The organism is Sphingobium sp. HDIP04, assembly GCF_000445085.1.
In the GTDB taxonomy this organism is placed as follows: domain Bacteria; phylum Pseudomonadota; class Alphaproteobacteria; order Sphingomonadales; family Sphingomonadaceae; genus Sphingobium; species Sphingobium indicum.
The window spans coordinates 1-56,057 of the sequence record NZ_ATDO01000100.1; the positions used below are offsets into that span (position 1 = coordinate 1).

The 56,057-nt window shown below is 65.1% G+C and carries 42 protein-coding genes and 2 rRNA genes; 23 read left to right on the plus strand and 21 right to left on the minus strand.

Translation table 11 applies throughout. From position 1 onward, the window contains the following. The first annotated feature begins 47 nt into the window (after positions 1-47). Positions 48-2,843, plus strand: a 23S ribosomal RNA gene (locus L286_RS38135). Between the two features lie 143 nt (positions 2,844-2,986). Continuing rightward, positions 2,987-3,101: ribosomal RNA gene (gene rrf / locus L286_RS38140) — 5S ribosomal RNA — on the plus strand. Positions 3,102-3,239: 138 nt separating this feature from the next. On the opposite strand, the gene L286_RS38145 is transcribed toward rrf, so the two are convergent. The 3 genes from L286_RS38145 to L286_RS38155 form a co-directional block, all read right to left on the minus strand. Next, positions 3,240-3,950, minus strand: a complete 711-nt coding sequence (locus L286_RS38145) for a DUF3142 domain-containing protein (RefSeq protein ID WP_020819650.1) — start codon at positions 3,948-3,950, stop codon at positions 3,240-3,242. A gap of 29 nt (positions 3,951-3,979) precedes the next feature. Then, entirely contained in the window at positions 3,980-6,118 is a 2,139-nt protein-coding gene (locus tag L286_RS38150; RefSeq protein ID WP_020819651.1) for a hypothetical protein, read from the minus strand. A 185-nt stretch (positions 6,119-6,303) separates the two neighbouring features. After that, on the minus strand, positions 6,304-7,521 hold the full coding sequence (locus L286_RS38155) for an FAD-dependent oxidoreductase (RefSeq protein ID WP_013053698.1): 1,218 nt from the start codon (positions 7,519-7,521) through the stop codon (positions 6,304-6,306). A 234-nt stretch (positions 7,522-7,755) separates the two neighbouring features. Between L286_RS38155 and L286_RS38160 the strand changes: the two genes are divergently transcribed. Further along, positions 7,756-8,679, plus strand: coding sequence for a LysR family transcriptional regulator (locus L286_RS38160; RefSeq protein WP_233448249.1), 924 nt, complete (start codon positions 7,756-7,758; stop codon positions 8,677-8,679). Positions 8,680-8,691: 12 nt separating this feature from the next. Here L286_RS38160 and L286_RS38165 read toward each other — a convergent pair whose 3' ends face one another. Next, on the minus strand, positions 8,692-10,029 hold the full coding sequence (locus tag L286_RS38165; protein WP_020819653.1) for an MFS transporter: 1,338 nt from the start codon (positions 10,027-10,029) through the stop codon (positions 8,692-8,694). A gap of 457 nt (positions 10,030-10,486) precedes the next feature. Between L286_RS38165 and L286_RS38170 the strand changes: the two genes are divergently transcribed. Then, positions 10,487-12,760, plus strand: a complete 2,274-nt coding sequence (locus tag L286_RS38170) for a TonB-dependent receptor (RefSeq protein WP_020819654.1) — start codon at positions 10,487-10,489, stop codon at positions 12,758-12,760. An 81-nt stretch (positions 12,761-12,841) separates the two neighbouring features. Next, positions 12,842-13,690 (plus strand): alpha/beta fold hydrolase, encoded by an 849-nt coding sequence (locus L286_RS38175; protein ID WP_020819655.1) that lies wholly within the window; start codon positions 12,842-12,844, stop codon positions 13,688-13,690. A gap of 76 nt (positions 13,691-13,766) precedes the next feature. Here L286_RS38175 and purU read toward each other — a convergent pair whose 3' ends face one another. Then, a complete protein-coding gene (purU, locus tag L286_RS38180; RefSeq protein WP_051146807.1) occupies positions 13,767-14,651 on the minus strand; it encodes a formyltetrahydrofolate deformylase in 885 nt (294 codons plus the stop codon). 296 nt (positions 14,652-14,947) lie between these two features. On the opposite strand from purU, the gene L286_RS38185 reads away from it, so the two are divergent. Further along, positions 14,948-17,377, plus strand: coding sequence for a TonB-dependent receptor (locus L286_RS38185; RefSeq protein WP_020819657.1), 2,430 nt, complete (start codon positions 14,948-14,950; stop codon positions 17,375-17,377). A 97-nt stretch (positions 17,378-17,474) separates the two neighbouring features. Here L286_RS38185 and L286_RS38190 read toward each other — a convergent pair whose 3' ends face one another. The 5 genes from L286_RS38190 to L286_RS38210 form a co-directional block, all read right to left on the minus strand. Further along, positions 17,475-17,924: a dihydroneopterin aldolase gene (locus tag L286_RS38190; RefSeq protein WP_020819658.1), complete on the minus strand. Its 450-nt coding sequence runs from the start codon at positions 17,922-17,924 to the stop codon at positions 17,475-17,477. A 457-nt stretch (positions 17,925-18,381) separates the two neighbouring features. Beyond that, positions 18,382-19,410, minus strand: a complete 1,029-nt coding sequence (locus L286_RS38195) for a LysR family transcriptional regulator (RefSeq protein WP_021223613.1) — start codon at positions 19,408-19,410, stop codon at positions 18,382-18,384. Between the two features lie 274 nt (positions 19,411-19,684). Next, entirely contained in the window at positions 19,685-20,659 is a 975-nt protein-coding gene (locus tag L286_RS38200; protein WP_020819660.1) for a methylenetetrahydrofolate reductase, read from the minus strand. Positions 20,660-20,724: 65 nt separating this feature from the next. Continuing rightward, positions 20,725-22,104, minus strand: coding sequence for an aminomethyltransferase family protein (locus L286_RS38205; protein WP_013053708.1), 1,380 nt, complete (start codon positions 22,102-22,104; stop codon positions 20,725-20,727). 309 nt (positions 22,105-22,413) lie between these two features. Beyond that, on the minus strand, positions 22,414-23,451 hold the full coding sequence (locus L286_RS38210) for a hypothetical protein (RefSeq protein WP_235181761.1): 1,038 nt from the start codon (positions 23,449-23,451) through the stop codon (positions 22,414-22,416). A gap of 426 nt (positions 23,452-23,877) precedes the next feature. Between L286_RS38210 and L286_RS38215 the strand changes: the two genes are divergently transcribed. The 3 genes from L286_RS38215 to L286_RS38225 are packed head-to-tail and all read left to right on the plus strand — an operon-like array spanning position 23,878 to position 27,742. Then, on the plus strand, positions 23,878-25,449 hold the full coding sequence (locus L286_RS38215) for a DUF4153 domain-containing protein (protein WP_020819662.1): 1,572 nt from the start codon (positions 23,878-23,880) through the stop codon (positions 25,447-25,449). 11 nt (positions 25,450-25,460) lie between these two features. Beyond that, the gene (locus tag L286_RS38220; RefSeq protein WP_013053711.1) at positions 25,461-26,171 is read left to right on the plus strand and encodes a response regulator transcription factor; all 711 of its coding nucleotides are present in this window, start codon (positions 25,461-25,463) and stop codon (positions 26,169-26,171) included. Next, positions 26,144-27,742, plus strand: a complete 1,599-nt coding sequence (locus tag L286_RS38225) for a sensor histidine kinase (protein ID WP_020819663.1) — start codon at positions 26,144-26,146, stop codon at positions 27,740-27,742. Before L286_RS38220 ends, L286_RS38225 begins: the two co-directional genes overlap by 28 nt. Positions 27,743-27,744: 2 nt before the next feature. On the opposite strand, the gene L286_RS38230 is transcribed toward L286_RS38225, so the two are convergent. After that, complete coding sequence (locus L286_RS38230) at positions 27,745-28,590, minus strand: DUF2306 domain-containing protein (RefSeq protein ID WP_020819664.1); 846 nt, start codon at positions 28,588-28,590, stop codon at positions 27,745-27,747. Between the two features lie 124 nt (positions 28,591-28,714). Here L286_RS38230 and L286_RS38235 point away from each other — a divergent pair, with 124 nt between their 5' ends. The 3 genes from L286_RS38235 (at position 28,715) to L286_RS38245 (ending at position 31,304) form a co-directional block, all read left to right on the plus strand. Then, positions 28,715-29,416 (plus strand): TetR family transcriptional regulator, encoded by a 702-nt coding sequence (locus L286_RS38235; RefSeq protein WP_020819665.1) that lies wholly within the window; start codon positions 28,715-28,717, stop codon positions 29,414-29,416. Between the two features lie 252 nt (positions 29,417-29,668). Next, complete coding sequence (locus L286_RS38240; protein ID WP_020819667.1) at positions 29,669-30,664, plus strand: sterol desaturase family protein; 996 nt, start codon at positions 29,669-29,671, stop codon at positions 30,662-30,664. Between the two features lie 31 nt (positions 30,665-30,695). Then, on the plus strand, positions 30,696-31,304 hold the full coding sequence (locus L286_RS38245; RefSeq protein ID WP_013053716.1) for a hypothetical protein: 609 nt from the start codon (positions 30,696-30,698) through the stop codon (positions 31,302-31,304). A 43-nt stretch (positions 31,305-31,347) separates the two neighbouring features. Here the strand turns inward: L286_RS38245 and L286_RS38250 are convergent, their stop codons facing one another. Together L286_RS38250 and L286_RS38255 are read right to left on the minus strand one after the other, a co-directional pair. After that, the gene (locus L286_RS38250) at positions 31,348-32,286 is read right to left on the minus strand and encodes an MBL fold metallo-hydrolase (RefSeq protein WP_020819669.1); all 939 of its coding nucleotides are present in this window, start codon (positions 32,284-32,286) and stop codon (positions 31,348-31,350) included. A 154-nt stretch (positions 32,287-32,440) separates the two neighbouring features. Continuing rightward, positions 32,441-34,864, minus strand: a complete 2,424-nt coding sequence (locus L286_RS38255) for a TonB-dependent receptor (protein WP_020819670.1) — start codon at positions 34,862-34,864, stop codon at positions 32,441-32,443. 797 nt (positions 34,865-35,661) lie between these two features. Between L286_RS38255 and L286_RS38260 the strand changes: the two genes are divergently transcribed. The 9 genes from L286_RS38260 to L286_RS38300 all read left to right on the plus strand — a co-directional run bounded on the left by L286_RS38260 (position 35,662) and on the right by L286_RS38300 (position 46,715). Further along, positions 35,662-36,744: a putative urea ABC transporter substrate-binding protein gene (locus L286_RS38260; protein ID WP_020819671.1), complete on the plus strand. Its 1,083-nt coding sequence runs from the start codon at positions 35,662-35,664 to the stop codon at positions 36,742-36,744. A gap of 36 nt (positions 36,745-36,780) precedes the next feature. After that, positions 36,781-37,596, plus strand: a complete 816-nt coding sequence (locus L286_RS38265) for an ABC transporter permease (RefSeq protein ID WP_013053721.1) — start codon at positions 36,781-36,783, stop codon at positions 37,594-37,596. Further along, positions 37,593-38,396, plus strand: coding sequence for an ABC transporter ATP-binding protein (locus L286_RS38270; RefSeq protein WP_013053722.1), 804 nt, complete (start codon positions 37,593-37,595; stop codon positions 38,394-38,396). Before L286_RS38265 ends, L286_RS38270 begins: the two co-directional genes overlap by 4 nt. Continuing rightward, positions 38,389-38,862 carry a CopG family ribbon-helix-helix protein gene (locus tag L286_RS38275; protein WP_013053723.1) on the plus strand — a complete coding sequence of 158 codons (474 nt, stop codon included), beginning with the start codon at positions 38,389-38,391 and terminating at the stop codon, positions 38,860-38,862. Before L286_RS38270 ends, L286_RS38275 begins: the two co-directional genes overlap by 8 nt. Continuing rightward, positions 38,859-39,683, plus strand: coding sequence for an urea amidolyase associated protein UAAP1 (locus L286_RS38280; protein WP_020819674.1), 825 nt, complete (start codon positions 38,859-38,861; stop codon positions 39,681-39,683). The genes L286_RS38275 and L286_RS38280 overlap by 4 nt, the downstream gene beginning before the upstream one ends. Positions 39,684-39,791: 108 nt before the next feature. After that, positions 39,792-40,427 (plus strand): urea amidolyase associated protein UAAP2, encoded by a 636-nt coding sequence (locus tag L286_RS38285; RefSeq protein WP_013053725.1) that lies wholly within the window; start codon positions 39,792-39,794, stop codon positions 40,425-40,427. Next, complete coding sequence (gene uca, locus L286_RS38290; RefSeq protein ID WP_020819675.1) at positions 40,424-44,020, plus strand: urea carboxylase; 3,597 nt, start codon at positions 40,424-40,426, stop codon at positions 44,018-44,020. Before L286_RS38285 ends, uca begins: the two co-directional genes overlap by 4 nt. Then, positions 44,017-45,786: an allophanate hydrolase gene (gene atzF, locus L286_RS38295; protein ID WP_020819676.1), complete on the plus strand. Its 1,770-nt coding sequence runs from the start codon at positions 44,017-44,019 to the stop codon at positions 45,784-45,786. The genes uca and atzF overlap by 4 nt, the downstream gene beginning before the upstream one ends. Positions 45,787-45,788: 2 nt before the next feature. Beyond that, positions 45,789-46,715 carry a Vgb family protein gene (locus tag L286_RS38300; RefSeq protein ID WP_013053728.1) on the plus strand — a complete coding sequence of 309 codons (927 nt, stop codon included), beginning with the start codon at positions 45,789-45,791 and terminating at the stop codon, positions 46,713-46,715. 61 nt (positions 46,716-46,776) lie between these two features. Here L286_RS38300 and L286_RS38305 read toward each other — a convergent pair whose 3' ends face one another. From L286_RS38305 to L286_RS38325, 5 genes are all read right to left on the minus strand, one after another. Further along, complete coding sequence (locus tag L286_RS38305; protein WP_013053729.1) at positions 46,777-47,109, minus strand: UrcA family protein; 333 nt, start codon at positions 47,107-47,109, stop codon at positions 46,777-46,779. Between the two features lie 119 nt (positions 47,110-47,228). Further along, on the minus strand, positions 47,229-47,603 hold the full coding sequence (locus tag L286_RS38310; RefSeq protein WP_020819677.1) for a hypothetical protein: 375 nt from the start codon (positions 47,601-47,603) through the stop codon (positions 47,229-47,231). 20 nt (positions 47,604-47,623) lie between these two features. After that, positions 47,624-49,192, minus strand: a complete 1,569-nt coding sequence (locus L286_RS38315) for a tetratricopeptide repeat-containing sulfotransferase family protein (protein ID WP_020819678.1) — start codon at positions 49,190-49,192, stop codon at positions 47,624-47,626. After that, positions 49,189-50,202, minus strand: coding sequence for a sterol desaturase family protein (locus L286_RS38320; protein WP_020819679.1), 1,014 nt, complete (start codon positions 50,200-50,202; stop codon positions 49,189-49,191). Before L286_RS38320 ends, L286_RS38315 begins: the two co-directional genes overlap by 4 nt. A 90-nt stretch (positions 50,203-50,292) precedes the next feature. Then, a complete protein-coding gene (locus L286_RS38325) occupies positions 50,293-51,231 on the minus strand; it encodes a LysR family transcriptional regulator (protein ID WP_013053733.1) in 939 nt (312 codons plus the stop codon). Positions 51,232-51,356: 125 nt separating this feature from the next. Between L286_RS38325 and L286_RS38330 the strand changes: the two genes are divergently transcribed. Both L286_RS38330 and L286_RS38335 read left to right on the plus strand, forming a co-directional pair. Continuing rightward, positions 51,357-52,352, plus strand: a complete 996-nt coding sequence (locus L286_RS38330; RefSeq protein WP_013053734.1) for an isopenicillin N synthase family dioxygenase — start codon at positions 51,357-51,359, stop codon at positions 52,350-52,352. Further along, on the plus strand, positions 52,349-53,236 hold the full coding sequence (locus L286_RS38335; RefSeq protein ID WP_013053735.1) for a hypothetical protein: 888 nt from the start codon (positions 52,349-52,351) through the stop codon (positions 53,234-53,236). Before L286_RS38330 ends, L286_RS38335 begins: the two co-directional genes overlap by 4 nt. 21 nt (positions 53,237-53,257) lie before the next feature. Here L286_RS38335 and L286_RS38340 read toward each other — a convergent pair whose 3' ends face one another. From L286_RS38340 to L286_RS38350, 3 genes are all read right to left on the minus strand, one after another. Further along, positions 53,258-53,932, minus strand: coding sequence for a peroxiredoxin-like family protein (locus L286_RS38340; RefSeq protein ID WP_020819680.1), 675 nt, complete (start codon positions 53,930-53,932; stop codon positions 53,258-53,260). Between the two features lie 19 nt (positions 53,933-53,951). Next, positions 53,952-55,289, minus strand: a complete 1,338-nt coding sequence (locus L286_RS38345; RefSeq protein ID WP_013053737.1) for an LLM class flavin-dependent oxidoreductase — start codon at positions 55,287-55,289, stop codon at positions 53,952-53,954. A 165-nt stretch (positions 55,290-55,454) separates the two neighbouring features. Then, positions 55,455-56,057, minus strand: a 603-nt coding sequence (locus tag L286_RS38350) for a TolC family protein (RefSeq protein ID WP_021223619.1), incomplete at its 5' end; no start/stop codon positions are given.

Below are 56,057 nucleotides of genomic sequence, written 5' to 3' on the forward strand. Positions count from 1 at the left end.
CTGATGCAGGGCTGTTTTCCAGTGCTGTCATTGGTGGTGTGGACTCTCAAGCGTGAGGTAAGGGCATCTGGTGAATGCCTTGGCATGTACAGGCGATGAAGGACGTGGCACGCTGCGATAAGCGTGGGGGAGCTGTGAGCAAGCTTTGATCCCGCGATTTCCGAATGGGACAACCCACCTTCACCATTTAAGACTGGTCCAGCTTCTGGCTGGCCCCGTGTTAAATGGGAGAGGTATCACTAAGCTGAATAAAATAGGCTTTGGTGAAGCGAACCCGGAGAACTGAAACATCTCAGTACCCGGAGGAAAAGACATCAACCGAGATTCCGTTAGTAGTGGCGAGCGAACGCGGACCAGGCCAGCGCCTGATATTTAGTTAGCAGAACACTCTGGAAAGTGTGGCCATAGCGGGTGACAGCCCCGTATGCGAAAGCGCAATATCAGGACTTGAGTAGGGCGGAGCACGTGAAACTCTGTCTGAACATGGGGGGACCACCCTCCAAGCCTAAATACTCGTACATGACCGATAGCGAACCAGTACCGTGAGGGAAAGGTGAAAAGCACCCCGATGAGGGGAGTGAAACAGTACCTGAAACCGGATGCCTACAAGCAGTTGGAGGGCTCTTGAAGCCTGACAGCGTACCTCTTGCATAATGGGTCTGTGACTTAGTGTATCATGCAAGCTTAAGCCGTTAGGTGTAGGCGCAGCGAAAGCGAGTCTGAATAGGGCGACTGAGTATGATGCATTAGACCCGAAACCCGGCGATCTAGGCATGACCAGGCTGAAGGTGCGGTAACACGCACTGGAGGGCCGAACCGTTTAATGTTGAAAAATTATCGGATGAGTTGTGTTTAGGGGTGAAAGGCCAATCAAGCCGGGAAATAGCTGGTTCTCCGCGAAATCTATTGAGGTAGAGCGTCGGATGATTGCCGTTGGGGGTAGAGCACTGGATGGTTGCGGGGGTCGCGAGATCTACCAATACTAACCAAACTCCGAATACCAACGAGTCTAGTCCGGCAGACAGACGGCGGGTGCTAAGGTCCGTCGTCAAAAGGGAAACAGCCCTAACCTACAGCTAAGGTCCCCAAGTCACGTCTAAGTGGGAAAGCATGTGGGATTTCCAAAACAACCAGGAGGTTGGCTTAGAAGCAGCCATCCTTTAAAGAAAGCGTAACAGCTCACTGGTCTAAACAAGAGATCCTGCGGCGAAGATGTAACGGGGCTCAAGACGTGCACCGAAGCTTAGGGTTCAGTCTTTTGACTGAGCGGTAGCGGAGCGTTCCGTAGGCCGTTGAAGCGGGAGGGTAACCGACCGTGGAGGTATCGGAAGTGCGAATGCAGACATGAGTAGCGATTAAGAGGGTGAGATGCCCTCTCGCCGAAATTCCAAGGGTTCCTGCTTAAAGCTAATCTGAGCAGGGTAAGCCGGCCCCTAAGACGAGCCCGAAGGGGGTAGTCGATGGGAACCACGTTAATATTCGTGGGCCTGGAGGTGTGTGACGGATGGTGCAACTTGTCTGGCCTTATTGGATTGGTCCAGGCAGGGAAACTGTCCCAGGAAATAGCCCCTCCGTATAGACCGTACCCTAAACCGACACAGGTGGAATGGTAGAGTATACCAAGGCGTTTGAGAGAAGTATCCTGAAGGAACTCGGCAAATTGCCTCCGTACCTTCGGAAGAAGGAGGCCCCATCTAAGCGCAAGCTCTGATGGGGGGCACAGGCCAGGGGGTAGCGACTGTTTAGCAAAAACACAGGGCTCTGCTAAGTCGGCTTCAAGACGACGTATAGGGCCTGACGCCTGCCCGGTGCCTGAAGGTTAAGAGGAGGAGTGCAAGCTCTGAATTGAAGCCCAGGTAAACGGCGGCCGTAACTATAACGGTCCTAAGGTAGCGAAATTCCTTGTCGGGTAAGTTCCGACCTGCACGAATGGCGTAACGACTTCCCCACTGTCTCCAGGATATGCTCAGCGAAATTGAATTCTCCGTGAAGATGCGGAGTACCCGCGGTTAGACGGAAAGACCCCGTGCACCTTTACTGCAGCTTCAGAGTGGCATTAGGAAAGAACTGTGTAGCATAGGTGGGAGGCTTTGAAGCGAGGGCGCCAGCCCTCGTGGAGCCATAGGTGAAATACCACCCTGTTGTTTTCTGATGTCTAACCTCGCACCGTTATCCGGTGCAGGGACCCTCTGTGGCGGGTAGTTTGACTGGGGCGGTCGCCTCCTAAAGAGTAACGGAGGCGCGCGATGGTGGGCTCAGGACGGTTGGAAACCGTCTGTTAGAGTGCAATGGCATAAGCCCGCCTGACTGCGAGACTGACAAGTCGAGCAGAGACGAAAGTCGGTCATAGTGATCCGGTGGTCCCTCGTGGAAGGGCCATCGCTCAACGGATAAAAGGTACGCCGGGGATAACAGGCTGATGATTCCCAAGAGCTCATATCGACGGAATCGTTTGGCACCTCGATGTCGGCTCATCACATCCTGGGGCTGGAGCAGGTCCCAAGGGTTTGGCTGTTCGCCAATTAAAGTGGTACGTGAGCTGGGTTCAGAACGTCGCGAGACAGTTTGGTCCCTATCTGCCGTGGGCGTCGAAATTTGAGAGGAGTTGACCCTAGTACGAGAGGACCGGGTTGAACATGCCTCTGGTGTACCTGTCGTCCTGCCAAGGGCGCAGCAGGGTAGCTATGCATGGACGGGATAACCGCTGAAAGCATCTAAGCGGGAAGCCTCCCTCAAGATAAGATTTCTTCGAGCGGTCGTAGACCACGACCTTGATAGGCCGGATGTGGAAGTGCGGTAACGCATGGAGCTAACCGGTCCTAATTGCTCTGTTCGCGCTTGAATGCTTCTCCAAAGAAGCGAGTCCCACCATCAATGACAACACTGGAATAAACCAGCGTCAAAGATGCGGTGATCACCCTCATGCCAGACATCATATCTCAAAAGTGCACGGCACCGATTAAAACCCGAAGCGCAAGCTCTATTGCTTGGTGACCATAGCGTCTGTGACCCACCCGATCCCTTCCCGAACTCGGACGTGAAACCAGTCTGCGCCAATGGTACTGTGGCTCAAGCCCCGGAAGAGTAGGTCGTCGCCAGGCATTATAGCTCGCGCTCCATTAAACCCATTCGCATGTCCATGCGCTCAACAGCGCAATGCACGCCACAACGCGCAATCCACAGAACAACCACCACAATCCGCAATATCAACACGCCCGGTCCTCTCAAGATCGAGAAGATCAACGTTCATCGGACGGGATGCGGGTTAGCAAGAACACTACATAGCCCTTGAATTGCGGATGGTGCGACAGCATAGGCGGTGCTTGCCAGGCGCCTCCCTCCACCAGCGCCACCCGGAAGGGAATGGGAAAGCCCTCCATCCGGCGAAAATAATCCTCATAGCCCAGGATGGTGGTGCGTCCCTGATAGGTCTGAACGACCACCTCGTCGACCAGCCCGGCCAATCTGGTCAGGGCATGCGGGTCGCCATGCGCGCTCCAGTCCATCAACCCGGTGATCGACAGCCTCCAGTTCTGCGGCAGGCGTCGGCGCAGATCGTGCAGGAAGCGGGCATAGCCGTCGATCCCCCGCGTGGCGGCATCGAAATCGACCTGGAGCCCGACCACCTCATTTCCCGCCTCGCGCCAGCGGTTCAGATCGTCGAAGATCATCGCGTAAAGGGCGTCATTCCAGTCCAGCCGATCCGCCCTGACGACGAGCCAGACCTTCTTGCCCGGCAACCGGGGCGTTCCCATGCGCAGTCTCTCCAGCCGGGGCCACCCGCCGCGCCGGACCTCTCCGTCAAGGAGATAGAGGATCTTCGGCCGGACATTCCCTGCCGGACGCACCCCTGGCCAGAGATAAAAGGCATCATGAGCAGCCGGATCGACGGTTCCCATTCCCGTCTCCGCCTGACGCTGACAGCCGGACAGCGCCAGGAGCGCCAGCAATGCAGTCGCCCATCCGCCTGCGCGCATAATCACCAATAATAGCGCAGGGACTTCGCCCACCGGCTGTCGGGATAGCGCTGCTTCAATTCGGTGAACCACGCCTTTCGGTCGGCTTGAGGCGCCTGCGCCGCGTCCATCTCCTCATAGGTGCGATAGGGGCCGCCGCAACCATTATAGCCGGATGGCGCATAGCACATCACGGCGCGGTACAGGGCATAGGCCCGATCTTCTGGCGCCGCTCCCCTGTCCGCGATGATCGCGGCGTAAATGTCCGAGCGGGAGAGGAAGCGGCCGGAAAACCCGTCCCGCCCATTGCCGAGAGCGAAGCCGTCCTCGCCCGCCTTGAACAGGCTGAATCCGTCAAAGCCGTTCAGCCGGTAGAAATCGCCCAGGCAGAGCCGCGCCTTCGCATTGGCGGGGGATCGCGCCAGGGTTCCGGCGGTCTGCGCTATGCTGGGGCAGGGAAAGCCGTCCGACCATCTGCCCTTGCGGAACAGTCCCACCGGGATCCCGTCCTGCTGGGAGAAGTCCCACAGCCCGCCGTCGTTCCCGGCATTGGCGGGCACCAGCGCAAGATCGCCGGTGAAATCGCCAAAGGCGCCTCTCGTCAGATCCTTGTAGAGCAGGGTGAAGCGAGCCACGTCCCGCTCGCGCGCCGGACGGGCGCCGTCCTGCGCGGCGGCGCGCAGGATCGCCGGCGTTGCCAGCGTTTGCAGCAGGATCGTCCGCGTCATGCTGTCCGTGATCGGCGATCCCGGCGCGAAGACCTGCTCCACCCGCCCGTCCCGCTGCCAGCGGATGGCCAGCCCCATTTCGACAAGCGGCCTTTCATAGAGGGGGTTCGCCCCCCGCAGAAGGTCGCGCCAGAACCCCGCTTCATGGGGGTCTCGCGCTCGGCCCAGGGCCATGCCGCGCAGCACCTGCCGGCTGAAAGCGAGCGGCGTGAAGCGGTTGTCGCGCGCAGCATCGGGCAGCAGCGCCAGGATCGCTTTCGGATCGTCTCCGCCATAATAGGCCCGGCTGGCCTGAAGCAGCCCGTACAGATCGGCATGACGGGCAAACTGCCCCTTTTGCGCGGCGAGTTCGCCGGCGGTCAGAAAGGCCGGATCGGCATCCTGCCGTCGCATCCGCTTGAGATCGGCCACGGCCAGCAGAAGCGGCGCGTCGCTCTGGCTGCCGATGATCCTGGCCGCATCCTCCCGTTCCAGCAGCTTGATGTCGATCTCCTCGGCAAGGTCGGCGGCCGCTTCATCGTCGCCGGGCACGGTGGAGAGCAACTTCTCATAGCTGCGGACCAGGGTCGCCATGTCCCCGCTCAGCCACGCTACGCGGCGCGTCAGCCCTTGCGCCGACGCCGCATAGCGGCCGCTGGGATAAGCCTTCAGATAGGCGCCGATGGCATTGCCGGCCTCCTTGACCGCGGCGCGATCCACCTTTTCCGGCCCGGCGAAGTCGCCATATTCATCCACCGCCGTGGCGACCGCGGCGCGCAGGCCGATGCGGATCGGCATATATTGGGCGGTTTCCGCGACCCATTTGCTGCGGCTGCGCGTCAATGAAGCGAAACCCTCCCGCGCGGCCTGCCAGTCGCCCTTGTGAAAGGCGTCGGCCGCTTTCAGATAGGACAGATATTCGCGGCCCGGCTTGCTGGATACCGCCGCATTCCCCCAATCGGTCGTGCCGCAGCCGGTCTGGGCGCGAAGCCGGCCCAATTCGGCGCGCTCCGCCCCCGGCAAGGCGGCTTCGGCGGCAAGCGCCGCGTCGAAGGCCGCCACCGCCTCCCTGGAAACGGCGCAGCCCGTCGCATCGGCATTGCCCTCGCTCTCCTCTGCCGCTTGCGGCCAGAAGGCGGCGCGCAAGCCCGGCCATGTCATGAAGGTGCGGCCGAATTGCGGATTGTTTACGTCGGCCGCCGCGCCCGCACGATCCCCGTCCACCGGCCTCAGGCTGCGCATCAGCAGCAGGATGTTGATGCGCGTATCGTTGCCGGGGCTGATCGCGGCCCGCCCGCCGCAGTCATAATCGGGCGAAGCCAGTTGCCAGCCGGGCGAGCAGGAGGAGTCGGCGCAGGCCCAGAGCGCGCCGCCCAGGCCGATCCCCGACAGCGCCAGCATGATCAGCATGGCGGCGATGGGATGCCTGCGGTGAAACGCGAAATCATGGCTCATGAGGCGGCGCCGCCGATCGTCTTCTTCTTCATCCGAGGCCAGACTGAACAAAAGATCGCGTCCAGGCAATGGCGAAGGCAATGATCGCCGGCTTTCGGCGAGATTGTGCCATCGGTCGGCTGCAAGAAGGCGTATATATTTCAGCCCCCGCCATGCTGACGGCCTGGGCTGAATCCCCACACACCCTAATCCACCTTCTCGGCGGCCCGGACCGAATTTATCATCGAGGATTCGAGCAGATAGTTCAGCGAACGCGCAGGGTCGCCGGCAATCGCCCTGAGCTGTTCCTGCGCCTGCCGCTTCACATCCGGATCGCGTTCTTCGATCATCGCCTTGTTGCGGATGCTGGCCTTCTGGACGAATTCGATATTGCTCGCGCGGCGCTGGCGGTCATATCTGTCCAGCAGCGTGTCGTCGGCGCGCCTGTGCCACACGTCGGCCAGCTTTTCGGCGAGACTGGCGGCATCCTGGATGCCGCTGTTCAGGCCGAACCCGCCCAGCGGATTGTTGATGTGCGCGGCGTCGCCGGCCAGCAGGACGCGCCCCTTGCGGAAATGGCGCGCCACGCGCTGGTGAACGCGGTAGATGCCGCAATAGCGCAGGTGCAGTTCATCGGCGCCGGAAATGACGTCCAGAAGCCGGGCCTGCACGTTCGCCGGGTCCAGGACTTCCTCATCGCTCAGGGAAGGATCGGTGGGATAGGTGACGCGCCAATTGGGTTTTCCATCCTCATCCTCCAGCCGCAGGACGACCGCCCACCGATCCGGATCGGTCACATAATTGGTATAGGCGAAACCGAACTGCGTGAGATCATCGGCGAGATTGGTGACGACGAAGCGTTCCGGCCAGGTGAAGCCCTCGAAATCAATGCCGGCCGATTTGCGCACCTGGCTGCGCGCGCCGTCGGCGCCGATCAGCCACCGTCCGGTCGCCAGATGCTCCCCGCCCTCGCCATCGACATATTCCACCACGACGCCGCTCGCATCTTCGGTGAACCCGGTCATGCGGGCTCCCGCGCGGACTTCCACATTCGCATGCCGGGCCAGCGCGGCGAGCAGCACCGGCACCACCTTCTGCTGGCCCAAATGGAAACGATAGGGATGGTCCGTCACGTCCTTCAGGATGTTCAGGTCGAATTCCGCCACGACCGATCCGTCACGATTGCGCACCTGCCACAGGGGAATCCTGAGGCCGATTTCCATCAGGGCTGGCAGAACCCCCAGCCGCCCCAATATGTCGAGCGTCGGCGGATGAAAGGCCGCGCCGCGCGGATCCTGGATCGGCGTCGATGCCGCTTCGAGGATCAGGAGCGGGACGCCGCGCTGGGCCAGGTCGAGCGCGGCGACCAGGCCGACGGGGCCGCCTCCGACAATGATGACGCGATCTTCCATGGCCAGGGCCATCCTCTTTCTCCCGCAACTGTTTTTCAGGGCTGCCTTGCGCGGCCCGTCCGTCGGCCACATTTTCCCAGCCGGTCGCCCTTCTCCAGACCGCAGATCACATCGCAGCCATTCACTTTTTGCATATGATCGCCTAGAGCATTTTCAAATTGGCCGTTGGCGGGCCGTCATGGGCTGAATGTCGATCGGTCCTGGCGTCCGATGCACAAGGCGGCGAACAAGGGGGGGGGAAGGGCGATGTTGAAACTGGCCGATGTCGGGCTGTCCGAATTGCAGGCGTTCGAAGCCGTCTATCGCTGCCGCAGCGTCATAGAGGCCAGCCGCGTGCTCGACCTGCCCCAGCCCACGGTCAGCCGCTGGCTGGCCAAGCTGCGCGACCATTTCGGCGACGCGCTGTTCGTCAGGACGCCGCGCGGCATGGAGCCGACGGGAACGGCCGACGCGATCATCGGTCCGGTGCGGGACATGCTCCGCATCTACCGGGACCGGCTCATGCAGGACCGTTCCTTCGATCCGCGATCGACCAACCGGAACTTCCGCATAGCGGCTTCGGATTTCGGCCAGCTCACTGTGCTTCCCATGCTGGACCGCTGGTCGGCGGACCAGGCGCCCAGGGCGCGCTTCTCCTCCGTGGCGGTCGACAGGCACTCGCTGGCGGCCGGTCTCGAATCCGGGGAGATCGACATCGCCTTCGGCGGATTTCCGGCGCTCTATTCCGGGGTCATCGAACAGACGCTCTATGAAGACGTCTATGTTTGCGTCATGCGGCGGGGGCATCCGCTGCTCGACCGCGATTTCACGGTGGAGGCGTTCCGCGACGCCACCCATGTGCTGGTGAGCGCCCGCACGGCGGGGCACATCCACCATGAGGTGGAGGCGCGCATCACGGCGATGGTCTCGCCGGAAAATGTGCGCCTGACCTCCAACAGCTTCCTGGTGGCGCCGCTGCTGCTGGGCCAGACCGACATGATCCTGACCGTGCCGAGGCGCGTGGCGCTGATCTTCAAGGCGCAGGTGGATCTGGAGATAATGTCCCCGCCCTTCGATCTGCCCCAGTTCAAGGTCAAGCAATATTGGCACGAGCGGTCGAGGCACGATCCCGGCCACCAATGGCTGCGCCAAGGGATCGCGGAACTGATGGCGGGAAGGCCCCCGTCCTAGGACCGATCGGCGCTAGGGGGACGGGCGTCTCCGCGCCCTCAGCATCAGCACATTCGCGGCGCAAAGGACAAGGGGCAGGGAAAGAAGGGCCAGGACGCGGCCCGGCGACAGCGCGCTGCCGATGAGCAGGCTGCCGGCCAGCGCGCTGATGACGGCGCCGAAGCGGCCCGCCATCACCGCCCATCCCAGTCCGGTTGCGCGGATGTCGGGCGGGTAGATCATGACGGCCAGGGCGGTCAGCGCAACCTGCGACCCGGCCGTGCCGATGCCCGTGAAGAAGAAGAGGGCGCTCCACAGCAGCGGGTCCGGCGGGAATATCTCAAAGCCCAGCAGCGCCGCGATGGCGATGCCATAGGCGCACAGCAGCGCGGGGACGATGCCGCCGCGGTCGGAGGGGACGGACAGGGCCAGGCCGCCCAGAATTCCCCCGGCCTGGACGACCACGCTCGATCGCAGCGCGTCCGCACGCGAAAAGCCGGCAAGTTCGAGCAGCGCCGGAAGCCAACTGATCATCAGGTAGAGGATGAACATCGTCAGCCACGACAATATCCACAGGATCGCGGTCTGCACCCGCAACCGGGGCGTGAGCAGCGATCCCAGCGCGCCTCCATGCGCGACCGTCGGGCCGGGCCGGAGCGCCTGCCCCTCCAGCGCCAGCCGGCGCAGGACTTTCCTCAACTGGCCGGGGCGGCGGCCGGTCCGCAGGAGATAGTCGGGACTTTCCGGCAGGGCGAACAGCAGCAGCAGGCTGACGCCCAGGGGAAGCCAGCCGCCGACCTGGAAAAGCCCCTGCCACCCCAGCCAATGGACGATCGGCGGACCGGCGAAGCCTGCCGTCAACGCCCCCAGGGCGACCGAGCTGTAGACCAGCGCGACGCAGAGCGCCTTGCGCCGGGCGGGCACGAATTCCGAAACGAGCGCGACCGCATTGGGGATGCTCATGCCCAGGCCGATGCCCGTCAACGCGCGCGAGGCGACCAGGCCGGCGACCGTTGCGGCCTGGCTGGTCGCGAGCGAGCCGAGCCCGGCGATCGCCAGCGCGGTCACGAGCATCGGCTGACGCCCGATCCGATCGCCCAGCGGCGCCAGGAAAGCCGCGGAGAACAGCATGGCGAGAAGCGCGGAGGCAAGGGCTGGGCCGAAAGTCGATGGCGCCAGCGCCCATTGCTCGGCGATGGGGGGCACGCTGAGCGCCATGGCCTGAATGTCGAATCCGTCGAGGAGCATGACCAGGCAGCCCATCGCGACGATCCGATATTGGAAGGGGGATATGGGACGATTGTCGATGACGCCGCCGATCGTCGCGGGCGCGTCCGCCATGTCCGGATTTCCGGTGGAAACGACGTTCATGATCTTTGCCGGCCTCCCCTATCTCTCTATGTCGCCGCCGGTCGTTGCGTCGGGCGGTCGCGGTTGACCGCTGTCGTCCAGGATCGGTCGGCAGGTCGGGCTTGGCAAATATTGTAATCGCATATCGGCAATTCATTTGTGCGCTGATCCTCCGCGCCGGGCCGCGTCCGGGCGGGGAAGGCGCCGCCGGCCGACAAGGCGCCGCCTGCCTATACGATTTTCGTATTTCGCCGATGCAGTTATGGTTATGGCGATGCGCCCCGAAGCTGCTTAGCCATGGCAAGGCTTGAAAGCAAATCGGCGCGAAGATGCCGACAGACGAAGAAGAGGTGGTTCGGGGTCATCGACCGCGGCGACATGCATGTCCGGGACATCGACCGGGCATTTTCGCGGCCCCACGCCACCTTAAAGCAATAATTACGCACTGGATGCACGTCCAGCAATGTGGGGAGAGGCAATGAACATTTGCAATCGCAGCGCTTTTATCATCCTGATGCTGTCGACATCGTCGGCGATGGCGCAGACCGCCCCCTTTCCGGAGGATGCGCAGGCGGACGCGGCCGCAGCCGCCCAGGGGGCGGGCGGACAGATCGAGGAGATCGTCGTCACGGCCCAGAAGCGCGCCGAAAACATCCAGCGGGTTCCCATCGCCATTTCGGCCCTGGGCGGAGAGGCGTTGGCCAACAAGGGTTTCGACAGCCTGGCGACGCTCACGAAACTCGCTCCCTCCCTTCAGCTCAGCAATTACGGTCCGATCGCATTCGTGACGATGCGCGGCATCGGCAATGAGAACACCACCGCCGGCGGAGACCCCGGCGTCGCCTTCCACTATGACGGCGTCTATATCGGCCGGCCGATCGGCACCCTGTTTTCGGCCTTCGATACCGAACGGGTGGAAATCCTCCGCGGTCCGCAGGGCACGCTCTATGGGCGGAACGCCACGGGCGGCTCGATCAACTACATCACCCGGAAGCCCGGCGACGAGCTGGAGGGCCATGTCGACGTGACCGCCGGCAAATACGACATGTGGCGGGTGCGGGGGGCCGTCAACCTTCCCCTGTCCGACGCGGTCAGCACCAGGATCGTCGCTTTCCGCGAGAAGCGGGACGGCTTCACCCGCAACAGCGTGCCGGGCGGGACGGACGCCAATGACGCGAACAACTGGGGCGTGCGCGGCCATGTCCGCATCGAACCCGCCGGCGATTTTTCCATCCTTCTTTCGGGCGTCCATATCCACAGCGGCGGCGTCGGCAGCCAGCCGGAGATCCGCACGCCGTTTCCCGGCTCCACGACCGGCCGGAACCTGGGCGGCCCGCAGATAGCGGGCCTCAACAACTATCTGGTCGACGGCGTCCCGCTGGTCAACGACCTGCGGCCCTTCCATGAAGGGAAGAACAGTCCGGAATATCAACGCAACTCGTTGTCGATATTGAGCGCGAACCTTGAATATGATCTTGGCGCGGCGACGATCAAGTCGATCACCGCCTATGCCGAGTCGAAATTCAGTTCCCAGGCCGATACCGATTATTCGCCAAAGGATCTGGGCGTCCTGGACCTGGAAGAAAGGGCGCATCAATTTTCCCAGGAATTGCAGATCCTCTCCAACGCGGGCGCCAACGCTCCGTTCAACTGGATATTGGGCGCCTATTATTTCCGCGAAAAGGGGTTCCGCCAATCGGCCTTCCGGGGCGGCCGCTATGCCATCGTCGCGGCGAACAACAATGTTCCGGACGGCTTCCGGCTCGCCGGAGACGTCACGTCGAAATCCTACGCCTTTTTCGGCCAGGCGACCGTTCGTCCGCTCGACCGCTGGAGCATAACCGGCGGCCTGCGCTATACCCATGACGAAAAGGACGGCGTCAATTCGGGCTTCCAGTTCACGCCGCCCAGCTATAGCGGCCCGGTCGGCGGACAGTGGGAAAAGGTCACCTACCGCATCGCCACCGACTATCAGCTCACCGACGCGATCCTGGCCTATGTCAGCTATTCCACCGGGTATAAATCGGGCGGGATCAACCAGGCGATCAATCCGCTGCTTTCCAACGCCGTCTTCCAGCCGGAAACCGTCAAGGCGATGGAGGCGGGGCTAAAGAGCCAACTCTTCGACCGGCGGCTGCAGGTCAACCTTGCGGCCTATCGCAACAAATATGACGATCTCCAGTTCCAGATATTGGGGCCGTTCGGCGCCCAGGCCTATAATGCCAGCGGGGCGACCGTGCAGGGCGTGGAACTCGAATTCCAGGCCGCCCCGACATCCTGGTTCCGGCTGGACGGATCGGGCGCCTATACCGACGCCACATTCGATCCCCAGCTCGTCCAGAATGTGCAACTGGGCGGCAATCGCGTGCAGCGCACGCCCAAATGGACGGCGAATGTGGGCGGTTCCGTCAGCTTCCCCATCCGCGGGTTTGGCGAAGGGCGCCTGCGCGTCGATTATTCCTACACCAGCCGGATTTTCTATACCGCCTTCAACCGGGCCGCGCCCTTTCCGGTCAATCCCGGATCGGACCTGGCGCCCGGTTACGAAAATGTCGACATGCGCCTGTTCCTCACGACGGCGGACGATCGCTGGACGGGCGAGGTGTTCGTCACCAACCTCTTCGACACGGTGCAGACCGGCAATGTGTTCCGCGGCATCGGGTTCAACGACGTGCCGGGCGGCGGCGGCGCCGAAGTCGTCACCTACAAGCCGCCGCGCCAATATGGCTTGAGGATCGGCTATAAATTCTGACGGAACGGCGGCCCCCCCGGCGGGCCGCCATTTCGCGATGCGCCCCGCCATGGTAGAGGGGCGGGGCGCATTCGGGAGGGCATGATGCACCATTATCCGCCGCTCGTCCTGGTCCACGGCGCCTGGCATGGCGCCTGGTGCTGGAACCGGACCCAGTTCCACCTGGCGCTTCTCAACCGCATGGCCGTTGCGGTCGACCTGCCGAACCACGGGCTGCGGGCGCTTTTCCCCAGGGCGCAGAGGGCGCGTCCCTTCTCGGCCGAGGCGATGGCCGCCGAGCCAAGCAGCGCCGGCGCCATCTCCCTTGGCGAGGCTGCCTCCTTCCTGGCCGGGCAGATCGAGGCGCTGAGCATCTCCACCGGCAGCAGGGTGGCGCTCGTCGCCCATAGCCTGGGCGGCGCGATAGCGAATGCCGCCGCGGAAATCGCCGCCGAGCATCTGTCGCACCTCGTCCATCTGTGCGCGATCACGCCCGTGGACGGCCATGCGGCGCTGGAATACAGGATGGCGCCGGAGAATGAAGGCTCGCGCACCGCCTCGCTCCAGACGGGCCATCCTCCGGAGATCGGCGCGGCGCGCATCGATGCGGCCGACGAAGCGCGCCTCCAGGACATCAGGCAGATATTCTTCCATGACATCGACGAGGATGCGGCGCGGGCGGCGACCCATTTCATGACGCCGGACGTTCCCCTGGGATTCCTGCGCGATCCGGTGATCACGACGGGACGCTTCGCCGCCATACCGCGCGCCTATATCGTCTGCACGCAGGACAATGCCCTGCGCGAACCGGCGCAACGGCGCTGCATAGCGGACATGGACCGGGCCTATCCCGACGCGCCGACCAGGGTCAGCACGCTCGCTTCGTCCCATTCGCCCTTCTTCTCCTGTCCGGACCGGCTGGCGGCCCTGATCGACATGCACTCGAAGTAACAGGGCGACTTCCACGGCCAGATCGGCCATCAGCCCGTCCGCCATCGCGGTTCCGGACAGGAATCCTGGCGATCGCCTAATCGCGGAAGACGACCGTCTTGTTCGCGTTGATGAACACCCGGTCCTGCACATGATATTGCACGGCCCTGGAAAGCACCCGCTGCTCTATGTTCCGACCCTTGCCGACCAGCGCCTCGGGCGTGTCGGCGTGCGAGACCATCTCCACGTCCTGGTGGATGATCGGCCCTTCATCGAGGTCGGCGGTGACGTAGTGCGCCGTCGCGCCGATCATCTTGACGCCGCGGGAATGCGCCTGGTGATAGGGTTTGGCGCCCTTGAAGCCGGGCAGGAAGCTGTGATGGATGTTGATGCAGCGGCCCGCCAGGAACGCGGCCAGGTCGTCCGACAGGATCTGCATATACCGGGCGAGCACGACGAGTTCCGCGCCCGACGCCACGATCGTCTCCTTGATCCTCGCCTCCTGCGCCGCCCTGTTGTCCCTGGCGGCGGGAAAATGATGATAGGGGATGTCCTCAAGCCATGACCTGATCGTCAGGGCTTCCTTGGGGTGGTTGGATATGATGGCGACCACGTCCATGTCGATTTCGCCGATGCGGCTGCCGTACAGCAGATGGCCCAGGCAATGATCGAATTTCGACACGAGCGCCACGACCCTTCGCCGTTGCGCGGCAGGACGCAACGACCATTGCATGCCAAACCCGGCGGCGACATCGATAAACATGTTTTCGAATGCCACGGTCCTGTCGTCGGGAAATCGAGCGACGACGCGCATGAAGAACTTGCTGGTTTCCGGATCGTTGAACTGCTGCGCGTCGGTGATGTTGGCGCCGGCGGAAAAGAGCGCGGCGCTGACGGCGGCCACTATTCCGGGCCGGTCGGGACACGACAATTTGAGGATATGGTCTTCAGGCACGCGACATTCCCCTCCAAGGTCATGCATGGCCGCCACGGTGCGGCCGCGTCTTGGCAGCCTTAATCGATCCGCGTCCCGTCCGATTGCAAGATGCCGGGCCGTCCGCCGCGCGGCTTGGCCCATTCCGCATATCGGATATTCGGGGCCGCCCGGCGCGGATCATGGAATCCGGATAGCGAATATTTCCTATCCGCTTCCTGTGATTTTCAGAATTTCGCAAAGCTGATCTATTCGCCGAACGCGGTCGACAGAACCGGCATTACGGCACGAACCGCGAATGGCATCGCGCACGCAAAAGATGCGCGCATGAAGGGGAGAGCTGAATGTCTGGAGCCTCAAAACGCGCCTGTCGTCCGCATTTCAGCGCCTTGCTGATGCGCGGGGCCTTCCTTGGCGCCTTCGCCTCGACCGCGCCGGCCCACGCCTGGCAGGGCAGTGCCGCCGCTGGTCCGGAACAGGCGTCGCAGGCCGCCCGAACCGCATCGGGGGGGATTGCCGACATCGTCGTCACTGCGCGGCGCCGGTCGGAATCGCTCCAGAACACGCCGGTCGCCGTTTCCGCGATCACGGGGGCGACGCTGGCGGACCGGGGCGCCACGGACATTTCGGCCGTGGCGCAGGCCGTGCCCAGCCTGACGTTCAACACCACGGCGGGGAATTCCGGCGCCTCCAACGCCGCGGTCGTCTTCATCCGCGGCATCGGCCAGGACGACTTCTTCCCCACGATCGATCCGGGCGTCGGCATCTATCTGGACGGCATCTACGTCTCGCGCACCCTGGGTTCGGTCCTCGATACGGTCGACCTCGAACAGGTGGAGGTGCTGCGCGGTCCCCAAGGTACGCTCTTCGGGAAGAACACGATCGGCGGCGCGGTCCAGATCACCACCAGGAAACCCTCCGACAAGTTCGAGGGGTCGCTTGAGGCCACGACGGGGCGTTTCGACCGCATCGACGTCAAGGGCAGCATCAACATTCCCTTCACGTCCAGCCTGTTCGGCCGTTTCTCGCTCGCGACGCTCAACCGCGACGGCTATGTCACGATCCTGCGGAAGGATCCCGGCACCGGGGCCGTGACGGAGGCCGACGCGCCGAAGCTGGGCGACATTTCCACCATTGCGGGCCGGGGCGCGCTCCGTTGGGAGGCGACGCAGGAATTCAAGCTGGATCTCAGCTTCGATTATACGCGCAAGCGCGAGCAATCGTCGGGCACGACCCTGCTCGCGACCCAACCCCTGGTTCCCGGCATTCCGGTCGGCGATCCCAATTTCATCAATGCGAACGCCGCGACCATCGGGGGCTTCTACAATCTGGTCGTCGCCGGCGCGCAGGGCTGCAATCCGCTGGCCGGAGGGGACGCGTTCGACCAGTCCAATCCCTCCTGCTTCAACGATCAATATGTCACCGGCAATCCCTATACGACCTTCTACGATCCGGCGCGTTCGCGGTCGGACCTCGACCTCTGGGGCCTGACGGGTGTCGCGGAATGGAACGTCTCGCCCGATGTGAGCGTCAAGTCGATCACCGGCTACCGGCGCACGGAATCGCATTTCATGCGGGACGACGATACCCCGTTCAGGCTGCTGGAATTGCAGACCGACCAGACCGCCCGGCAATTCAGCCAGGAACTGCAATTTTCGGGCAGGACGATGGACAGCCGCCTGACCTGGCTGATCGGCCTCTATTATTTCAGCGAAAAGGTGCGGTTCGACAATCCGGCCTGCTTCTCCTTCGTCTGCACCGCCGTCAAGACGAAGCTGGACACCGACAGCTACGCCGCCTTTTCCCAGGCGACCTTCGCCATCGATCCCCGCACCAACCTGACCGCCGGGCTGCGCTACACCAATGAGACGAAGCGCAACGATCCGGACAATTTCTACATCGACAACGGGTTCGGGCTGCCGCCCTTCGCCGTCAACAATCCCAATCCGGACCCGGCCACGATCATCGACAATCCCGCGAAGGTGAAGCTGAAGAACGTGTCGCCGATGGTGTCGCTGGACCATCGCTGGTCGCCGTCGATCATGACCTACGCCTCCTTCTCCCAGGGCATCAAGGGCGGCGGCTTCCAGCAACGCGTCATCCTGCCGCGCCTTCAGCAGCCGACCTTCGGTCCGGAAAAGCTGACCTCTTACGAGATCGGCGCGAAGACGGACCTTTTCGATCATCACGTCCGCTTCAACATCGCGGCTTTCTGGGCGGATTACAAAAATCTCCAGATCACCGTGTTCGATCCCAATTTCAGCATAGAGCCGTTGCAGGTGAACGGCGGCACGGCCCGCATTCGCGGCATCGAAGTGGAATCGACGATCAAGCCGTTCGAAGGGCTTACCGCGACGCTGGGCGGCAGCTATCTGGACACCGAATATACCAGGATCGCCCCCAATGCGGCGATCCCGCCCGATGCGGTCCTGCCCTATACCCCGAAATGGTCGATCAGCGGCGGCCTGAGCTATGCGTACGAACTGGCCGGTGCGGGAACGCTCACCCTGCGCGGCGACTGGAATTATCGCAGCCGTACCTTCTTCAACGCGGCGAACGATCCGATCATCTCCCAGCCGGGCTATCATGTGGTGAACCTGTCCGCGGCCTTCCTGACCAGGGACGAACATTGGCGGCTCACCCTGGGGGTCACGAACCTGACGGACAAGGCCTATCTCGGTTCGGGTTTCGCGGACCTGCGAAACTCCTCCTTCGCCGATGGCGTCTATGCCCGGCCAAGGGAATGGTATCTCTCGGCGCGATACGCCTTCTGAGACCCTCACGCATGCCGGGCTCTCCGGATTTTGCCGTCGCATCGTTCGTGGCGGAAAATCGGTTTCTGCCCTTCGACAGGCTTTTCCGCACGATGCTTCAGCTCGACTGATCCGGCTTCGCGGCATGATAACGGACCGATGCCATTGCCGGCGCAATGGCGGCCGGCTTGAACAGTTCGATGTCGATCGCGCTTACCCGATCAAGGCCGATCAGCCGCCGGCCGAGTTCGCAGGCCAGGGTCTCGATAAGCTCGAAATGGCCCTCGGCGGCCAGGCGCCGGGCCGCGTCGACCAGGGTGCGATAATCCACGGCGCGGTCGATCCGGTCGCTCTCCGGCTCGCGCACTTCCGCCGCGATGTTGAGCAGGATTTCCTGGTGATGGTCCTTTTCGCCGCGATGGATGCCGACGCTGGCCATGATCGAGATATTCTGCGCCCGCACCCACAGCTTCTGCTCCGGCCCGATCGCTGATCCCGTTCGATGCCGGCAATGTCGGCAGGATGGTTCATTGGCGGCCAGTCCGGGAAATTCGTTTCGATCATGCATGAAATGCCCAATAGTCCGGTCGATTGCCGAGACATCATAGCTCCATGCGCCCTATCGGCCTAGCTGCGATCCGGATTCCGCCGTTCCATGATCGGGATTGGAAAGGTCACGATACCGCCAGACCACAACCGAATATTTAAAAATCATTTCATAAACAGCAAGCAAAGCATGACATCCGGTACCAGGATTTGCCCGCGATCGGGCCATATCTGTTCCTGCCCGGTCATGATGCGCCTTCTAGGCAGCGTGGACAAATTCAAGACTTGCCGGACTGAGTGATTTTTTGGGGGGGAGCGGACGTTCCCCTATTCGTCACCCCGGGCTTGACCCGGGGTCCCGCTGCCCTTTCCAGGCGGGCACTCAGAAAGAAAGCGGGACCCCGGATCAAGTCCGGGGTGACGGTGGGGCAATGTCAGCTAAGGCCATTTCACGACATTTCCGAATTTGTCCACGCTGCCTAGCAGGCGGAAACGTCCACCGCGGGCGCGCCGGCTTCATGGCCGGCCTCCTCAAGGGAAGCGGCAATCGGTTGGCCCTGGACATTGACCCGCCTTGCTCCCAGCTGGTGGTCGACCCGGCATTCGGAGATGAGGGATCGCAGCCAGATATTGCCCGGATCATGGTCGAAGCGTTCATGCCAATATTGCTTCACGTCGATGACCGGCAATTCCAGCGGCGGCGCGACGATCGTCATCCGCGGCGATTGCACCACCCGCGCAACGGATCGCGGAACCGTGAGCACCAGGTCGCTCATCTCCGCGATCAGGGCGGTGACCATGAAGGTTTCGGATACCATGCGGATGCGCGCCGGATCGATGATGTCGAGTATCCGGCTTTCGGCCTCCCGGTGCCCATGGCTGTAATGCTGGCCGTCGACGACGATATGGTCCAGCGCCTTGTAATCGCTGAGGCTCAGCACGCCGTTCGGCGCCAGCGCCTTGGGCAGGATGCAGACATAATCCTCCCGGAACAGCGTCTGTTCCTTCACATTGGCGTAGAGCGTCGGATAGCTGCCGACGGCGATGTCCGCCATTCCCGCCTCCAGTTGAGAGATCAGCGTGTTTCGCCCGATCGGAACGGCCGTGAACTTGACGTTGGATGCGATGTGCGCGGAATGCCGCTGCACCAGCGGCATGATGCAATAATGGCCGAGGTCGGACGCGGCGATCCGGAAATTGCGTTCGGAAAGGGCGGGGTCGAAGCTCTGGCGGCCGCACAGGCCGTTGCGGTAGATGCGCAGCGCCTCCTCCACCCCCTTGGCGACGGACTGGGCGATGGAGGTCGGCACCATGCCGTTGCGGGTGCGCACGAAGAGGGGATCGTTGAAATGTTCGCGCAGCGCGCTGAGATTCCGGCTGAGCGAGGATTGCGGCAATTCCAGCTCGTCGGCAGCCAGCGTCACGCTCTTGAGCCGCATCATGGCTTCGAAGACGGACAGGTGAAAGAAGGACAGCATCGCCGCCGGGTCGCGGCTGGTGGGCAGCATGCTCACGGTATCACTCTCCTATGGCCGGTGCGCCAAGCACGCTTTTTCTGCTTTTTCAGGAGAATGGATATTGCGGCGCGCAATATCGCAAGTGCATAAAACGGATGGTTCGCATCCGTTTTACGGATTTACTGCGCCGCCCGCCTCCTTGAGGCGTCAAGGGCATGAAAATGCGGGATTTCAGGCGAAGCGCAAGGCCGCCCTTCGCGCCCCATGCGTCTGGCGAGGCCGGGATTCACGGCGCGCGGACATGCGAAGGCCGCGCCCGCGGGCGTCACTCGCGGGCATCGCCATAGTGCGAACGGATGAACCTTGCCGTATCGACCAGCGCGCCGAAGGGGTAGAAGTGCAGCATCGCCTCGCCATGGATCGCCGGATCGCGTTGCCTGGCCAGGCTTTCGATCAGATGCTCCGGGCCGGCCGTGCTGAGCAGCCGGCTGATCGAAGCGCCATATTTCACCATGACCCTGGCGGAGGCGCCCACGCCGCATCGGGCGGCGAAGCGGATCAGCTTGCCGACGCTGGCCGGGCCGGGCAGGCCGATGCGCACGGGGGCTGCGACGCCATCCCGGCGAATCCGGGCGAGCCAGTCCAGGATCGCGTCGGCGTCGAAGGCGAACTGGGTCATGATCTCGACCCGCTTCCCCTGTTCGGCGAGCGCAGCGATCTTGTCTTTCATCGCCTGGTCCAGCTTCTCCCGGCCGATGTCCGGATGCCCTTCGGGATAGCCGGAGATGCCGACCGTGCCGATGCCCGCCCTGTCGAGCAGCCCGCTGCGGATGACGGCCAGAGCATCCTCATAAGGCCCCATGGGCGCGGGCGGATCGCCGGCGATCACGAAGGCCCGGTCGATGCCGACCTCGCCGTCCAGGACGGTCAGGAACTCGACCAGATCGTCTTTGGAGGGGAGGCGCCGCGCCGAGATATGCGGCACCGGCACGAAGCCCAGCGATTTGACGGTCCGCGCCGCCGCGACCCGCGCCGGCATGGTTTCGCCCGGCAGGTAGGTCACCGAAATCGGCGTGCCCGCGGGGATCATCGGGGCCGCGTCGGCAAGGCTTGCAACGTCCTTCGCCGTCATTTCGAGCGAAAAAGATCGGACGAGGTCCAGGATAGGCGCATCCTGGCCCGGCAGAGCGGGTTTCGATCCGATTGAATCGGATTGCCGCTCTGGATTCCTTGTTTTCCGCGATTTCTTGATCAGCGATCGGTTCCGATCGCTTGGAAATCGCTCTAGCGCTAGTTTCATGTGAGGCGGCCTTTCCGCGAAGGGCCGGCCCGGCGCGTCTTCCCCGCGCGGAGCCGCCGGAGGATTCAGTCCTTCTTGATGACCTTTTCGAAATAGGGCGACGGCGCGACCGTGACCCGCACTTCGCGCAATGTGTTGCGCTCGATCGTCGGGCGGCGCATCTTGTCCTCGCCCCACAACAGGGTGAGCTGGGCGCCCGGTTCGGCATGGTCGACATCGACCACCGCGCCGCTCAGGAATTCGCCGGCATTGGCGCTGAAGCCGGAGAACTGGGCCAGTCCCACATGCCTGCCGCCGTCCCTGGCGCGGACGTCGTCGATATGGAAGGTGGAATAGGCCGAAAGCGGGAAGTTGATGAAGCGGGCCGGCGGATCGGCGTAGAGCGAGTCGTGGATGACCCTCATCAGGTCGTCATGATTCCATATGAGGGTGACTTTCCTGCGCTTCTGGTCGGCCGCCCGTCGCGCCAGCGCGGCCTTGCCGATGAAGTCGTCGCGCTGCTGATCGATCAGCGGGCCGTAGCCGACATCGATCGGGTCCATATAATAATCGCGTATGTCGTCCGAATAGAAGCTGCCGCCCATCGACCCCAGGGTTTCCAGCGACATGGGCGAAAGCCACTCGCGAAACGGCTTCATCTCCTCGCTGTGATAGACGGCGGGGACGGGGTGCGGCATCCAGCCGGATTCGATCGCGCTTGTCGGATAGGCGAGCGATCCGACCTTCCTGATGTCGTATTTCGCGCCCGCTTCCATCAGCGCGTCCATGACGGCTTCCCCGTCCGCCCATGGACCGAACATCTCGAAACCGGGAGTGCCGGCCATGCCGTGCCGCAACGCGCGAACCGGCTTTCCCGCGATTTCGAAGCTGCCGATGCCGAAGAAGGATATTTCGGGAAGGCGGTTGCCGGTCACTTCCTTCAGCAATTCCAGGGCATAAGGCCCCTGGATCTGGTAGATCCAGATGCGCGGATCGCCCGGCCGCATGCTGACGGTTTCGTCGCGGTCTATTTCGACGTCATAGCCGCCGGTTTCGGCATGGAACTGCGTCCAGTCGGAAATGACCGGCGGACCGACGACGCGGAAATAGTCTTGTTCCAGATGGAATACGATGCCGTCGCCGATCAGATAGCCGTCCGGACTTGCGGCGATGAGCTGCTTGCCGCGATTGACCGGAAAGGTCGTCATTTTGGTGAGGCCGACCTTGCGCAGTATCTTGAGCGCGTCAGGCCCCCTGAGATAGAGGTCGGTCATGTGGAAGGACTGGTTGAGCAGCGCGACGCCTTGCTTCCAGGCGCGCTGTTCGTCCCGCCAATTGGTATATTCGGGCGCCGCGACCGGAAACTGGTAGGGACCGATCAGGGAACTGCGCAGCAGCTTCACGGGACCGCCGACAGCCTGGAGAGCCTCCTCCAGATTGCGATATTGGAGCAGCGGATTTTTCATGGCATCCTTTCCATCGACTTATCTTGTTCAATATGATCTTGCGGCGGAACCACGAAGACTTGTGTTCCGCCGATCCGTGCAATGGCGCACGAGTATTCATGTCCATATCGACCCGGTCGCGCATGTTCCGCGACAGGCGTTGAAGCTCCAGGACTTGTCGCCCGTTGATAAATCGACTGTGGGATGCTGTGTAGAACGCAGGCCGGATTCCGCGAATCCGCGATCCGGATTGCGGCGGCGCCTGAATATGGGAAAGGCCCCGGACGCCGCTTGCGCGTCCGGGGCCTTCACTTTCGGCCGCGGATGGGATTATGCGTCGAGGCCGTCGATCGCTTCGGCAATCTCGACCTGCATGCGCAGGAGCGGGACGATGGTCTCCGACGGGCGACGGCCCAGGCCGCATTCGGTGGCGATGCCGAAGCCCTTGATGAACTTCCTGGCGCTCGTCGCGCGGCGCAGCGCGCCTTCCCTGCCGTCGCGGACATGCGCCAGGCCCAGGTAGATTTGCGTGTCCGGCGATGTCTTGAGCACCGACAGCGGCTTGAAATAGGCGTCGTCGTCGCGCGCGATCGGCACCGGCAGGTGGAACCAGTCGATGGTGCGGACGATCCGCCGGGCAAGGTCGTTCATGACCTGCACCATCAGGCTGGTGCTGTCGGGATCCTTGAAATGCTTGTGATTGGCGTCGCCATAGCAGAGGTGGAAACCCATGGCGACGGCGTCCGGCACCCATGAGCCAAGCTCCACCATGCGGCCGACCAGGGACCGGAAATCCGTGACGGGCGCCGGAAACACGCCCTCCAGCACCGCGAATTCCAGGGCCGCGTCCCACTGCACCGCCAGTTCCTCATGCGGGATCGCGGAGAGAATCTCGTCCAGTTCGCGATGCATGGCCGCGACGTAAAGCGGCTCGACGCGATGGAAGCTGCCCGGTTCGATGAACGACATCATGGGGGCGAACGGCGTCGGCAGCGCCACCTGGAAACGGGTTCCGGGCGCGATCCGGCCCTCCTCCTTCATCGCCCTGAACGTGGCGTAGGAAGCCAGCGCCGCCCTTGCATAGCCGAGCGGCGGAAACGCCCGTTCGCCCGCATGGTCCTTCTTCTCCGAATAGAGATCGACCTGGACCGCTCCATAGCCGTCGACATGCTGCCGTCGCTCGATCATCGGCGCCTGGTCCATCACGGATTTCTGCCAGTTGATCCAGTTCGTCCGCGCCCCCGTTTCGCCGTCGGGGATCGCGGCGACGCGTTCGCCCAATATGCCGGCCACCTCCGCGAACACTTCGGCTTCATCCCTCAGCGGGACGCTGCCCACCAGCAAGATGGGGGTCGATTTCACGGTCATTGGCTTCATCCTCTCATGGGCTCGCGCATTATCGAAATTTTCTGCGTGATCCGACGAGGCCCGACGCTGCCGCACGACGACGCCCTCATCGGATCGGAAGGGAAATCCCCGGCCGGACGATAGCGATGGCCGGCGCGATCCGGAACATCGGCAAATCGGATAGGCTCCATCCGGGTTGCGGATCGTGGGCGAGCGATCCTTCATGAGCGCGCTTTCGGTGATCTCCCGCAGATTGGAGGCCCGGAACCGGATCGCGGAACGGATCGGCCGGGCGATGTCGCGCCGCGCCTCTGCGGCGGAATTCCGCCCTTTCCGCTGCGGCCTGCATATTTCCTGCACTGGAACTGCGCCGATTATTGATCGCCGCTGCCCGCCGATCTGCTTGGGAAGGCCGCATTCTACCCTGAAATTCAGGGAGATAGATCGATGGTTTCCTCTGCCGTGCCGCCGTCCTTGCCTTTGCTCGCGCGCTTTCGCTGGAAGCTGGCGCCCGCCTTGCTGATCGTCGGGATCGGGGACTGGCTGTTCTACCAGCGGCATCTCCATGGCGGCTATCTGGGCCTGTTCGCGCTGGCCGTGCTGCTGGCGCTGCTGGCCGGGCGGCCCGTGCTGCGGCGCGACCGGCGGGCCTGGGCGGCGCTGTCGGCGGCGGCGCTGTTCGCGCTCGCGCTGATCTACGACGCCAGCCTGCTGGCGTGGCTGCTGTTCTGGACGGCGGCGGGCGTGGCCGCGCTGATCCCGGCGACGGCGCGCTTCGACGATGGGTGGCGCTGGTTCCAGCGGCTGGTCTGGCTGGGGCTGCGGGCGCCGTTCGGGCCGCTGATCGACCTGAAGCGCCTGTTGAAGCTGCGCGCGGCGGGGCGCGCCGGGCGCTGGAGCCTGCATGCGGCGCTGGGCACGCTGACCCTGCCCGTGGCGGGAAGCGCGGTGATATTGACGCTGTTTTCGGCGGCCAATCCGTTGATCGAGCGCTTCTTCTCCTCCCTGCTGCTGCCGGACCTGTCGCCGGAGCTGATGGGGCGGCTGGCCTTCTGGGCGCTGCTGTTCGCGATGATCTGGGGCCTGTTGCGGCCGCGCCTGGCGCGCGTGCTTCTGCCCGGTTTCAGCGGGGGGGGCGATTGGGCGCTGCCCGGCGTGTCGGTCGCTTCGGTGACGCTGTCGCTGATCCTCTTCAACCTGATCTTCGCGCTCCAGAATCTGATGGACGCCGCCTGGCTCTGGGGCTGGGCGCCGATGCCGCGGGGCATGACCATGGCCGACTATGCCCATCGGGGCGCCTATCCGCTGATCGCAACCGCATTGCTGGCGGCGCTGTTCGTGCTGGTGACGCTGCGGCCCGGATCGGAAACGGCGCGGACGGGGTCGATCCGCAGGCTGGTGATGCTGTGGATCGGGCAGAATATCTTTCTCGTCGCCTCCTCCATGCTGCGCACGGCGGATTATATCGATGCCTATTCGATGACCCGGCTGCGGATCGCGGCGCTGGTCTGGATGGCGCTGGTCGGGTTCGGGCTGGCCTCGATCTGCTGGCGGCTGCTGCGCGAGCGGAGCGCGGCGTGGCTGGTCAACGTCAATCTGGCGGCGGCGGGGCTGGTGCTGGCCGTCATCTGCTTCATCGACCTGGGGGCGGTGGCGGCGCAATGGAATGTGCGCCATGCGCGGGAGGTCGGCGGGCGGGGCGTCGCGCTGGACCTCTGCTATCTGGGCGGACTGGGGGATTCGGCGCTGCTGCCCCTGCTCTCGCTGGAGCGGCGGCCCGGCCTGCAGCCCGAATTCCGGGAACGGGTGCAGGCGGTGAGGCTGCGGCTGCATGACCGGCTGGAGGCGGAACTGGACCGGCGCTGGACCTGGGTGGGGCAGAGGCGGCTGGACCAAGCGCGGGCGATGCTGTCCGGCGCCGCGCCCGCGGCCCTGACATTGGGGCAGAGGGACTGCGCGGGAAGGCCCGTGCGGCCCCGGCCCACGCTTCCCGCGTTGACAGGGGAGCGGGGGAAATGATCCTATGCCCCATGCCCAGCACGATCCTGATCGTCGACGACGACCCCCATATCCGCCAACTGCTCGTCTTCGCCTTCGGCAAGGCGGGGCTGGAGACGATCGAGGCGGCCGATGGCGAGGCGGCGCTGGCGGCGGTGGAGCGGCATGCGCCCGACCTCGTCATCCTGGACATCAACATGCCGCGCATGGACGGGTTGGAGGTGTGCCGCAGGCTGCGGGCGCATGACGACGTGCCGATCTTCTTCCTGTCGTCCCGCGATGACGAGATCGACCGGGTGCTGGGCATAGAATTGGGCGGCGACGATTATGTGGTGAAGCCCTTTTCCCCGCGGGAGGTGGTGGCGCGGTCCATGGCGATCCTGCGCCGCGCCTCCGCCCGGCCCCCGGCGGTGGAGGCCATCGGCGCGATCCGCCACGGCCGCCTGTCGCTGGACACGGAAAGCTGGTCCGCGCATTGGGGCGGGGCGGAGGTCAGCCTGACGGTGACGGAATTCACCATATTGCGCACCCTGCTGGCCATGCCGTCGCGCATCTTTTCCCGCGACCAGATCATCGACAGGTTCCGGGGACCGGGCTTCGCGCTGACCGACCGGACGGTGGACAGCCATATCCGCAACCTGCGCCGCAAATTCGCGGATGTCGGCGGCTTCGACATCATAGAGACGCGGCCGGGCATCGGCTATCGGCTGGGTGGATGCAGCGGGACGGCGCCGCCTGCATGATCGCGGGGCTGAAGGCGCGGATCGCCCGGCACTGGCCGGTGCTGCGGTTGCGCACGATCCTGCTCTGCACCCTGCTGTTCGTGGCGGCGCTGCCGGGCTTCGGGGCGATCTTCCTGCGGGTCTATGAAAATGCGCTGGTGCGGCGGACCGAGGCGGAACTGGTGGCGCAGGGCGCGGCGCTGGCGGCGGGCGCGGCGGTGGTGGGCAGGGGCATGGCCGACCGTCCCGTCCCGTCCGCCGCGCCGATGCGCTATCATGACCGGATGACGGAGGTGGACCTGCGTTCCTCCCCCATATTGCCGCCGCGCCCCCGCGCAGTTCCGACGCGGGAGCGGCCGGATGGCGCCGCCGTGGAAATCGCCCGGCGGATGATGCCCGCCTTCGCCGAGACGAAGGTCACGACCCTGTCCTCCATCCTGATGCTCGACCGGCGCGGGGTGGTGCTGAACGGCCGGGAAGGGGGGCGCAGCCTGGCCGCGCTGCCGGAGACCCGGGCGGCGCTGGCGGGCAGGGCGGTGACGGTGCTGCGGGAAAATGAGGGCGTGACCGCCCATTATCCGCTGGAATGGCTGAGCCGGGCGGCGGGCATCCGCCTGCACCATGCGCGGCCGATCAGCGTCGACGGCCGGGTGATCGGCGCGCTGCTGGTGTCGCGTTCGCCGCGCGCGCTGTTCCTGGGCCTGTATGAGGACCGGGGGAAGATCGCGCTAGGCGTGGTGGCGATCTTCCTGATGCTGGTGCTGCTGTCGGCCATATTGTCCCGCGCCATCGTCCGCCCCATCGAAAGCCTGAGCCGCGCCACGCGGGAATTGGCGCTGGGCCGCCGGGTAGCGCCGCGCCACCCGTCCTTGCAGGTGGTGGAGATCCAGGCGCTCTACCGCGATTTCGAGCAGATGGCCGAGAGCATCGGGAAGCGGTCCCGCTATCTGCGCGACTTCGCCTCCTCCGTCAGTCATGAATTCAAGACGCCGCTGGCCGGGATTTCCGGCGCGATAGAATTGTTGCAGGATCATGGGGCCGACATGGCGCCGGCCGACCGGCAACGCTTCCTCGCCAACATGGCGGCCGATGCCCAGCGACTGTCGCGCCTTGTGCGGCGGCTGATGGAGCTGGCCCGCGCCGACGTGCTGGTGGGCGAAAGCGATGCGCGGACCGACGCCGCGCCGGTGCTGGTGTCGGTGGCGGATGCGCTGAGCGCGGACGGCTTCGCCATCGACCTCCATCTGCCGCGGCATATGCCTGATTTGACGGTGGACGCGGGGGCGCTGGAAGCCGTGCTGACCACGCTGGCGGAAAATGCGCGGCAGGCGGGCGCGTCGCGGCTGGACATCGGCGTGGCGCTGCATCAGGGCGCGGCATGGATCGACCTTGCCGATGACGGCCCCGGCATCCCGCCGGGGGACCGGGGCCGCGTCTTCGACCTGTTCTTCACCAGCAAGCGGGAGGAGGGCGGCACGGGCCTCGGCCTTGCCATAGCCCGTTCGCTGCTGGACGCCTATCATGGCGAGCTTCGCCTGCTCCCCTCCGACCGGGGCGCTCATTTCAGGCTGGTGGTCGGAACCGCGCCCTGAAGTCAGGCCGCCAGTCCCTCCATCCCCTTCGCCATGCCCGGACCCCAGATCGAGACGGTGAAGAACCAGGTCGCGACCGCGATGAAGAGAGAGGCCGCGATCAGCGCGAGCGCGGCGGGAATTTCCCCTTTCCCATGCGTGCCCCCGTCCCTCGCCCGGATGAAGAATTCCGCGATCAGCAGATTGGGGACATAGAAGAAGAACATCATGATGGCGTCGAACCAGCCGCGAAAATGGTTCGTCCCCAGATCGCCCATGGCAAGATACCAGAGCGCATATTCCATGCGGTAGAGCCACGATCCCACGGTCAGCGCGAAAAGGCGGATGGCCCATGCGCGATGGGCGTCGAACCGGCGCTGCCGGCCCAGGGTGAACGCCCGTTCGGCGCACAGGATCATCAGCGCGCCGTAAATGCCGAAGCCGACGTCCATCAGCGGCCCGCCGATCGTCCCCTTGACGATGATGAAGCCCAGCCCGCCGACGCCCGCCAGCGCGGCCGCGCCGACATAGAGGCGGCCGAGCCAGCGGTGGAGGCGGGGAACCGCGCGCCGCACCGGACCGATCAGTTGGATCGGTCCCAGCAGCAGCAATATGCCCCCGGCCGCGAAATGAAGGCCGATGGCGATCACCGCCAGGGGAAGGGCCGGGTCGTGAAGCCCGCGAAGCGCCCCGTTCCACCGATCGGCCAGCCCGCCAAGCGCCGATCCGCCGAAGAACAGCAGGATATAGGCGCCGAACACCATGCCGCTGGCCCACGCGGTGGCGACCAGCGCCAGCGAACTGCGGCGCAGCAGCGCGCCCGGCTTCGCGCTTCCTATCAGGGCTGCCTCCGGCGCGATCATTTCCATTTGAATCTCCGGCTGTCCGCTATCATGTCCGGCGCGTCGCCAATGTCGCCATGGACCGGACCGGAGAAGATATGTATCATGTGATATATTTATATCAAGCGATAATAATTATGCCGGAGCGATCATGAAGCCTTCCACCCAGCCGCCGCTTCGTCCATCGGAAGGGGGCTATGCCAAGGGCGAGCAGACGCGCGCGCGTCTGTTGGAAGCGGCGCTCGACTGCTTCGGCCCGGACGGCTTCGAACGGGTGACGACGCGGCAGATCGCCACGCGGGCCGGAGTGAACCTGCCCGCGCTCACTTATTATTTCGGCAGCAAGGAGGGGCTTTACCTGGCCTGCGCCCAACATATCGCCGGCCAATATTCCCAGGCGTTGAACCTGGCGGCCGTGGAGGCGCAGGCGGCGCTGGATGCGGGCCTCCCTCCGGCGGTCATCGGAGAAAGGCTGAAGGGGTTGATGGCGGCGCTGGCCGGCTTCCTTCTCGCGTCCAGCGACGCGGTGAACCGCAACCTGTTCATCCAGCGCGAAATGGCCAATCGCGGCCCTGCCTTCGACCTGCTCTATGACAGGCTCTGGGGGCCGGGCATCGAATTCGCGGCGGTGCTTGTGGAACGCGCGGCGGGCGGGCGCCTGACCCCCACCGAAGCCGGCGTGCGCGCGGCGCTGATGATCGCCAGCCTGGCGGGCTTCGGCGAAGGGCGGGCCGTGATCGAGCGCGCGATCAGCAAGAGCGATCGCATCGATTACGCCATTGCGGCGCTGAATGAACAGATCGATGCGCTGGTCCGGCCGCCGTCCGCGACCCAGGCGGCAGGGGATCGCTGAACCGGGGAAAATCGACCGGATGGGCCATCTGCTGGGCGCGGTCGGCCAGGCGCGGCCGCGTATCGCGGGCCGTCCCGTGCCGGGCGAGGGGCATAGACCTGGTCTATGGGATATATAGCGGAATGCCCTCTGGCGTGATGGGGGTGCTTTCGCGAACGTGCATGGACGTCATGCGCATGGGTCTGGACACCGTCCTCGTCCTTGGGCGCGCCGTACGGGCCCGCAACGGCCGGGCAGCTATGTGAGGGCGGTATGGACGGAGTTCGCGTCGGCAAAAGGATCATAGGCGCCCAGGCGCCCGTCACCGTGGGGTGGGAAAACATACCCAGGGTGCAGGGCGGGCCGGTCAAGCGGTTCGTCTTCACCTGGTTCCAGCCAACCATGTTGTTCGCGCTGATCGCCTTCTGGTATTATGCCCCCAATTCCATCGCGAAGGCGTCGACCGCCATCGGCATCGGCATCGGCTTCAAGATGCTGCTGCTGGCGCTGGAGTGGGTCAACCCGCGCCATGAAAGCTGGCGCCTGACCTGGAAGGAGCTGGCCAGCGACCTTTTCTACGTCGGACTGGGCTATACGCTGCTCGACCTGGTGGAACGATATATCGGCAGCGATGCCGTGATCGAAGCCGTGCAGCATGGTTTCGACTGGGACAAGCTGGCCTGGTTCACCGGCCTGCCCCTGCTGTTGCAGGCGTTCCTGATCTCGTTCATCTTCGATTTCGGCCAATATTGGATGCATCGCGGAATGCACAACTGGTATCCGCTGTGGCTGACCCATGCGCCGCACCACTACATCACCCAGTTGAACGTCAACAAGGGCGCGGTGGGCAATCCCGTCGAACTGTTCCTGATCGGCATCGGCATTGGCGGCTTCTTCGACTTCCTGCCCCGCGCCGCCCTGCTCGCCGGCACATTGGGTCTGGCGGTCGGAACCTATCAGCACATCAATGTCCGCTTCAACTCTCCGCGCTGGTGGCGCTTCCTGTTCAACACGACGGAACATCACAGCATGCACCATTCGCAGGATTATGAAGCCACCCGCAGCAATTATGCGAGCACATGGATCGTCATCGACCGCATCTTCGGCACCTGCGTGGACGGGGAGGCGGAACTGCTGGGCATGGAGGGCGGGCGCAAGATGTCGATCGCCGAAACGATGACCTATCCCTTCACGGAGGGTTGGAGGACCATGAAGGAACGCTTCGGCAGGGCGCGCGCCGACGGGCCGATCGCCCAACCGGCCGAATGATCCGGGCTTGGCGCCTTTGAAGGGAAACCCCGTGAACCGCCGCTTCATCGACTGGATCTGGCACATCCGGGGCAGCCTGCCGCTTGCGCCCGGTCAATCGGGCGACGACGCCTTCGGCAGGCTCGACCCCCTGTTCCATGAGCCGGGCACCAGCCATGACAGGATGGACGACACGCTGACCTTCCGGAAGAAAGGCCAGGCGGCCCAGGACAAGATGTCGATTTTCGACAGCGGCGTCCTCCAGGTCAGGAAAGGCGCGGCCGGGCTCGTGCTGCACTATCGCCTCAGCAGCCGGGCCTTGCTGTTCTGCTTTCTGGCGCCGCTGCTTTTCCTTGGCTTCGCGCAACTGACGATCGCCGTCGGGAAGATCGAAAAGGCGACGGCCCATGCGGCGGAGAAAAAGCCCGAGAAGAAGGATGCGAGCCTGCCGCAACATCCGATCGACAAGTTCCTGGGCGCCCCCGCGCCCGAAAAGCCGAAGAAGGACAAGGCCGGCAAGTCCGGGGAGGATGACAAGAAGCCCTCTCCCAAGGCGGCCTATGTCTTCGCCGCGATCTTCGCCGCCCTCTACGGCATCGGGCGCGTGCTGGAAGGCAAGCTGGTCCGGTCGCTGTTCAGGAAGAGATTGCTGGGCGCATAGAGCCTTCGGTTCGGGCGATCGCAATCTCAATTGGGCGCCAATCTCAATTGGGACGCGGGGCGACGGGATAGATGATGAAGTCGTCATGCACCTGCGGCCGACCGGGCACGTCGAGAGCGGCTTTGAGGCCGGTCCGCAACCCGGCGATGCTCGCAGCCGGCAATTCCAGCAGATGCTCGTCCGGATGCGCCGGGGCTTCGTGCGGATAATCCCGGCCGGGCGCCCGCGTCATTTCGATATGCGCGCCCAGGACGGCCCGGATCGGATGCCGGGCCGCGAAAGCCGCCACCCGGTCGACGCTGGCGCGATTGTCGGCCAGGAAATTCACCGGCACATAGAGGCGGCCGGGATAGAGCGTGTCGCCTGACAGCAGGATCTTCAGCTTCGGATCGTAGATCATGATCGCCGCGGCCTGATGGCCCGGCGCGGGGATGATGGTGAGGACGCGGCCGCCAAGGTCGAAGGAGGCCAGGGCGTCGGGCCAGCGCGCGATGCCGAAGAAGCGGGCCACGTCCTGCGGTTCAAGCCCCATGACCGTCGTGTCCGGCCGGTCGCGAAAGGCCTTGTCGCCCGCGACATGATCGCCATGGCTATGGCTGTGCGCCACGACGAGCGGAATGGCGGCGCGTCCATGCGCGGCGGACCATTGCGCCAGCAGCCGGTCCACGACGGGCCTGATGCGCCCGCCCTCCGCGCCGGTGTCGACCAGCAGCGCCTTTTCGCGGCCCAGGAGCAGATAGAGGAACGGCGCCTCGAAATTGGTCTTCACCGACTGGCGGATGACGAAACTGTCCCGGTCCAGCGCCTGCACCTGGACTTCCGGCTCCTGCGGCAGGGTTCCGTCGATCCATCCTTCCGCAAACAGCTTCGACCGCGCTGCCTCCTTGGCCGAAACGGGCGGCTGGCCGGGAAGAAGCATGATCGCCAGCAGGATTCCGGCCAGGCTGGCCGATCGAAGGACCGCAGTGCCGCGCGCCATCATGTCCCGCCTCCCTGCCGCTGCGTCGTCCGGATCATCTTCGTCATGTCCAGGTCGCGCATGCCCCAATGCTGTCCGACCAAGGTCGGTAATCGGGTTCCTATTCCTGAAACGGGACGCAATCCTTTCCGGAATGCGTCCCGATCTTTCTCCAGGTTCAATATTTGAACCGCGCTTCGATGCCGAAGGTTCGCGGATTGATGACTGTCCGCTTATAGTAACGCAGCAGCACCCCGTCGTTCAATCCAACGCGGGATCGGTCGTTGGCGACCGAGGACACCGCATATTTGTCGAAGATATTGTTGGCGAAAAGGCCGACACTGTATCGGTCGGTCTCATAGGTCAGCGAGGCGCGATGCAGCACATAGCTGGGCAGCTTGTCGCCGAAGGCGCGATCCCAGCCGAGCCGCGTCACGACATTTCCGCGATAGGTCGCCGTCCAGTCGGCAACGATGCTGCCGTCCTTGAACGGCATGGTATAGGTCGCGCCCAGGCTGCCGCTGTTCTTCGCCGAACCGGGCAGGCGGTCGCCCGACAGCGCGTCCAGCTTGATCGGCACGCTGGGATAGCTGCCCGCCGGATCGTTGACGGGTATGTTTTCCGGCACATCCTGGGTCAATTTCGCATCGGTGTAGGAATAGGTGCCCTGGATCGACAAACCGTCGACCGGCCTCACCTGGAATGACGTTTCAAAGCCTTCGGACTCCCCCTTGCCGCCGTTCACGGTGATGCCGACGATCCCGTTCAGCGTGGCCGAAGCAAGCTGGATGCCGTCCCATTTGATCTGGAAGACGTTGAAATTGAACGTCAGCTTGCGGTCGAACCATTGGGTGCGGATGCCGATCTCCGCATTCTTGGTGGTATCCGGGCCATATTGGACTTCGTTCGGCAGGCCGCAGGGCAACTGGGTATTGTTGATATTGTCGCCGTCCGGATCGTTCGGCAGGGGATTGGGGCAGGGGGCGACGCTGTTCGGGCCGCCGATGCGATAGCCCTTGCTGTAAGTGGCGTAGAGCATGATGTCGGGCGTGAAATTATAGGAGCTGTTGAACTTCCACACCCAGCCGCTTTTCTTCGCCGTGCCCCCGGCCGACGGCAGGTCATAGGGGCTGACCGGATCGCCGATCAACGGCACCACGAGCGCGCCCGCGACCTTGGACGTATATCCGAAATAACGGGCGCCCGCCGTAAGCTGCCAGTTCGGCGTCACCCTGAAGGTGCCCTCGCCGAAGATCGCCTTCTCCGTCACTTTCGACTTCACATAGGACGCATATTCGACCTCGTCCGGATTGGGCTGGGTTCCGAATTCCACCCAGGGATGGTTCGGCACATGCTCGATATAGTCGCGATGCAGCTTCTGCCGGTTGAAGAATCCGCCCAGAACCCAACTGAACGGGCCGCCATGACGCGAAACGAAGCGGACTTCCTGGTTGAACTGCTTGCGGCGGTCGACGGACTCGTTCCAACTGGAAAAGGCCGGAAACGTCTCATAGCCATAGTCCAGGTCGAGCAGCAGGTCGGTATTGTCGCTCTGCGTCTCGTTCTTGACGTCGGTATAGGCAGTCGTCGCGACCAGATCGGCGATGTCGGCCAGGTTCGCGTTGATTTCCATGCTGCCAAGATGCGCGCGCCGCTTCACGGGTTCCAGGTAGCGGGCGCCATTTTCATATCTGCCCGTCCCCAGAACGCCGTTGCTGTTATACTGGCCGCCGTCGGTCTTTGTCTGCTGATAGGCGTAGGTGAAATTGGCCTGCAGATCCTCGCTGAACCGCACCAGCAACTGGTTGCGCGTGGTGAAGGTCTTTTCGAAGTTGACGTCGTCCTGCCTTTTCAGATTCGCGGCATAATCCGCGGCGGACACGCCGCCGGGACCGCTGGGCTGCGGCAGCGATACGCCGGGCTGCTGCAACAGCAGGGGGGAATCGATGAAGCCGGGATCGTAGAAATAGCCCGTGGCCGACCGGAAGGCGACATGGTCCTGGAATATCGGGATATTGATGACGCCGTCCAACTGATAGCCGGCCTTGCCGCTATGGTCCTTGGCGTAGAGGCGGCCATGCGCCTCGCTGGCGAAGTTCGTCGTGTCCGGGCGGTTGGGAATGTTGCGGATGGCGCCGGCCAGCGTGCCCAGGCCGTAGAGCGTGCCCTGCGGACCCAGCAGCGTTTCGACGCGCGCAATATCGAGCATTTTGAAGTCGTAATAGAGGGGAACCTCGCCCAGATATACGCCGATGGCGCTGTCATAGGAGTCGCCCGTGCTGTCCATGTCCGACGCGTTGAGGCCGCGCAGCACGATCGTTCCGGTCGAACCCGGCCCGGTGTCGGAAATGGTCATGCCGGGCGTGAAATCGGCGAGATCGCGCACGTCGTCGATCCGCTGCTTGGCGATTTGCTCCGCTCCCAGGGCGCTGATGTTGATCGGCACGTCCTGGATGCTGACCGCGCGACGGGTGGCCGTGACCACGATCTCGTTGCGGTCGTCGCTTGCGTCATTTTCCGCGGCATCTTGCGCGAAAGCCATATTGGTCCCGACGCCCATCAACATGGTCGCGCCCAGCAACGTATTGCGTAGCAATTTCATAGTCTCTCCGACCCCCTTGCCGTTGAGCCTTGAGTGACATCCTTCCTCATTGACGCTCTGGCCGGGCCGGCGTCTTGTCACGCGGATCGTCGGCCGCAGGACCGATCGTCGTCATATTCCCTTGCGTCGCCGCTATTCTCGACGGACCGTTCATGGCCTGGCGAAAGCGCGCCGATCACTTTCCCGAACATTTGGCGGGCGGCGCGGAATCTCGAAAATGGCTGCGGCGCGGGGGATACGGGCTGCACATGGCCCGGAATTGCCCCATCGCTGAACCGCGTTCGATCCACGCACCCTCGCTTTGAACCGGCGCATGCCGGCAGTTCGACCCTTTCGTTCCGTCGTTCGGGCGAACGACATATGATACGGTATGGATATTACCTAACGCGTCAAGCGTAATAATTCCGCACCTGCTCAGTATGAACGGCGATACGTGCTGCATCGCATTAAGCGGCTGATTTCGGTCGATTGAACGCTGCGCGCCATGGCGCCGCCGTCCCGCGACATGTCGCAAAGGGTCGATGGCACGCGCCTTCGCAAGGCTTCGATTCGCGAATCGGGCAGGCATGACGACGGCGTGATCGCGGCGGACCAGGGCGCGGCCCGAAACCAGCCAAATACAGCGGGATGCGCACGGGCATGTCTCAACCCGCCTTTTCGGCGCGGTCGATTTGCGGCCCGCTTCGGCTGCCGCGCCGCGCAGGCCTTGGTTATTACTCATTTTAAAGCTCGTAATATTTTTCTATGGACAAGCCGATGCAGCGCAGCGATGCTGCATCGCGAAAGGGGATCGAATCATGATCAGGCTGATTGGCAAGGCAGGCAGGGTCGCGGCGATTGCCGGGGCGCTCATGCTCGCATCCTGTTCGAAGGCGCCCGATCCCGCCGCCGCGCACCGCAAGGAGTTCAGCATCGGCTGGTCGATCTACGCCGGATGGATGCCCTGGCCCTATGCGCAGCAGGCCGGGATCGTGAAGAAATGGGCCGATAAATACGGCATCAAGATCAATGTCGTCCAGGTCAACGACTATGTCGAATCGATCAATCAATATACGGCCGGCAAGTTCGACGGCGTGACCGTCACGAACATGGATGCGCTCACCATTCCGGCCGCCGGCGGAAAGGATACGAGCGCGATCATCGTCGGCGACTATTCGAACGGCAATGACGGCATCTTGCTGAAGGGGGCGGATCGACTTGCCGCGATCAAGGGACGACAGGTCTATCTGGTCGAACTTTCCGTATCGCACTATCTGCTGGCCCGGGGACTGGAGATTGCGGGCCTGAAGCCCACCGACGTCAGGACGGTGAACACGTCCGACGCGGACATAGTGGGCGCCTTCGGCAGTCCCGGCGCCACCGCGGCGGTCGCCTGGAATCCGCAGCTTTCGGTGATGAAGGCGCAGCCGGGCGTGAAGCAACTGTTCAGTTCCGCCCAGATTCCCGGCGAAATCCTGGACCTGCTGGCGGTCGACACCGCGACGCTCCGGGCCAATCCCGATCTCGGCAAGGCGCTCGCCGGCATCTGGTATGAAACGGTGGCGCTGATGCAGCGCCAGGATGCCCGGGGCAAGGCGGCGCGGGCGGCCATGGCGAAGCTGTCGGGCGCCACGCCCGAAAGTTTCGACGGCCAGTTGTCGACCACGCATCTCTACGCCGACCCCAAGGCGGCCGTCGCCGCGACCGTGGACCCGGCGCTGGTGAAGACCATGACCCAGGTTCGCGACTTCAGCTTCTCCAAGGGCCTGTTCAAGGGCGCCTCGTCGGCCGATGCGGTGGGCATAGCCTTTCCCGGCGGCAAGACGCTGGGCGATCCCCAGCGGGTGACGCTGCGGTTCGACGACAGCTTCATGAAGCTGGCGGCGGACGGGAAGCTCTGATCGCCTTCGTTCGATCCTGTCGAAAGTGATGTGACCATGCGTTGGGTGAACCGACATGTGCGCCGGAGGCAGCGGATAGGCTGGGGATCGCTGCCGATCCTGCTGCTGGTGCTGCTCTACCTGATCGTCGCGGCGCAGCGCCATGCCGCCAACCCGCTGGACAAGATCCTGCCGCTTCCCGGCAGCATGGCCGAAGCGATGGCGGCGCTGCTCTTTCGGGCGGACCCGCTCACCAATCAGTTCGTCTTCTGGGCCGACACGCTTGCCAGCCTCCAGCGCCTTGGCCTTGGCCTTGGCATCGCCACGCTGTCGGCGCTGCTGATGGGGCTCGTGCTGGGCGTCCTGCCGCCGGTGCGCGCCACCTTCGGGCCTTTGGTGACGGCGGTCGCGGTCATCCCGCCGATCGCCCTGCTGCCGATATTGTTCATCGCGCTGGGCCTGGGCGAAACGGCAAAGGTCGCCCTGATCGTGATCGGCATCGCGCCGGTCATGATGCGCGACATCGCCGCCCATGTGGCGGACCTGCCGCGCGAGCAGGTCATCAAGGCGCAGACGCTGGGCGCGAGTTCCTGGCAGATCATGATCCGCGTCGCTTTGCCGCAGGCCATGCCGCGCCTGCTGCACGCGGTCCGCCTGTCGCTAGGCCCCGCCTGGGTGTTCCTGATCTCCGCCGAGGCGATCGCGTCGGACGTGGGCCTTGGCTACCGGATATTCCTGGTCCGCCGCTATCTTTCCATGGACGTGATCATCCCCTATGTCGCCTGGATCGCGATCCTGGCGATCCTGATGGACGCGGCGCTCACGCTTGCCAGCCGGCGGCTTTACCCCTGGGCGCATGGAGCGCGGCATTGAGCGCGCTGCTGTCCCTTCGCGACATCTGGGTCGAATATGGCGACAAGATCGTCCTGGAGAGGGTGAATCTCGACATCGAGGCAGGCTCCTTCGTATCGATCATAGGGCCTTCGGGCGCGGGCAAGAGCAGCCTTCTGCGCGTCGTCCTGGGCCAGGAAGCGCCCGCGCGCGGGACCATATCGCTCGACGGGATGCCGCTGACGCCGGAATGCGGACCCGATCGCGGCGTCGTTTTCCAGCGCTATTCGGTATTCCCGCACCTTTCCGCCTTGCAGAACACGATCTTCGGGCTCGAATGCGCCCAGGCGCCCTTCATGGCGCGCCTGTTCGGCCATGCGCGCCGCGCCGCGATGGCCGATGCGGAGCAGATGCTGGCCGCCGTCGGCCTGGGCGATTCCTTGCATCTCTACCCCGCGCAGATGTCGGGCGGCATGCAGCAGCGCCTCGCCATCGCCCAGGCCCTGATCAAGCGTCCCCGCATCCTGCTGCTCGACGAGCCGTTCGGCGCGCTCGACCCCGGCATCCGCGCGGACATGCACGCGCTGATCACGCGGCTGTGGCGCGACTATTCGCTGACCATCATCATGGTGACCCACGACATCCGGGAGGCCTTCTCGCTGGGCACGCGGGTGCTCGCGCTCGACAAGCGCCGTCATGACCCGCACGCGCCCCATCGGTTCGGCGCGACCGCGGTCTACGACCTGCCGCTGCGCAACCGCATCGACGCGGAGGCGAGCGAACAGGCCGACGCTCCGGACGAGAGCGAACGGAAGGAAGAGGAAAGGACGGAGCATGAGTAGCGACACCGGGACTCTGGCGCGGCTCAGCATGAGCCTGCCGAGCGACCTGTTCCGGCAGCTCGACGCCATGGTGGAGGAACGCGGGCTGCCGTCCCGGTCCCAGCTCATTGCCGAGCTGATCCGCCACGCGCTCGCCGAGCATGAGGCCTTCACCCGTCCGGACGAGATGCTCGCCGGCACCATCACGATCGTCTATCGCGGCGACCGGGGGCGCGTGCGGCATCAACTCGCCCAGACCCAGGCGGATTATCTGAAAGAGGTGATCTCGTCCCAGCATGTGTTCCTGGAAGGGGACCAGTCGCTCGAAGTGCTGCTGGTGCAGGGGCCTGCGTCGCTGCTGAAGGAACTGTGCGACGCGCTGCGCCGGGTCCGGGGCGTCCACCAGCTCCAACTCGTCACGACCACCGCTCTGTTGCCGCCGCTCTATGAGCAGGAAGCCGGCGGCCGGAAAGGAAATGCCGCATGACCGAATCCCTCGCCAATCCCCTGGCGGCCCGCGATCACGCCCGCAGCATGGCGGGGACGGTGGTCGAGGCCATGCCCCTGTTGCCGCCGGTGGCGGACGACCTTCCCGACGGCGTGCCTGCCGGGGATCTGCTGTGGGAAGAGACCGTCGCGGCCGGCGGCTACGCCACGCGCCGGCTGCCGCGAGGCGCGCGCCTGCGCCTGATCGACCTTAAGGGCGACGCCTGCGCCTCCATCCTGTTGTTCAACGCGGAGATGCCGACCGAGCGGCTCAACGTCGCCGACACGGTGAAGGTGCAATGGAACGCCTATCTGGGCGAGGGCAAGCTGCTGCTGTCGGACATGGGCCGGGTGCTCATGAGCTTTCTGGAGGATGATGCGGGCACGCATGACAGTTTCTGCGGAACGTCCAACGCCGCGACCAACGCCGCCCGATACGGCAATGGCGCCAATAGCGGACCCTGTCCCAACGGGCGCGACCGATTCCTGCTGGGCGCGGCGAAGCACGGGTTGCAGCGGCGCGACGTCCACCCCTGCGTGACGCTGTTCAAGGGCGCGAAGATCGATGCGGACGGCGCGATCACGCCGCTGATCGGACCCTTCGCGCCGGGCCGCAGCGTCGTGCTGCGCGCAGAGATGGACGTGATCCTGGTCCTCGCCAACTGTCCGCATGTCCTGGACCCGCGGGAAAGCTGGACCGTGACGCCGCTGCGCGCCACCGCCTGGCGCGGTCCCGTCACGCCGGAGGACGACGCCATCCGCAATGCGACGCCGGAGGGGCTTCGCGCCTTCCAGAATGTCGAAGATTATTACCGCCGCTAGAGCGATTTCGCTTCGAGCGAAAAGGCTCTGTCCCTTGATGCCGCATTTTCCGGGTCGACGACCGCAAACGGCCCGGTTGAGGATGCACAGGAATGAACAGGTTGCCGCATGAGCTTTGATCCCCATCTGTCGGGCCTTTCGGGGGCCATCGTCCACGATGTCGTCGTGCCCGCCCGGGCGCCGTGGCTGCACCATGTCGATGCCGGGCAGACGCTGCGCATCGTCGACCTGGAAGGCAACCAGGCCGTCGACTTCCTCCTCTATTCGGCGGCGGACGACGCCGAACGCTACAGCGCGCAGGATACCGTCGCCGCGCAGGGCAACCTGTTCCTGCGGGCGGGCACGGTGCTGCGGTCCAATGAGGGGCGCGCGATGATGACGATCGTCGCGACGTCGGTCGATTATCACGACACCATCGGCGGCGCCTGTTCGTGCGAGTCCAACACGCTGCGCTACGGCCATCACACCAAGGCCGAACATGCCTGCGTCGAAAATTTCCTGGAGGCCAATCTGCGGGAGGGCCGGGGCAAGCGCGACATCGTTTCCAACATCAACTTCTTCATGAACGTGCCGGTGGAGGAAGACGGTTCCCTGGGCATCGTCGACGGCATCTCCGCCCCCGGCCTGACCGTGGACCTCAGGGCGGAAATGGACGTGATCGTCGTCGTGTCGAACTGCCCGCAGATCAACAATCCCTGCAACGGCTTCAACCCCACCCCCGTCCGCATGATCGTGACCGCATGAGCTTCGATACGGTCCTCATCGCCAATCGCGGCGCCATCGCCACGCGCATCATCCGCACCCTGCGGCGCATGGGCCTGCGCTCGGTCGCGGTCTATTCGGAGGCGGACGAAAATTCCCTGCACGTCGCGCAGGCGGACGAGGCGGTCTGCATCGGCCCGGCGCGGGCGTCGGACAGCTATCTCAACATCGACGCCATATTGGATGCCGCCCGCGCCACGGGGGCGGGCGCGATCCATCCGGGCTACGGCTTCCTTGCCGAAAATGTGGAGTTTGCCGAGGCCTGCGCCGCCGCCGGCATCGTCTTCATCGGGCCGACGCCGGACAATATCCGCACCTTCGGCCTGAAACACAGCGCGCGCGCCCTGGCGGCGGCCCACGGCGTGCCGCTGGCGCCCGGCACCGACCTGCTCACCGACGAAGAGGAAGCCGCCGCCGCGGCGCGGGCGATCGGCTTCCCCGTGATCCTGAAGGCCACGGCCGGCGGCGGCGGCATCGGCATGCGCATCTGCGAGGATGAAGGCGACGTCCGGGAAGGCTTTGCCGCGGTGGCCCGCCAGGGGCAGAGCAATTTCGGCGACGCCGGCATCTTCCTGGAACGCTATATCCGGCGCGCCCGCCACATCGAAGTCCAGCTGTTCGGCGACGGCGAAGGCCGCGTCATGCCGCTGGGGGAGCGCGACTGTTCGCTCCAGCGCCGCAACCAGAAGGTGGTCGAGGAATCGCCCGCGCCCCTGTTGCCGCCCGCCGTCCGGCGCGACCTGATCGCCGCCGCCACGCGGCTGGGCCAGGCCGCCCGCTACCGTTCCGCCGGGACGGTCGAGTTCCTCTACGACGCCGAACGCCAGCAATTCTTCTTCCTGGAGATGAACACGCGCCTTCAGGTCGAACATGGCGTCACCGAAGAGGTGATGGGCATCGACCTGGTCGAATGGATGATCCGCGGCGGCGCGGGCGATTTCGCCTTCCTCGATGCCGATCCGCCCCAGCCGCGCGGCCATTCGGTGGAGGTGCGGCTCTATGCCGAAGATCCGGCGCTCGACTATCGTCCGACATCGGGGACGCTGACGGCGGTTCAGTTCCCTGCCGACATCCGCGCCGAAACCTGGTGCATGGCGGGCAGCGAGGTCAGCATCTGGTACGATCCCATGCTGGCCAAGCTGATCGTCCACGCCCCGACCCGCGACGAGGCGATCGGGAAAATGCAGGCCGCGCTCGACCGGAGCCGGGTCGACGGCATGGAGACCAACCTGCGCTGGCTGCGCGACGTGGTCCGGTCCGACGCCTTCGTCAGCGGCGAAGTGTCCACCCGCGCTCTCGAAGGCGTCGTTTCCAACCCCTCCAGCATCCGCGTGGTCAGCGGCGGCACGGCCACCACCGTTCAGGACTGGCCGGGCCGACAGAAATTATGGGCGGTCGGCGTTCCGCCTTCGGGTCCGATGGACGATCAATCCTTCCGCATCGGCAACCGGCTGCTGGGAAATCCGGAGGGCACCGCCGGGCTGGAGGTCACGGTGACCGGCCCGACGCTGGATTTCGCCGCGCCGGCGCGCATCTGCCTCACGGGCGCCGATTTCGGGGCGACGCTGGATGGGCAGCCGGTTCAAAGGGGCGCGGCGATCGACGTGGAGGCCGGGCAGACGCTTGCCCTCGGCCGCGCGTCCGGCGGCGGCCTGCGCGGCTATATCCTGTTCGCCGGCGGCCTTGACATCGCGCCCTATCTCGGCAGCCGCAGCACCTTCGAACTGGGCCAGTTCGGCGGGCATGCCGCTCGCCGGCTGCTGGCGGGCGACACCCTGCACCTGGCGGGAGATCGAACGGACGCGCCGCTCGCCTCCGCCGACCTGCCGGATCTTTCGACGCGATGGACCCTGCGCGTCCTCTATGGTCCCCATGGCGCGCCGGATTTCTTCACCGACGCCGATATAGAGGCCATCGTCGCGGCCGAATGGCAGGTCCACTACAACAGCAATCGCACCGGCGTCCGCCTGATCGGACCCAAGCCGCAATGGGCCCGCGCCGACGGGGGCGAGGCGGGATTGCACCCGTCCAACATCCACGACAATCCCTATGCCATCGGCGCCGTCGACTTCACCGGCGACATGCCGATCATCCTTGGCCCGGACGGCCCTTCGCTCGGCGGTTTCGTCTGCCCCTTCGTGGTGATCGCGGCCGACCGTTGGAAAATCGGCCAGCTTGCGCCGGGCGACAAGCTGCGCTTCGCCCCCGTCAATATCGACGATGCCGCCGTGGCGGACGCGCTGCAACGGCGGCTGGTCGCCTCCGGATCGGTGGAGGATGCCGCCCCGGTGCGGCCGATCGAGATGCTCTCGCCGATCCTCGCCCGGATTCCGGAAGGGCCTGGCCGCCCCCGCACCGTCTACCGCCAGCAGGGCGATCGCAACATCCTGGTCGAATATGGTCCCATCGTGCTCGACATAGAGCTTCGGATACGGGTCCACGCGCTGATGACGGAGCTGGAACGGCTGGCTTTGCCCGGCATCGTCGATGTCGTTCCGGGCATCCGATCGCTGCAACTGCATTTCGACGGCGAGCAACTGGACCAGCGCGCCGCGCTGGCGGCGCTGATCTCCGCGGAGGAGCGCCTCGGCGACCTTGAGGATTTCACCATTCCCTCCCGCATCGTCCATATGCCGCTCAGCTGGCGCGATCCCGCGACGATAGAGACGATCGAGAAATATATGGGCGGCGTGCGCGCCGACGCGCCATGGTGCCCCGACAACATCGAATTCATCCGCCGGGTCAACGGCCTTCCCGACGCGGCGGCGGTGGAGCGGCTGATCTTCGAGGCGAACTACCTCGTCCTGGGGCTGGGCGACGTCTATCTGGGCGCGCCGGTCGCCACCCCGGTCGATCCCCGGCACCGGCTCGTCACCACCAAGTACAATCCGGCGCGCACCTGGACGCCGCCCAATGTCGTGGGCATCGGCGGCGCCTATATGTGCATCTACGGGATGGAAGGGCCGGGCGGCTATCAACTGTTCGGCCGCACCATCCAGGTGTGGAACACGCATCGCCAGACCGACGTCTTCGTCGAGGGGAAGCCATGGTTGCTGCGCTTCTTCGACCAGATCCGCTTCTATCCGGTCAGCGCGGAAGAACTGGCCGAATGGCGCCGCGATTTCCCCAGCGGGCGGCGCTCCATCCGGATCGAGCCGTCGGAGTTCCGGCTGGCCGACTATCGCGCCTTCCTGGCCGGGAATGCCGACGCCATCGCCGCGTTCGAGGCGCGCCGCCAGGCCGCCTTCGATGAGGAGCGCGCCGAATGGCAAAGGAACGGGGAGTTCGACCGCGTCACCAGCCTGACGGAGGCCGACGCCGCCGGGCCGGACGCCATCGACGTTCCGGACGGCGCCGATCTGGTCGAAACGCCCTTTGGCGGCAGCATCTGGAAATTGCTGGTCGCGGTGGGCGACGAAGTGAAGGCGGGCGACACGATCGCCGTCATAGAGGCGATGAAGATGGAATGCGCGGTGCAAAGCCCCGCCACGGGCACGGTCGCGGCAATCTATGTGCAGGAGCGGCAGGCCCTGCAGCCCGGCGCGCCGATGCTGGCGCTGAGGGCCGTGGCATGATCGCGCTCGACCGGCGCAGCGCGGCGACGATCGCCGAGGCCGTCAGGGCAGGCCGGACCAGCGCGGTCGCCGTGATGGAGGAGACGGTCGCCCGGCTGGCCGCCTATGATGCCGTGCAGCCGCAGATCTGGATCGGCCGCGCGACGCCGGATGATCTGATCGGCGCCGCAAGGTCCGTCGACGCCCGCCTCGCCGCGGGGGAGGATCTGCCGCTGGCCGGCGTTCCCTTCGCGGTCAAGGACAATATCGACGCTGCGGGGTTCGAAACGACCGCCGCCTGCCCGGCCTTCGCCTATCGTCCCGCACGGTCGGCGACGGTCGTCGAACGCCTGACCGCTGCCGGCGCGATCTGCGTCGGCAAGACCAATCTGGACCAGTTCGCGACCGGCCTCAACGGCACGCGCAGCCCCTATGGCAGTCCGCGCAACGCCTATGACCTCGCCTATGTCAGCGGCGGGTCCAGCTCCGGTTCCTCGGTGGCGGTGGCCGCCGGGCTGGTCCCCTTCGCGCTGGGCACGGACACGGCCGGTTCGGGCCGCGTGCCCGCCGCCTTCCAGCATCTGGTCGGGTTCAAGCCGAGCAAGGGGCGATGGAGCAATAACGGGTTGGTGCCCGCCTGCCGCACGCTCGACTGCATCACCGTCTTCACCAGCGACACCGCCGACGCCCGCCTGCTCGACGGGGTAATCGCCGGCTTCGATCCCGCGGACCCCTATTCGAAGCCGCTGGCGGACCTCCCGCGCCGGTGCGGGACCATCGGCGTGCCCCGCCGGGACCAGCGCGCCTGGTTCGGCGACGCGGAATCGGAATATCTGTACGATCGCGCATTGCAGCGGCTGGCGGGGCTGGCCGACGTGGTGGAGATCGACATCGCCCCGCTTCTCGAAGCGGCGCAGCTTCTCTATGGCGGCCCCTGGGTTGCGGAGCGGGCCGCCGCCCTGGCGACGCTCCTCGCCGACGATCCCGATGCGATCGACCCGACCGTGCGGGAGGTCGTGGAACCCGGACTGGCGATCAGCGCTGTCGAACTGTTCAACGGCATCTATCGCCTGGCCGAACTCAAACGGCACGCCGACCTGCAATGGGCCGGCATCGACCTGATGGCCTTTCCGACCGCGGGCACCATCTTCCGCGTCGCCGAACTGCTTGCCGCGCCGGTCGCGCTCAACAGCGCCCTTGGCTATTACACCAATTTCGTGAACCTGCTCGACATGGCCGCCGTGGCCGTTCCAGCCGGCGCCAGGGCCAACGGCACCGGGTTCGGCATCACCCTGATCGGCCCGGCCGACAGCGACCGCGCCCTGCTCGACGCGGCGGACGCCTATCTTGCCGAAGCCGATCTTCTTTCCCAACCCCCGCTTGATCTGGAGGGCAAAATGCAGACCGTGAAACTCGCCGTCGTGGGCGCCCATCTCAAGGACATGCCGCTTCACTGGCAACTGACATCGCGCGAGGCGAAGTTCGTCGGCGCCTTTGAAACGGCGCCGACCTACCGCCTCTACGCCATGGCGAACAGCGTGCCGCCCAAGCCCGCGCTGGTGCACAGCGAGGATGGCGGGCCGATCGCGCTGGAGGTCTATGAGCTGGGCGTGGCCGAATTCGGAAGTTTCGTGGCCGAAGTGCCCGCGCCGCTCGCGATCGGCACGGTGACGCTGGCCGACGGCAGCAGCGTCAAGGGCTTCGTCGCGGAACCGCGCGCGGTGACCGGCGCGGAGGACATCACGGCCCTGGGCGGCTGGCGCGCCTATATGGCCGGACGGGCCTAGCCGTGCCGAAGCTCCGCATCCTGGCCGCTGCGCTGGCGGCGAGCTGCGCCGCAATCGCTTCCGCCGCGCCCGCCGCCGAACAGGTGATCCAGGTGCCGGGCTTCGCCGACTTCCTGGCGGTCGATGGCGACGGCGTCTGGGTGACCAACGCGGGCCGGGTGGAACGCTGGACGCGAAAGGGCAAGAGGGCCGAAGTCGCGATGGGCCGGCCCTGCGGCGCCATGGCCCTATCGGCCGGATCGCTGTGGGTGGCCGATTGCGAGAAAAACGCGCTGGTCCGGATCGACGCCGCCACGGCGGAAAAGACGGCGACCATAGCCACCGGCATCGCCAATCCGAAGGGCGAACTCAACGTCGTCGCCGAAGCGGGATCGATCTGGGTCGCCAGCGACCAGAAGGGCGTCGTCTCCCGCGTCGATCCCGCCAGCAACCGGGTGATAGCGACCGTCCCGGTCAGCGCGGGAACCTATTATCTCGCCTCCGGCTTCGGCTCCGTCTGGGCGGTGAGCAGCGAAAGCGCGACGATCCAGCGCATCGACCCGGCGACCAACAGCGTGGCCAGCACCACGGCGCTGGGCAGGCAACCGGGCTTTCTGGCCGCGGGCGAAGGCGCCGTCTGGGTCCAGGAACAGGGCGACGGAACGGTGGCCCGCGTCGATCCGGTCAGCGGCGAAGTGACCGGCCGCGTCAAGGTGGGCGATGTGCTGCAATATGGCGACATCGATACGGGCGGCGGCATGATATGGCTGCGCACGACCGAAGGGCAGACCTTCGTGGCGATCGATCCCAAAACGCTGAAGATCAAGGCCCGCGTCGGCAAGGTCGAAGGCAGCGGCGCGTTGCGCTTCACGGCAAAGGGCCTGTGGACGTCGGCGCATGACGTGCACACGCTGACCTGGTGGCCCCATCCGGCCAGGCTGGCGAAATGACCGGGGCGCGGCGCTGATCGCGTCCCGCGCCCCGGACCGGCCGGGCGCGGGACACGCCGTTTCAGCGGAGCGCCGCCAAGCGCACCGGCGCCGGAGCCATTGCCAGTTGCGCCTCGACCTGCGCATGGATGTCGGCGACGACGGCTTCGCGGCAGGCGCGGGCCTTGGCCTCCAGGGCCAGGTGGACGCCCGACAGGCGGTTGCCGCAGACCGCGCTCGCCGCCTGCTCCATGCGGATGGCGAGGCGCTGTTGCCCTTGCGCGGTGGACAGGTCCAGGCCCTTGAGGTTCAGGATCGCCTGATCCCGCGCAAAGGGATTGTCGGCGGCGCCGGCGACCGCCGGGACGGCGAATGCGGCAGCGGCAAGGGCGGCGAGGCCAATCTTCATCATCATCTCCTGTATCTTGAACCGATGCCGCTCTCCGGCGACTTCGGATCACATAGTTCCGGGAGATGAAACTTTCAATACAGGACTGCAAATCGTTATTTTATTACTGGTGACGGGTTATCTTATTACTTGGCGCGCACCACCAGCATCGTCAGCCTTTCGCTGCGGCCCAGCAGGCCCAACGGCAGCCTCGCCTCGCTCGCCTTGCCGCCGACCGCGACCGTGATCGTCCGCGCATGGGGCAGGGACCATGAGCGAACGGTATCGACGGGCAGGCGCACCCGCCATTTGCGCGCGCCGTCCACCGGCACCGCATGGCCGTTGATCGCGACCGGGGCGGCGGCGTCCTCGCGACGGCCCGACACCAGCAGGCAACTGCCGGATCGGCAATCGACCAGCCGCGTGACCGGCTCGCCGGCCGCGAGGGCAGGCGTCGCGGCGGCGGCAAGCGCCCCGCCCAATATCAATCGGCCCAGCATCAGTTGGCGGATAGGGGACATGGCGCTCGCTTTCCCTTGGTTCATGGAATGTCGATCCCGGCCTGTTCGAAATAGCGGCGCACCGGCTCCAGCACGGCCGCATGCCGTTTCCAGCGCCCGACCGATCCGGTGTAGATCGGCTGCCGGACCTGCGCGGCGCTGGGGGTGGAAACCGGAGCGCTGTTGCTGTGGAAGGAAAGGCAGTCCTCCGACCAGTCCAGCCCGCAATGGGCGAGCAGCCGGCGCGTCTCGCCCTCCAGGTCGGCGACGAGATCCTCGTAGCGCAGCTCGATCAGGCGGCCGGGCAGAGCCTCCCGCCACAACGCCATCAGCCGGTCGAAGCGGACATGATAAGCGGCGGTGTCGAGCAGGTCGTAGCTATAGTCGTAATAGGGGGAGCCGACGGCGAACAGGTTTCGGAAGTTGCTGAGCACCGTGTCCATCGGATCGCGGCGCAGGCAGATGATCCGTGCCGACGGCAAAGCCCGCGCAATGAAGCCCGCATAGAAGAAATTGCCCGGAAACTTGTCGATAAACCGAAGGTTCGCGTCGCGCCGATGGTGGCTCGCCCGTTCCAGATAATCGCGCCCGATCGCCGCCATGTCGGCGCGCGCGGCGGATGCGATCGTTTCGGCGTCCATCACCGTGGGGGTGCGCGTGCCCGCCGCCTTCTTGACGGCAAGGGGCATGGCCTGCAACTCGCCCGCGCTTTCGACCTGCGGATGGGAGGAGAGGATGCGGTCGACCAGCGTCGTGCCGGTGCGGGGCATCCCGATGATGAAGATCGGGTCCGCCGCGGACGGCGCGCTCGCCTGCGGCAGCGGCCATGCCGCTTCCATCGCGTCGAACAGCGCGGCGTCGCGCGCGAAGGCGTAGGGCAATGTCCGGCGATGTTCGGCGTTCGCGACGCAAAGCCGCGCCAGCGCGTCGTCCGGCCGGCCGATGTCCTCCAGTTCCTTCGCCAGCGCATAGCTGATCAGCAGCCGCCCGCGACCGTCCGTCATGCCGCCCAGGGTCCGTTCCAGCCGTTCGACATGATTGCATGTCGGCGTCTGCCTGCGGATGCCGGCCAGCAGGTGGTGGGCGCGGGCATCGTCGGGCGCGAGGGAAAGCAACGCCTCCAGCGCGGCGTCCGCTTCCCCGATCCTGCCCAGGAAATTGAGCGTCACGGCCTGGTTGTAGCGATAATTGCGGTTCTGCGGCTCCATCCGGACGGCTTCGTTGAAATGCGCCAGCGCGGCGGCATGGTTCCCCAACCGGGCATAGACGCAGCCGATGGTGTCGCGGCTGAACGCGTCGGCGGGCGGGGCCTGCTCGGCCTCCCGCAGGGTCGCCGCGGCGTCGCCGTCGCGGCGGGTCATGATGAGCAGCCGGGCGAGTTGCGCGCGATATTCGCCCCTGGGGTCGATCGTCACCGCATGATCCAGATGCCGGATTCCCGCCTGGATGCGCCCGGCATCGGACTCCGCGACGCCCAGCAGGAAATGGCCCTCCGCATCCTGCGGATCTTTCGCCACCATGGTGGCGGCAAGCTGGCGCGTCGCCTGCATGTCGCCCCGCATCAGCGCGTTTCGCGCTGCGCTGGCCTGCGGGGCGCCCGTCACCGTCATGCCGGCGCCGCGCCTTCCACGGCATTCTGGACGGAGGCATCGGCTTCGGCCCGGCCGTCGACCGCGCTCTCGCCCGCAGCCTGCGCCGCGCCCCTGCCGTTCCGCGCGCTGCCGTTCCGCACCCTGTCGATCAGCGGCCGGAAGGGAAATATGGTCTGTTCCCAGATCGACAGGCGGCGGCGGTCATCCTGGCCGACCAGCGCGGACTCGCCCTCCCGATAGGTGCCGAAGATGCGGTCGAGCAGGATCAGCGAATTGCCGTAATTGCAGCGCGTGCTCTCATAATCCGTCGAATGGTGCAGGCTGTGGTGGCGGATCGTCGTGAAGAAGAAGGCGTACCAGATCGGCGGATCGGCGCGGACATTGGCGTGGGCGAAGGTGGAGATCACGCCCAGCACGTTGATGCCCGCGAACACGGCGCTGTTGTCGAGGTCGAACAGCGCCACCACGCTCAGGCTGATCAGCACCAGCTCTATGGGGTTGCCCACCGCGCCCTTCGCTGCGTTCAACTGGGTCAGGTGGTGATGCGGGGCGTGGGTCAGCCAGAAGGGGGTGCTGTTGTGCATCAACCGATGCATCCAATATTGGCCGAATTCGATCAGGAACACCACCAGCGCCACCTGGAGCAGCCATGGCATGTGCATGGCCCATTGGGTGGTGATGCCCAGCGAGGCCTTGGCCGCCTTCAGCGGCTCCTCGGCGAGCTTCGTCGAAACCCAGGATATGACGGTCGCGCTCAGCACGTTGTAGAACAGGTCGGTGAAGAATTCCTGCCTGTTCATCCGCCAGCCGGAATGGCGTTCATGGACCTGTTCCAGAAGCAGGACGACGATCGTGATGAGCGAGGACGTCGCAACGAACGTCCACGGACGATCCAGCAGGACCTTGGGTCCGAAGGCCCAGAACATGAGGACCATCGCTATCATCGCCGGCGGCGTGTAGTTGAAGAGCTTGTCCTTCATCGCGCTTCCCGCTTCCCCGGCCGTGCCTGCGCCGACGGGCGATTCCATCGGTCAGGCGCGGCGCCATGGACGGGAAGGCTGTGCTGCGCTGCGTCAATCCGGGAGAGGCAAAGTTCTGATGAAAGCCATAGATGGAATCTATGTCCGCGCCTTGGCCCGCAACCGGCGGATCACTTCGTCCCAGAAAAGCTGCGTGGCCGTGTCGCGCGCGCGTTCGGACCGGGACAGCAGGAAGATGTCGTAGGACGGCTCGGCATCCGCGTCCAGGATCGGCCACAGCCTTTCCCGCGCCACCTCGTCCTCCGCCGCCAGCACCGGCAGGAACCCGATGCCCACGCCCTGGACGATCAGCCGTTTCGCCTCGTTGATGTCCTCGGCCAGGCCGTTCACCTTGGTCCCCAGCCGATACCGGCGGCGCAAATGGGTGATCAGTTCGATCTCATCGTCCCCGGTCAGGACAAATCCCTCGTCCTTGAGGTCGTGGAGGCGGTTCAGCCTGTATCCGAAATAGGGGCTGTAGCGGGAACAATAGAGCTGCTGGCGCTCCACCAGCAGCGGCTCGTACATCAGGCTGCCGCGAACGCTGCTGTCGTATCCCACGCCGATCTCGACTTCCCCCTGCTCCAGCGCGTCGAGAACCTGACGCCAGGGCGACACGCGGATTTCGATGTGGATGGCCGGGTTGCGCCGGTGCAGGCTGGCGATCGCCTCGTCGAATTCCGGCGACACCAGGCCGGATATGATCTGGATGCGGACGATCCCCTCGACGCGCCTGGTGGCCTGGGCGATCTGGTGCGGCATCATCTGCGCGGATTCCAGCATATCCTCGCAAAGCGCCATCATCGCCTTGCCGGCCGCCGTCATTTCCACGCCGGTCGCCGTGCGGTGGAGAAGCGTCACGCCGACATGATCCTCCAGCCGCTTGAGCGCGGCGCTGATGCTGGGCTGCTGCCTGTTGAGCTGACGCGCCGCCGCGCCGATCCCGCCGGCGCGGACGATGTCGACGAAGGTGCGCATCAGGTTCCAGTCGACCCGGCTCGCGAACCTCTTGTCGATAAGGAACGATCGATCGCTCATGTTCCGCCTTTCCCGTCCGGGCCAGAATGACGCGGCCCCACAATGACGCGGTCATAGATCAAATCAATGGAAATCATCGAATCGTCCCATCTATGCCTATGCCCCGTTTCGCCTAGCGTCGCGACATGGCTGTTCTTCCCTTCGTCGACATATCCATGCTGGCCAGCGATTCCCGCGAAGACCGGCTGGGCGTCGCCCGCGCGCTGGACCGCGCCTGCACCGATGCGGGCTTTCTCTATATCGGCGGGGCGCAACTGGACTGGGCGCTGTTCCGCCGCCTTGTCGCACGGGCGGAGGCCTATTTCGCGCTCGACCGGGAGGTCAAGATGGCGAACTATATCGGCCATTCGCAAAACCACAGCGGCTATGTCCCCGTGGGCGAGGAACAGTTCGGCGCAGGCACCAGCGACCTCAAGGAAGCCTATGACGTCAACCGCGACTATCCGTGGCCGGAGGGTCGCCGGCCGCTGCTCGGCCCCAACAACTGGCCGCAAATGCCGGGCTTTCGGGAGGATGTGTCGGCCTATTACCGGCATCTGACGGACATCGGGGGACAGATTTTCCGCGCCTTCGCGCTCGCGCTGGGGCTGGAGGAGGATCATTTCGACGCGCATCGCCGCAATCCGCCAAGCCAGTTGCGGCTCATCCACTATCCCTTCGATTCCAGCGCGCAGGACAGGCCGGGCATCGGCGCCCATACCGACTATGAATGCTTCACCCTCCTCTTCGCCACGGCGGCCGGGCTCCAGATCCTCGACAGGAAGGGCGACTGGGTGGACGTGCCGCTGATGGACGGCGCGATGATCATGAACATTGGCGACATGATGGAAATCCTGTCCAACGGCCGCTATGTCGCGACGACCCATCGCGTGAAGAAGGTCGCGCAGCAGCGCTACGCCTTTCCCTTCTTCCACGCCTGCGACTACGACTATGTCGTGGCGCCGCTGGTGGGGGACGAAGCGCCCCGCTATGCGCCGCTCAAGGGCGGCGAACATCTGTTCAACCAGACGGCGCAGACCTTCGCCTATCTCAAGCGCCGGATCGCGAAGGGGGAACTGGTGCTGGCCAACGCCATGCCGCTCGATTCCTTCGGGCGGCGCCAGGGGCCGTCGGGCGCATGACGCTGGCCGACCTGCTGGGCGCGCTGCCGCCGGTCGTTCCGGAGCAGCCGGCCTTTCCGCGCCGCCTGCTGGGCGCCTTCCGGCGCAAGAGCATCACCTTCTGCACCGGCGTCACGGATGAAAGGACGGTCGTCTACTGGTTCCAGTCGCGCAGCTTCACGATAGACCTGCGGCTGCCGGACGGCGCGGCGACATCCGTGACGGATCGGCAGGGCTGGGTCGGCGACACGCTCTGGGATGCGGAAAGTCAGCAAATGTCCTGGTCTGTCGCCACAAGCTACCAGCCGCGGAACCAGTGGCCGGAACCGGCGATCCTGCGCTTCATCGGCAACAGCGTGCTCGAATTCGCCCCGTCGGGCGCCTATGTCGAGGATTGGCGGCAACAATGCTTTCGCGGCCCTCTGCTGGGCTTGCGGCTCCTCAGCCTCCATGACGAGGAGACGGGGCGGGACTTGCCGATGGACGGCGGGCTGATCGTCGCGGGAGGCCATGTCGCCTATGCGCAATCGCGATTGCCGCGATTGGACGCGGCCCTGCGGAATGCCGCCGATCTGGACCGGGCGCTGGCGGACCGGCTCCTCACCGCCGAAGAGATCGAAAGCTACGAAGTGTCGGTGGCGCTCAATGGCCGGACCATCGACCACAGCACCCGAACCGGCAGGATCGGACAGCAGATCGCGTCGGGAGAGTTCGCGCTCCAGCCGGACGGAAGCATCCTACTCTCGCGGCCGGTGGGCGGCCGGACCTGCCGGCTGCGCTTCGCCGTCGACATCCATGTGCCCGATTTCACCTTCGATCGCCGGACGCAGGCCGCATCCCCGGCGCCGGACTGGATGGAGAAGGAGAAATCCCATCTTTTCCGTCATGCCATGATCGCTGCCTGACCGCCCGGCGGCGACGGATCGTCAGCCGACGGCCGCGCTTTCGATCCGTCCCACCGCCTCCAGTATCGCGGGTGCCTCCGTGCGCGCGAGCCAGTCCGGGCTGACGTCGACAAAGCGCACCACCCGGTCGCGGTCGATGGCGATGACGGCGGGCTGCGGCAATTCCGCCGTGCCCGTGCCGGTCAATTCCCCGATCCAGCCGGGCGATGGCTGCCCGTCCGGCACCAGGTCGCGATCGAAGGTGATGCCGAAGCGGCGCGCCAAGGCGTTGCCGCGGTCGTTGGCGACGCCGTAGGTCAAGCCATGCCGCTCGCGGATCGCGCCCAATCCCGTCTCCGGCAGGTGCGGGCTGATCGCGACGAGCGGGATTCCGGCCTTGCGAAGCCTGGGCCAGAGCTGCCGCTCATAATAGGGCAGGGCAAGGTTGCATGCCGGACAGCCCGCATAGCGGAAGAAGATGAGCACCGCAGGCCCCTCGGCCGTCAAGCGCTCCAGCGTCAGCGTCGTGCCGTCGGCCTCCGCCAGTTGGAAGGATTCGACAACATCGCCGGGCCGCACCGTCCGCGACGGGTCGAAATCGGCGACCAGCCGTGCCCGCCGCGCCACATTCTCCGCCAGGTTTTCCGGCTTCCAGCTTCGCACCCTTTCCCTGTGCAGGGCCTGGAACTGTTCTGTCAGGCTTTCATTCTCTGCCATCGGACTTCTCCCGCAAGGATCAGGCGGCGTTCTTCTCGGCGGCCTTGCGGGCGAAGCGATTGTCCGGCTGCGCAAGGCCCAGATGCTCGCGAAGGGTGGCGCCTTCATATTCGGTGCGGAACAGCCCCCGCGCCTGAAGGATCGGGATCACCCTGTCCACGAACAGGTCGAGCTGGCCGGGAAGCGGCTCGAACAGCATGAAGCCGTCGGCGGCGCCGGCCTCGAACCATTGCTGCAGGCGATCCGCCACGGTTTCCGGCGATCCGACGAAGGCGCCGCGCGGCGTCGCCAGCCGTTCCACGACCTGCCGCAAGGTCAGGTTTCCGGCGCGCACCTGGGCAAGGATGCCCAGCGTCCCGCTCTGCTGGCTGTTGATGCCGATATGCTCGACGTCGGGGAAGGGGGCGTCCAGGTCATATTGGTGGAAATCATGGTCGTTGAAGGTCCGCGACAGGAAGCCCAGGCCGGTTTCGATCGATTCCAGCGCCGCCAGTTCGCGATAGCGCGCCTCCGCATCCTCGTCCGTATCCCCGACAATCGGGGCGATGCCGGGCATGACGAACAACTGGCCGGGATCGCGGCCGAAGCCGCTGGCCCGCGCCTTGACGTCCGCATAATAGGCCTGGCCCGATTCCAGGTCCGGCGCATGGGCGAAGATGACCTCCGCCCGTTTCGCCGCGAAATTGCGCCCGTCGTCCGAAGCGCCCGCCTGGAAGATGACCGGCTGGCCCTGGGGCGTCCGCTTGATGTTAAGCGGCCCGCGCACCTGGAAGAACTCGCCCTTGTGATCCAGCCTGTGGAGCCGTTCGGGATCGACGAACCGGCCGCTTTCCTTGTCCGCGACATGGGCGCCGTCCTCCCAGCTATCCCACAGGCCCTGGACCACGTCCAGATATTCCCCGGCGATGCGATAGCGCACGGAATGCGGCGGATGTTCGGTCTTGCTGAAATTGGCCGCCGTGTCGCCCAGCCAGGACGTCACGATGTTCCATCCCGCCCTGCCGCCGCTCAGATGGTCGAGCGAGGCGAACTGGCGCGCGACGTTGAACGGCTCGGAATAGCTGACGGTCAGCGTCCCCACCAGGCCGATGCGCGACGTGGTCACCGCCAGCGCGGACAGGATGGTGATCGGCTCGAACCGATTGAGATAATGCGGGCTGGACTTTTCCGTGATGGACAGGCTGTCGGCGATGAACAGCAGGTCGAACTTGCCCCGCTCCGCCGTGGCCGCCTGTTTCTGGTAGAAGGCCAGGCTGGTGCTGGCATTGACGTCGCGGTCGGGATGCCGCCAGTCGTTCCAGGTGCGGCCGACGCCGTGCAGGATGAAGCCGAGCTTGATGTGACGATTCTGGGACATGATCGGTTCTCGCTCAATGAGGGACCGGACCGATCTAGAAGTCCGCTGGCGAGCCGACCAACGCGTAATGCTCGGTCATTTATCGATTCTGTAAAACCGTTGAGCGGCGCTCGACCGGGAGGCGGGACCGCAAATATGCCCCGCCCCTCATGCCGGACGGGAGCTTCAGCCCGTCGTCCACCCCCCGCCCAGCGCCCTGAACAGGTCGACCTGCGCGAAGGCCACCGCCCGGTTCGCCGTCGCCAGGTCGCTCTCCGCCGCCGCCAGCGTCCGCTGCGCGTCCAGCACCGTCAGGAAATCGATCTGCCCCTCCCGCTGCCGGGCCAGGCTGATGCGCGCCGCCCGGTCCGCCGCTTCCCGCGCCGCCTTCAGCGTGTCGCGCCGCTCCAGCGCATGGGCATAGACCGACAGCGCCGTCTCCGTCTCCTCCAGCGCCCGCAACACCGTCCCGTCAAAGGCCGCGAGCGATCCGTCCGCATCCGCCCGCGCCGCCGCGATCCGCGCCCGATTGGCCTCCTGATTGGGAAAGGCCCAGTTGATCAGCGGCCCCAGCAGCCAGCGGAACGGCCCGCCGCCGAAAATGTCGCCGCCGCCGACCGCCGTCGTGCCGATGGAACCCCCCAAAGTGATGCGCGGATAAAGGTCCGCCGTCGCCACCCCGATCCGCGCCGTGTCGGCGGCCAGCCGCTGCTCGGCGGCGCGCACGTCCGGACGGCGGGCCAGCAGGGCGCGCCCGTCCCCGACGGGAATGGGCTGGCTGAGGCCGGG

Excerpts from the sequence above, each read along its gene's own strand:
- L286_RS38150 (WP_020819651.1), bottom strand. The coding sequence starts at position 6,118 with ATGAGCCATGATTTCGCGTTTCACCGCAGGCATCCCATCGCCGCCATG.
- L286_RS38155 (WP_013053698.1), bottom strand. The coding sequence starts at position 7,521 with ATGGCCCTGGCCATGGAAGATCGCGTCATCATTGTCGGAGGCGGCCCC.
- L286_RS38160 (WP_233448249.1), top strand. The coding sequence starts at position 7,756 with ATGTTGAAACTGGCCGATGTCGGGCTGTCCGAATTGCAGGCGTTCGAA.
- L286_RS38165 (WP_020819653.1), bottom strand. The coding sequence starts at position 10,029 with ATGAACGTCGTTTCCACCGGAAATCCGGACATGGCGGACGCGCCCGCG.
- L286_RS38170 (WP_020819654.1), top strand. The coding sequence starts at position 10,487 with ATGAACATTTGCAATCGCAGCGCTTTTATCATCCTGATGCTGTCGACA.
- L286_RS38175 (WP_020819655.1), top strand. The coding sequence starts at position 12,842 with ATGATGCACCATTATCCGCCGCTCGTCCTGGTCCACGGCGCCTGGCAT.
- purU (WP_051146807.1), bottom strand. The coding sequence starts at position 14,651 with ATGCATGACCTTGGAGGGGAATGTCGCGTGCCTGAAGACCATATCCTC.
- L286_RS38185 (WP_020819657.1), top strand. The coding sequence starts at position 14,948 with ATGTCTGGAGCCTCAAAACGCGCCTGTCGTCCGCATTTCAGCGCCTTG.
- L286_RS38190 (WP_020819658.1), bottom strand. The coding sequence starts at position 17,924 with ATGCATGATCGAAACGAATTTCCCGGACTGGCCGCCAATGAACCATCC.
- L286_RS38195 (WP_021223613.1), bottom strand. The coding sequence starts at position 19,410 with ATGCTGCCCACCAGCCGCGACCCGGCGGCGATGCTGTCCTTCTTTCAC.
- L286_RS38200 (WP_020819660.1), bottom strand. The coding sequence starts at position 20,659 with ATGAAACTAGCGCTAGAGCGATTTCCAAGCGATCGGAACCGATCGCTG.
- L286_RS38205 (WP_013053708.1), bottom strand. The coding sequence starts at position 22,104 with ATGAAAAATCCGCTGCTCCAATATCGCAATCTGGAGGAGGCTCTCCAG.
- L286_RS38210 (WP_235181761.1), bottom strand. The coding sequence starts at position 23,451 with ATGACCGTGAAATCGACCCCCATCTTGCTGGTGGGCAGCGTCCCGCTG.
- L286_RS38215 (WP_020819662.1), top strand. The coding sequence starts at position 23,878 with ATGGTTTCCTCTGCCGTGCCGCCGTCCTTGCCTTTGCTCGCGCGCTTT.
- L286_RS38220 (WP_013053711.1), top strand. The coding sequence starts at position 25,461 with ATGCCCAGCACGATCCTGATCGTCGACGACGACCCCCATATCCGCCAA.
- L286_RS38225 (WP_020819663.1), top strand. The coding sequence starts at position 26,144 with ATGCAGCGGGACGGCGCCGCCTGCATGATCGCGGGGCTGAAGGCGCGG.
- L286_RS38230 (WP_020819664.1), bottom strand. The coding sequence starts at position 28,590 with ATGGAAATGATCGCGCCGGAGGCAGCCCTGATAGGAAGCGCGAAGCCG.
- L286_RS38235 (WP_020819665.1), top strand. The coding sequence starts at position 28,715 with ATGAAGCCTTCCACCCAGCCGCCGCTTCGTCCATCGGAAGGGGGCTAT.
- L286_RS38240 (WP_020819667.1), top strand. The coding sequence starts at position 29,669 with ATGGACGGAGTTCGCGTCGGCAAAAGGATCATAGGCGCCCAGGCGCCC.
- L286_RS38250 (WP_020819669.1), bottom strand. The coding sequence starts at position 32,286 with ATGATGGCGCGCGGCACTGCGGTCCTTCGATCGGCCAGCCTGGCCGGA.
- L286_RS38255 (WP_020819670.1), bottom strand. The coding sequence starts at position 34,864 with ATGAAATTGCTACGCAATACGTTGCTGGGCGCGACCATGTTGATGGGC.
- L286_RS38260 (WP_020819671.1), top strand. The coding sequence starts at position 35,662 with ATGATCAGGCTGATTGGCAAGGCAGGCAGGGTCGCGGCGATTGCCGGG.
- L286_RS38265 (WP_013053721.1), top strand. The coding sequence starts at position 36,781 with ATGCGTTGGGTGAACCGACATGTGCGCCGGAGGCAGCGGATAGGCTGG.
- L286_RS38275 (WP_013053723.1), top strand. The coding sequence starts at position 38,389 with ATGAGTAGCGACACCGGGACTCTGGCGCGGCTCAGCATGAGCCTGCCG.
- L286_RS38280 (WP_020819674.1), top strand. The coding sequence starts at position 38,859 with ATGACCGAATCCCTCGCCAATCCCCTGGCGGCCCGCGATCACGCCCGC.
- L286_RS38285 (WP_013053725.1), top strand. The coding sequence starts at position 39,792 with ATGAGCTTTGATCCCCATCTGTCGGGCCTTTCGGGGGCCATCGTCCAC.
- uca (WP_020819675.1), top strand. The coding sequence starts at position 40,424 with ATGAGCTTCGATACGGTCCTCATCGCCAATCGCGGCGCCATCGCCACG.
- atzF (WP_020819676.1), top strand. The coding sequence starts at position 44,017 with ATGATCGCGCTCGACCGGCGCAGCGCGGCGACGATCGCCGAGGCCGTC.
- L286_RS38305 (WP_013053729.1), bottom strand. The coding sequence starts at position 47,109 with ATGATGATGAAGATTGGCCTCGCCGCCCTTGCCGCTGCCGCATTCGCC.
- L286_RS38310 (WP_020819677.1), bottom strand. The coding sequence starts at position 47,603 with ATGTCCCCTATCCGCCAACTGATGCTGGGCCGATTGATATTGGGCGGG.
- L286_RS38315 (WP_020819678.1), bottom strand. The coding sequence starts at position 49,192 with ATGACGGTGACGGGCGCCCCGCAGGCCAGCGCAGCGCGAAACGCGCTG.
- L286_RS38320 (WP_020819679.1), bottom strand. The coding sequence starts at position 50,202 with ATGGAATCGCCCGTCGGCGCAGGCACGGCCGGGGAAGCGGGAAGCGCG.
- L286_RS38325 (WP_013053733.1), bottom strand. The coding sequence starts at position 51,231 with ATGAGCGATCGATCGTTCCTTATCGACAAGAGGTTCGCGAGCCGGGTC.
- L286_RS38330 (WP_013053734.1), top strand. The coding sequence starts at position 51,357 with ATGGCTGTTCTTCCCTTCGTCGACATATCCATGCTGGCCAGCGATTCC.
- L286_RS38335 (WP_013053735.1), top strand. The coding sequence starts at position 52,349 with ATGACGCTGGCCGACCTGCTGGGCGCGCTGCCGCCGGTCGTTCCGGAG.
- L286_RS38340 (WP_020819680.1), bottom strand. The coding sequence starts at position 53,932 with ATGGCAGAGAATGAAAGCCTGACAGAACAGTTCCAGGCCCTGCACAGG.
- L286_RS38345 (WP_013053737.1), bottom strand. The coding sequence starts at position 55,289 with ATGTCCCAGAATCGTCACATCAAGCTCGGCTTCATCCTGCACGGCGTC.